This window comes from Winogradskyella pelagia (genome assembly GCF_017581965.1).
Taxonomy (GTDB): domain Bacteria; phylum Bacteroidota; class Bacteroidia; order Flavobacteriales; family Flavobacteriaceae; genus Winogradskyella; species Winogradskyella pelagia.
This window is the reverse complement of sequence record NZ_JAGEVF010000003.1, coordinates 57,672-115,342: the sequence shown is the minus strand read 5'-3', so window position 1 is coordinate 115,342 and position 57,671 is coordinate 57,672. Positions and strand designations below refer to the sequence as shown.

General features: G+C 36.6%; 47 protein-coding genes (2 of these 47 cut by a window edge). 23 read left to right on the top strand and 24 right to left on the bottom strand.

Translation table 11 applies throughout. The features are described 5' to 3' along the window. From J4050_RS04945 to J4050_RS04920, 6 genes are all read right to left on the bottom strand, one after another. A protein-coding gene (locus tag J4050_RS04945) for an acetyl-CoA C-acyltransferase (protein WP_208152893.1) crosses the window boundary here: on the bottom strand, positions 1 to 396 show its beginning. 795 nt of this gene lie to the left of the window's left edge; the window shows 396 of its 1,191 coding nt (coding positions 1–396); it begins with the start codon at positions 394 to 396; its stop codon lies off the left edge, out of view. 3 nt (positions 397 to 399) lie between these two features. Next, complete coding sequence (locus tag J4050_RS04940; RefSeq protein WP_208152891.1) at positions 400 to 2,808, bottom strand: 3-hydroxyacyl-CoA dehydrogenase/enoyl-CoA hydratase family protein; 2,409 nt, start codon at positions 2,806 to 2,808, stop codon at positions 400 to 402. A gap of 1 nt (position 2,809) precedes the next feature. Beyond that, the gene (locus tag J4050_RS04935; RefSeq protein WP_208152889.1) at positions 2,810 to 3,265 is read right to left on the bottom strand and encodes a MarR family winged helix-turn-helix transcriptional regulator; all 456 of its coding nucleotides are present in this window, start codon (positions 3,263 to 3,265) and stop codon (positions 2,810 to 2,812) included. Positions 3,266 to 3,362: 97 nt separating this feature from the next. Further along, on the bottom strand, positions 3,363 to 4,325 hold the full coding sequence (locus J4050_RS04930) for a helix-turn-helix domain-containing protein (protein ID WP_208152887.1): 963 nt from the start codon (positions 4,323 to 4,325) through the stop codon (positions 3,363 to 3,365). A 38-nt stretch (positions 4,326 to 4,363) separates the two neighbouring features. Continuing rightward, positions 4,364 to 4,834, bottom strand: a complete 471-nt coding sequence (locus J4050_RS04925; RefSeq protein WP_208152885.1) for a hypothetical protein — start codon at positions 4,832 to 4,834, stop codon at positions 4,364 to 4,366. A gap of 120 nt (positions 4,835 to 4,954) precedes the next feature. Next, positions 4,955 to 6,733 carry an AMP-dependent synthetase/ligase gene (locus J4050_RS04920; protein ID WP_208152883.1) on the bottom strand — a complete coding sequence of 593 codons (1,779 nt, stop codon included), beginning with the start codon at positions 6,731 to 6,733 and terminating at the stop codon, positions 4,955 to 4,957. Positions 6,734 to 7,066: 333 nt separating this feature from the next. Between J4050_RS04920 and pflB the strand changes: the two genes are divergently transcribed. The 4 genes from pflB (at position 7,067) to ppdK (ending at position 14,345) form a co-directional block, all read left to right on the top strand. Further along, positions 7,067 to 9,292 (top strand): formate C-acetyltransferase, encoded by a 2,226-nt coding sequence (pflB, locus tag J4050_RS04915; RefSeq protein WP_208152881.1) that lies wholly within the window; start codon positions 7,067 to 7,069, stop codon positions 9,290 to 9,292. A 19-nt stretch (positions 9,293 to 9,311) separates the two neighbouring features. Beyond that, positions 9,312 to 10,103, top strand: coding sequence for a pyruvate formate-lyase-activating protein (gene pflA, locus J4050_RS04910; protein WP_243878552.1), 792 nt, complete (start codon positions 9,312 to 9,314; stop codon positions 10,101 to 10,103). A gap of 23 nt (positions 10,104 to 10,126) precedes the next feature. Beyond that, on the top strand, positions 10,127 to 11,386 hold the full coding sequence (locus J4050_RS04905; protein WP_208152880.1) for an L-lactate MFS transporter: 1,260 nt from the start codon (positions 10,127 to 10,129) through the stop codon (positions 11,384 to 11,386). Positions 11,387 to 11,615: 229 nt separating this feature from the next. After that, positions 11,616 to 14,345, top strand: coding sequence for a pyruvate, phosphate dikinase (gene ppdK, locus J4050_RS04900; RefSeq protein ID WP_208152878.1), 2,730 nt, complete (start codon positions 11,616 to 11,618; stop codon positions 14,343 to 14,345). A 129-nt stretch (positions 14,346 to 14,474) separates the two neighbouring features. Here the strand turns inward: ppdK and J4050_RS04895 are convergent, their stop codons facing one another. Then, positions 14,475 to 15,269 (bottom strand): universal stress protein, encoded by a 795-nt coding sequence (locus J4050_RS04895; RefSeq protein WP_208152875.1) that lies wholly within the window; start codon positions 15,267 to 15,269, stop codon positions 14,475 to 14,477. 203 nt (positions 15,270 to 15,472) lie between these two features. On the opposite strand from J4050_RS04895, the gene J4050_RS04890 reads away from it, so the two are divergent. From J4050_RS04890 to J4050_RS04855, 8 genes are all read left to right on the top strand, one after another. Continuing rightward, entirely contained in the window at positions 15,473 to 16,615 is a 1,143-nt protein-coding gene (locus J4050_RS04890) for a universal stress protein (protein WP_208152874.1), read from the top strand. A 35-nt stretch (positions 16,616 to 16,650) separates the two neighbouring features. Then, entirely contained in the window at positions 16,651 to 18,396 is a 1,746-nt protein-coding gene (locus tag J4050_RS04885) for a V-type ATP synthase subunit A (protein ID WP_208152872.1), read from the top strand. Further along, positions 18,377 to 19,705, top strand: a complete 1,329-nt coding sequence (locus J4050_RS04880; RefSeq protein ID WP_208152870.1) for a V-type ATP synthase subunit B — start codon at positions 18,377 to 18,379, stop codon at positions 19,703 to 19,705. Before J4050_RS04885 ends, J4050_RS04880 begins: the two co-directional genes overlap by 20 nt. Further along, entirely contained in the window at positions 19,702 to 20,292 is a 591-nt protein-coding gene (locus J4050_RS04875; RefSeq protein ID WP_208152868.1) for a hypothetical protein, read from the top strand. The genes J4050_RS04880 and J4050_RS04875 overlap by 4 nt, the downstream gene beginning before the upstream one ends. Beyond that, complete coding sequence (locus tag J4050_RS04870) at positions 20,293 to 20,862, top strand: DUF2764 family protein (RefSeq protein WP_208152866.1); 570 nt, start codon at positions 20,293 to 20,295, stop codon at positions 20,860 to 20,862. Position 20,863: 1 nt separating this feature from the next. Next, the gene (locus J4050_RS04865; RefSeq protein WP_208152864.1) at positions 20,864 to 21,475 is read left to right on the top strand and encodes a V-type ATP synthase subunit D; all 612 of its coding nucleotides are present in this window, start codon (positions 20,864 to 20,866) and stop codon (positions 21,473 to 21,475) included. Between the two features lie 19 nt (positions 21,476 to 21,494). Then, positions 21,495 to 21,569, top strand: a complete 75-nt coding sequence (locus J4050_RS15395; protein WP_369076507.1) for a hypothetical protein — start codon at positions 21,495 to 21,497, stop codon at positions 21,567 to 21,569. 1,783 nt (positions 21,570 to 23,352) lie between these two features. Further along, positions 23,353 to 23,817, top strand: coding sequence for an ATP synthase subunit C-like protein (locus tag J4050_RS04855; protein ID WP_208152861.1), 465 nt, complete (start codon positions 23,353 to 23,355; stop codon positions 23,815 to 23,817). Positions 23,818 to 23,885: 68 nt separating this feature from the next. Here J4050_RS04855 and J4050_RS04850 read toward each other — a convergent pair whose 3' ends face one another. Genes J4050_RS04850 through J4050_RS04840 form a run of 3 tightly spaced genes read right to left on the bottom strand, consistent with a single transcriptional unit; the run spans position 23,886 to position 27,701 of the window. Next, a complete protein-coding gene (locus tag J4050_RS04850; RefSeq protein ID WP_208152859.1) occupies positions 23,886 to 24,629 on the bottom strand; it encodes a succinate dehydrogenase/fumarate reductase iron-sulfur subunit in 744 nt (247 codons plus the stop codon). Between the two features lie 9 nt (positions 24,630 to 24,638). Further along, positions 24,639 to 26,555 carry a fumarate reductase/succinate dehydrogenase flavoprotein subunit gene (locus tag J4050_RS04845; protein ID WP_208152857.1) on the bottom strand — a complete coding sequence of 639 codons (1,917 nt, stop codon included), beginning with the start codon at positions 26,553 to 26,555 and terminating at the stop codon, positions 24,639 to 24,641. 30 nt (positions 26,556 to 26,585) lie between these two features. Then, on the bottom strand, positions 26,586 to 27,701 hold the full coding sequence (locus tag J4050_RS04840) for an alanine racemase (protein ID WP_208152855.1): 1,116 nt from the start codon (positions 27,699 to 27,701) through the stop codon (positions 26,586 to 26,588). Positions 27,702 to 27,870: 169 nt separating this feature from the next. Here J4050_RS04840 and J4050_RS04835 point away from each other — a divergent pair, with 169 nt between their 5' ends. Further along, positions 27,871 to 28,776 (top strand): Calx-beta domain-containing protein, encoded by a 906-nt coding sequence (locus J4050_RS04835; RefSeq protein WP_208152853.1) that lies wholly within the window; start codon positions 27,871 to 27,873, stop codon positions 28,774 to 28,776. A gap of 75 nt (positions 28,777 to 28,851) precedes the next feature. On the opposite strand, the gene purL is transcribed toward J4050_RS04835, so the two are convergent. The 5 genes from purL to J4050_RS04810 form a co-directional block, all read right to left on the bottom strand. Further along, positions 28,852 to 32,550: a phosphoribosylformylglycinamidine synthase gene (gene purL / locus J4050_RS04830; protein ID WP_208152850.1), complete on the bottom strand. Its 3,699-nt coding sequence runs from the start codon at positions 32,548 to 32,550 to the stop codon at positions 28,852 to 28,854. Between the two features lie 108 nt (positions 32,551 to 32,658). Further along, positions 32,659 to 33,516: a fructosamine kinase family protein gene (locus J4050_RS04825; RefSeq protein WP_208152848.1), complete on the bottom strand. Its 858-nt coding sequence runs from the start codon at positions 33,514 to 33,516 to the stop codon at positions 32,659 to 32,661. A gap of 10 nt (positions 33,517 to 33,526) precedes the next feature. Beyond that, the gene (locus J4050_RS04820; RefSeq protein WP_208152846.1) at positions 33,527 to 35,374 is read right to left on the bottom strand and encodes an endonuclease; all 1,848 of its coding nucleotides are present in this window, start codon (positions 35,372 to 35,374) and stop codon (positions 33,527 to 33,529) included. Positions 35,375 to 35,390: 16 nt separating this feature from the next. Further along, the gene (locus J4050_RS04815; protein ID WP_208152844.1) at positions 35,391 to 36,605 is read right to left on the bottom strand and encodes an RsmB/NOP family class I SAM-dependent RNA methyltransferase; all 1,215 of its coding nucleotides are present in this window, start codon (positions 36,603 to 36,605) and stop codon (positions 35,391 to 35,393) included. Between the two features lie 106 nt (positions 36,606 to 36,711). Further along, the gene (locus tag J4050_RS04810; protein WP_208152842.1) at positions 36,712 to 39,177 is read right to left on the bottom strand and encodes a TonB-dependent receptor; all 2,466 of its coding nucleotides are present in this window, start codon (positions 39,175 to 39,177) and stop codon (positions 36,712 to 36,714) included. 211 nt (positions 39,178 to 39,388) lie between these two features. Here J4050_RS04810 and J4050_RS04805 point away from each other — a divergent pair, with 211 nt between their 5' ends. The 3 genes from J4050_RS04805 (at position 39,389) to J4050_RS04795 (ending at position 42,275) form a co-directional block, all read left to right on the top strand. After that, a complete protein-coding gene (locus J4050_RS04805; RefSeq protein WP_208152840.1) occupies positions 39,389 to 40,405 on the top strand; it encodes a sensor histidine kinase in 1,017 nt (338 codons plus the stop codon). A gap of 5 nt (positions 40,406 to 40,410) precedes the next feature. Beyond that, positions 40,411 to 41,115 carry a LytR/AlgR family response regulator transcription factor gene (locus tag J4050_RS04800; protein WP_208152838.1) on the top strand — a complete coding sequence of 235 codons (705 nt, stop codon included), beginning with the start codon at positions 40,411 to 40,413 and terminating at the stop codon, positions 41,113 to 41,115. Positions 41,116 to 41,192: 77 nt separating this feature from the next. Further along, entirely contained in the window at positions 41,193 to 42,275 is a 1,083-nt protein-coding gene (locus tag J4050_RS04795; RefSeq protein ID WP_208152836.1) for a WD40/YVTN/BNR-like repeat-containing protein, read from the top strand. Between the two features lie 29 nt (positions 42,276 to 42,304). On the opposite strand, the gene J4050_RS04790 is transcribed toward J4050_RS04795, so the two are convergent. The 7 genes from J4050_RS04790 to J4050_RS04760 form a co-directional block, all read right to left on the bottom strand. Next, entirely contained in the window at positions 42,305 to 42,760 is a 456-nt protein-coding gene (locus J4050_RS04790) for a hypothetical protein (RefSeq protein ID WP_208152833.1), read from the bottom strand. Between the two features lie 11 nt (positions 42,761 to 42,771). Further along, positions 42,772 to 43,272, bottom strand: a complete 501-nt coding sequence (locus tag J4050_RS04785; protein ID WP_208152831.1) for a hypothetical protein — start codon at positions 43,270 to 43,272, stop codon at positions 42,772 to 42,774. Between the two features lie 63 nt (positions 43,273 to 43,335). Further along, positions 43,336 to 43,878 carry an RNA polymerase sigma factor gene (locus tag J4050_RS04780; RefSeq protein ID WP_208152829.1) on the bottom strand — a complete coding sequence of 181 codons (543 nt, stop codon included), beginning with the start codon at positions 43,876 to 43,878 and terminating at the stop codon, positions 43,336 to 43,338. A 289-nt stretch (positions 43,879 to 44,167) separates the two neighbouring features. Continuing rightward, a complete protein-coding gene (locus J4050_RS04775; protein ID WP_208152827.1) occupies positions 44,168 to 45,994 on the bottom strand; it encodes an ABC transporter ATP-binding protein in 1,827 nt (608 codons plus the stop codon). Positions 45,995 to 45,997: 3 nt separating this feature from the next. Beyond that, positions 45,998 to 47,725, bottom strand: coding sequence for a phospho-sugar mutase (locus J4050_RS04770; RefSeq protein WP_208152825.1), 1,728 nt, complete (start codon positions 47,723 to 47,725; stop codon positions 45,998 to 46,000). A gap of 74 nt (positions 47,726 to 47,799) precedes the next feature. Continuing rightward, positions 47,800 to 48,750: a glycosyltransferase family 2 protein gene (locus J4050_RS04765; RefSeq protein ID WP_208152823.1), complete on the bottom strand. Its 951-nt coding sequence runs from the start codon at positions 48,748 to 48,750 to the stop codon at positions 47,800 to 47,802. 46 nt (positions 48,751 to 48,796) lie between these two features. Next, on the bottom strand, positions 48,797 to 49,327 hold the full coding sequence (locus J4050_RS04760; protein WP_208152821.1) for a DUF4199 domain-containing protein: 531 nt from the start codon (positions 49,325 to 49,327) through the stop codon (positions 48,797 to 48,799). 160 nt (positions 49,328 to 49,487) lie between these two features. Between J4050_RS04760 and J4050_RS04755 the strand changes: the two genes are divergently transcribed. From J4050_RS04755 to J4050_RS04745, 3 genes are all read left to right on the top strand, one after another. Further along, entirely contained in the window at positions 49,488 to 49,739 is a 252-nt protein-coding gene (locus J4050_RS04755; protein ID WP_208152819.1) for a type B 50S ribosomal protein L31, read from the top strand. A gap of 105 nt (positions 49,740 to 49,844) precedes the next feature. Continuing rightward, on the top strand, positions 49,845 to 51,020 hold the full coding sequence (locus tag J4050_RS04750; RefSeq protein WP_208152818.1) for a GlmU family protein: 1,176 nt from the start codon (positions 49,845 to 49,847) through the stop codon (positions 51,018 to 51,020). A gap of 2 nt (positions 51,021 to 51,022) precedes the next feature. Beyond that, positions 51,023 to 51,931, top strand: coding sequence for a TolB-like translocation protein (locus tag J4050_RS04745; protein WP_208152817.1), 909 nt, complete (start codon positions 51,023 to 51,025; stop codon positions 51,929 to 51,931). On the opposite strand, the gene J4050_RS04740 is transcribed toward J4050_RS04745, so the two are convergent. Further along, complete coding sequence (locus J4050_RS04740; protein WP_208152816.1) at positions 51,921 to 53,543, bottom strand: ABC transporter substrate-binding protein; 1,623 nt, start codon at positions 53,541 to 53,543, stop codon at positions 51,921 to 51,923. The genes J4050_RS04745 and J4050_RS04740 overlap by 11 nt on opposite strands. 45 nt (positions 53,544 to 53,588) lie before the next feature. On the opposite strand from J4050_RS04740, the gene mtaB reads away from it, so the two are divergent. Next, positions 53,589 to 54,935: a tRNA (N(6)-L-threonylcarbamoyladenosine(37)-C(2))-methylthiotransferase MtaB gene (mtaB, locus tag J4050_RS04735; protein ID WP_208152815.1), complete on the top strand. Its 1,347-nt coding sequence runs from the start codon at positions 53,589 to 53,591 to the stop codon at positions 54,933 to 54,935. Between the two features lie 56 nt (positions 54,936 to 54,991). Here mtaB and J4050_RS04730 read toward each other — a convergent pair whose 3' ends face one another. Continuing rightward, positions 54,992 to 55,288, bottom strand: coding sequence for an N-acetyltransferase (locus J4050_RS04730; protein ID WP_208152814.1), 297 nt, complete (start codon positions 55,286 to 55,288; stop codon positions 54,992 to 54,994). A 182-nt stretch (positions 55,289 to 55,470) separates the two neighbouring features. Between J4050_RS04730 and J4050_RS04725 the strand changes: the two genes are divergently transcribed. The 3 genes in view from J4050_RS04725 to cls are tightly spaced (at most 49 nt apart) and all read left to right on the top strand, a layout consistent with a single transcriptional unit that may run on beyond the window. Next, positions 55,471 to 56,133 carry an alpha/beta hydrolase gene (locus J4050_RS04725; protein WP_208152813.1) on the top strand — a complete coding sequence of 221 codons (663 nt, stop codon included), beginning with the start codon at positions 55,471 to 55,473 and terminating at the stop codon, positions 56,131 to 56,133. A 49-nt stretch (positions 56,134 to 56,182) separates the two neighbouring features. Next, complete coding sequence (locus tag J4050_RS04720; protein WP_208152812.1) at positions 56,183 to 57,118, top strand: lytic transglycosylase domain-containing protein; 936 nt, start codon at positions 56,183 to 56,185, stop codon at positions 57,116 to 57,118. A gap of 3 nt (positions 57,119 to 57,121) precedes the next feature. Then, positions 57,122 to 57,671: the start of a cardiolipin synthase gene (gene cls / locus J4050_RS04715; RefSeq protein ID WP_208152811.1), read on the top strand. 899 nt of this gene lie beyond the right edge of the window; 550 of the gene's 1,449 nt are visible here — the first part of the coding sequence; it begins with the start codon at positions 57,122 to 57,124; its stop codon lies beyond the right edge, outside the window.

Below are 57,671 nucleotides of genomic sequence, written 5' to 3'. Positions count from 1 at the left end.
TTCAGGTTTGAATCCGGTCATTGGCACAGAACTCATGCTCTCAGAACCCCCGGCTATAATGCATTCTGCCATCCCTGATTGTATTTTAGCAACGGCCATTGCAATAGTCTCTAACCCTGATGAACAAAATCGATTAACTGTTACACCAGGAACATCTACTGTGTTTAGCCCAATAAGTGAAATAATACGTGCCATATTTAAGCCTTGTGAGCCTTCTGGCATAGCATTACCTACAATAACATCATCAACTCTATTAACGTCAAAATCAGGTAGCTTGTTCATCATGTACTGAATCGTCTCGGCAGCTAACTCATCCGCTCTTTTAAATCTGAAACCACCTTTTTTAGATTTTCCTACGGCAGTTCTATATCCTTTTACTATATATGCTGTTTTCATCTTTTAATTTCTTAGTGGTTTTCCTGTTTTTAACATGTGTTGAATACGTTCTAAAGTTTTTCGCTCAGTGCAAAGACTTAAAAACGCCTCACGTTCTAGATCTAATAAGTATTGCTCAGTAACGAGTGTAGGTTCCGATAAATCTCCACCTGCCATAACATAGGCTAACTTGTTAGCAATTTTTTGATCGTGTTCGCTGATATAGTGGCTTGCCTCCATGGAATCCGTTCCTACTAAGAACATCCCCAAAGCTTGTTTTCCTAGCACTTTGACATCCTTGCGCTTAACCGGTTGGGTGTACCCTGCATCAGCTAGTAATCTTGCATGCGCTTTTGCAGTAGCGATTTGCCGATCTTTATTCACAACAACCACATCTTTCCCTTTTTGTAAAACACCCATATCAAAGGCTTCATAAGCAGATGTTGCTACTTTTGCCATACCAACTGTTAAGAAATAGTCTTGTAATACGTTCAGTTCAACATCACCCTTATGAAAAGTGTCCGATGCTCTTAAAGCCATTTCTTTTGATCCAGCACCTCCAGGGATAACACCAACACCAAATTCTACCAATCCTATATAAGTTTCTGCAGCTGCTACAACTTTATCTGCATGCATGGACAATTCACAAGCACCACCTAGGGACATACCGTGAGGGGCTGCCACAGTTGGAATTGCGGAATAACGCATGCGCATCATAGTATCTTGGAAGTACTTTATTGCCATGTTAAGCTCATCATATTCTTGCTCAACTGCCATCATAAAAATCATTCCAATATTAGCACCAACAGAAAAATTAGCACCTTGGTTGCCAATAACCAACCCATCGAAATCTTTTTCAGCTAAATCAACCGCTTTGTTGAGTCCGGCAAGCACATCGCCACCTATAGTATTCATTTTAGAGCGGAACTCACAATTGAGAATACCATCACCTAAATCTTCAATAACTACACCTGTGTTTTTAAACACCTCGTTAGAAGTCCTGATGTTATCAAGAATGATAAAACTGTCTTGTCCAGGAATTTTTTCTTGAGACTTTTTCTGTAGGTCGTAAGCATAGGTAGCCCCATCTTTCACAGAATAAAAAGAGGAGTTTCCTGAAGCCAACATCTCAGAAACCCATGGATTTGGCTCTAAGCCTTCTGCCTTCATGAGCTCAATTCCTTTTTCAACACCAACGGCATCCCAGATTTGGAAAGGTCCATGACCCCATCCAAAGCCTGCCTTCATGGCATCGTCAATCTTATAAAGTTCCTCGGTGATTTCTGGAATTCTGTTAGAAACGTAAGCCATTAATGCCGCGAAATGTTTTCTGTAAAAATCACCAGCCTTATCCTTACCACCAACTAATACCTTAAATCGGTCTGCAACATTATCTATAGTTTTTGTAAGTTCTAAAGTTGCAAACTTGGCTGATTTCTTCTGACGGTATTCTAAGGAGTCTAAATCCAACGACAATATTTCTTTTTTGCCTTCGGAGTTGACATTTTTTTTGTAAAACCCTTGTCCTGTTTTACTACCTAGCCAATTATTATCTAGCATGGTGGTAACAAAGTCTGGGATGTTAAAGAGATCTTGACGTTCATCATCAGGACAATTGTCCTTAATACCGTTAGCGACATGAACTAAAGTATCTAATCCAACAACGTCTATGGTTCTGAAGGTTGCGGATTTAGGTCTTCCAATTACTGGTCCAGAGAGTTTATCCACCTCTTCAATAGTCATTCCAAGCTCTTTTACCACATGGAACACGTTCATTATGCTAAATATACCGATACGGTTACCAATAAACGCAGGTGTATCTTTAGCCACCACAGATGTTTTGCCTAAAAACTGCTCGCCATAACCATTTAGAAAATCTAAAACGGACTGGTCAGTCTTTGGACCAGGAATAATTTCAAATAACTTTAAATATCGCGCAGGATTGAAAAAGTGCGTACCGCAGAAGTGTTTCTGAAAATCTTCGCTGCGCCCCTCGCTCATAAATTTTATTGGAATACCTGAGGTATTTGAAGTGATTAAAGTACCTGGAGTTCTATGCTTTTCTAATTTTTCAAAAACTTGTTGTTTGATATCCAAGCGTTCAACAACTACTTCCATAATCCAATCAACATCCTTCACCTTGGCAATATCGTCCTCTAGGTTGCCTGTTGTAATTCTTTCGGCAAATTTTTTGTGATAAATAGGAGAGGGCTTTGATTTTAGAGACGTTGCTAATGCTTCATTGACAAGCCGATTTCTAATGGATTTATCCTCAAGTGTGAGGCCAGCAGCCTTTTCCTTATCTGTTAATTCTCTTGGTACAATATCAAGTAACAAGACGTCAACACCAATATTGGCAAAATGGCAAGCAATTCCACTTCCCATAATTCCTGAACCAATAATGGCGACTTTTTTAATTCTACGTTTACTCATCTTATTTTAAAATGTGTTCGTTTTGGTTATATATTTTCTTATTTGAAATCATATTATTGATAACGTCCGCTACTTCAAAAAAATGTTCCAGTTTTTCTGTATCTAAATTTGCTTTTATAGCTTCATTAAATATAAGTACGCGTTCTCTAGAATATGCGCGTTTTTCCCGTCCAAACTCTGTAAGGTAAATTAAAACTCCTCTACCATCTTCCGGATTTGGTTTGCGCTCAATTAGGCCTTTTTCTTCCATAGTCTTAAGAGTACGAGATAGACTAGTGGCTTCCATTCCCATTTTAGGACCAAGGGAAGTCGATGGTGTACCATTTTCTGGATCAATACTCAGTAATGCGAATCCTGTTGCCATCGTTGTATCGAATTTTGCAGCTTCCTCATTATACATTTTATTTACTGCTAACCATGTGGTTCTCAAAACGTAATCAATTGTTTTGTCTTTCATATAGTGAAATTGGAATTCAAATATAGTAAAAAATACTATGCACGCATAGTAAATCACAATTAATTATGCATGCATAGTAAATTAAAAAAAATATGTGCTATGATTTAAAGTTTAAAACCTCTTTTCTTGATTTTAAATTGAGCTTTGAATAGATGCTGCTGACATGAGATTTAACGGTACTAATACCAACATTGAGCTCGTCTGAGATTTCTTTATTTGATTTTCCTTTTTGTAGTAGTTCAAAAATTCTTCGCTCTTGAAGACTTAGGGTTTGAAGGAGTTTTTCATTTTTAGTTTTACCGCTTGTCAATTGTCGTAGAAAATAGCCCAAAGCAAATGCCATTAATAAACCAAAAAGGTAATATAATGAGCTACTAGGTACGGATTTTGGCTTAGGTATTTTAGACCGGAATACTTCAAAATAAGGAGAAGTCTCTTCATGCCATTTGTTTACAAAATCCTGGTAGAACTCTTCATTGGTCTTAATATCTGATTCATATTGACTTTTGTGAAGCGCATAAAGAGAAACCAACGGAAATTTGCAGGTGTCTGCTATTTGTCTTAGCTGCTCATTAAAGGCTCTTTCAACAAAATCACTCTTAACTTTTGATGAATGATAGTTAGTGCTATCAATGAGTTTAACGATGTTATCTATCTCCCGCATTACCTTATTTTTATCATCTTGGATAACTGAAACATCCGAAAAAATACCTTGGCGGTTCTCAATTTCTAGCACAGTATTTTTATTAGCAACAAGGAAAAAGTGGTTTTCGGCCTCACCACCAATTATGATTGATGCTTCTGCTGAATTTCTTTTGGCGATGTGCAATCGGTAGAAATTATTGTCTTCAGGTAAAAAATCAATATCAATTTCAAAGATACCTGCACTATCTACTTTAGACTCCGCAATAATCATGCTACGGGACATCGTATACATCTTTTTCAAGTCAGGGATATGGGATAGGTAAATGGTTTTGTTCCATGTGGAGTCTAGATGTAATTGACCAAAAATTTGGCCTGAACCATTTTGCGACTGTGCATATCCACTTGGAAAAGTCAAAATGAAAACTAATATTAGAAAGCGTGTGAGTTTCAATTTTAGTTGTCTTGAAATTGTTTCGTATCTATTTGTAAAACTCCATTGGTATTTGTTGGTTTAATTTTTATGAGCCATTTACCCTTTTCTGGTGTTTTTATGTTTTTGTTAATTCTACCCTCAACTATTTCCGTTGTTGTTTTAGTGGGTCTACCTTCTACGATGCCAGTTTCTTTTTCATTAGTTCTTTTCGATGTTTCATCAAACTGACTCTCAATTTCAAAATCACCTTTTTTCTCACCACTTGGAGAAAAAATACCTATAGATATGCTGCCTTTCATTACGCGACAGTTAATCATGATATAAAGTTGGTTGGTGTCGCTTCCAACATTAAGAGTGATGGTTTTCTCTTTGGAGTCATAATCATGTAGTTGAATCTCTCTTCTAAGATTGAATGTAGAGTCTTGTGCAAAACTGATGAAAGAGAAAGTTAGAAATAATAGTGCGGTGCATTTGTTTTGAATTGTTGTCATTATAATTTTTATTTAAAGTTAACAACACAAAACTAATACCAGCTTCAGCTGTTTTAAAATTATGATAGACTGAAAAAAGACCTAATTAAGGACTAAAAAGGTTTAAAAGTAGCACTAATACTAGGTTCTATAAATCTTATCGTATAAGTCCTGATATCGCTCACTTATAACATTGCGTTTCATTTTCATAGTAGGAGTGAGGTGACCTTCCTCTATGGTCCATGCTTCTTCTGTGAGTTCAAAACGTTTAATTTGCTCCCATTTCCCAAAGTTTTGGTTGTACTTATCTACTTCCTTCTGAATACGCTTAATCACTTTGGGTGATGTAGCGATTTCTTTCTCAGATTTACCTATATCGTTATATTCTTTGTGATCAATCCAATCTCTAATAAATTCAAAATTTGGTTGAATGATAGCACCAGGCATTTTTTCGCCTTCACCTATAACCATGACCTGTTCTATAAAAAGTGACTGTTTAAGGTCGTTTTCAAGTAGTGTTGGAATGATGTATTTTCCACCAGAGGTTTTAAACATTTCTTTTTTACGTCCTGTAATTTTTAGAAATCCATCTTCATCTATCATTCCTTTATCACCAGTATGGAAGTACTCACCAGTCATAACACTAGCTGTTTTTTCGGAATCCTTATAATAACCCTTCATTACATTGGGTCCTTTGATTAGAATTTCGCCATCCTCTGCAATTTTTACTTCTACGTTAGGTATTGGTTTTCCAACCGTACCAACCTTATACATATTATCATCATAAAGACCAACAGAGACCACAGGTGAGGTTTCTGTTAAACCATAACCTTCCATAACTCTCATTTTGGCAGCGCCAAATACACGTGCGAGCCTTGGTTGCAGTGCGGCACTACCTGAAACCATAGTACCTAGTTCTCCACCTAATGCTTCACGCCATTTGCTAAATATGAGTTTGTTAGCTAATCTTAATTTAAACTCATACCATTCACCATTTTTGCCATAGGGCTCCCATTTTTCACCAAGCCTTACAGCCCAGAAGAAAAGGGCCTTCTTAAGACCAGTTAGCTCTTCGCCTTTGAGCATTATTTTATCAAAAACTTTTTCTAATAGCCTAGGAACAACACTCATAAGATTTGGGTTTATTTCTTTGGCATTATCTCCAATCTTATCTAATGCTTCGGCAAAATAAATAGAAGTACCAGCATATTGATAAACATAAATAAGTACTCTTTCAAAAATGTGGCAGATAGGTAAAAAACTCAAGACACGCGTCTCTCCCGATGGAGGTAGAGGAACTCTTGGAGAACTATCTAATACATTACTGGTTATATTCCAATGCGTAAGCATTACACCCTTTGGTGTACCGGTAGTTCCAGAGGTATAAATAATAGTTGCTAAATCATCTGGTTTAACATTATTCTTTCGGGCTTGGACTTCATCTTGATTACTTTCATCTTCACCTAGTTCAAAAAGTTCAGAATAATGCTTACAACCTTCAATTTGGTTAAAGGAATACACTTCTTTCACCTTAGTCTCATCTTGTACTTGCCTAACCTTATCCAAGACCTCCTTGTCAGAAACAAAACAGTAAATTGATTCACTATGGTTTAAGACGTATTTGTAGTCATCCGCAGAAATTGTGGGATATATAGGAATATTTTGTGCACCAACTTGCAATACTCCAATATCCATGATGTTCCATTCTGTGCGATTGGTGGTAGAAATAACAGCAATTTTATCATTCTTTTTTACACCTAATCTCAGTAATGCCCTACTTACCGCATTGGCTTTATTTAAATATTCTTGAGTTGACATTGGCGTCCACTTCCCATCATATTTAGTGACGAGGGCACTGTCATTTGGCTTATGTTCTAATTGGTAATAAGGAAAATCGAAAAGGCGCGTTATTTCGGTCATAATCAAATTAGCAAATAATTAGTTGGATAATTACGAAAATAGGAAAATAAAGGCTTTTATTAAGAAAGACTAAAAATTAGATCGTTTTTTTTAACAAAAATTTAGTGCTTTGGGGGTTAGCAGAAAATAATTGAAAATTTCTAAAAATGAAATATTGATCTCCATTCTCGTACTATCAGGTTTCAAACGTTTTCGTGAAGAATAGCTTTAGAATAAAGGCCTCACCTTATTTCAAACATGATAAAAATCATTAAAAATTGATACACTAGGATTTAATTTTGTGGTTAAGATAATTTTGAAATTTCTATTCATTACTACTAAATATATTGAATCATGGAAGTAAAAGAATTTATTGGCGACAAATGGACAAAATCAGTAAACGTAAGGGATTTCGTTTATGAGAATATAACGCCCTATCATGGAACAGATAATTTCCTTGAAGGTCCAACTCAGCGTACCTCTAGACTATGGGAAATTTGTAAAAGTGCTATGGCCGAAGAGCGTGCTAATAATGGAGTAAGAAGTATAGATACCAATACCATTTCTACAATTGAGGCTTTTGAACCAGGATATATAGACAAAACTAACGAAGTAATTGTTGGTTTGCAGACCGATCGCTTATTAAAACGCGCTATGAAACCCTTTGGTGGATTTAAAGTAGTAGAGAAAGCCTTATCGGAACACAATCTTAAACCCAATGAAAATCTAACCGAACTATTTTCAAAATATGTCAAAACCCATAACGATGGTGTGTTTGATGCATATAACGCGGAAATTAAAAAATACAGGTCACTGGGTATACTTACAGGATTGCCAGATAATTATGCAAGAGGTCGGATAATAGGAGATTACAGAAGAGTAGCTCTGTATGGTCTTGATTTCTTAATTGAACAAAAAAGGAAGGATTTAGATGCTATTGAAGGTCCAATGACCGATGAGGTTATTAGACTGCGCGAAGAAGTCTCAGAGCAAATAAAAGCACTTAAATCTATGAAGGTTTTAGGTCAAAATTACCATTTAGACTTGTCTCGTCCTGCTGAGAATGCTAGAGAAGCGGTACAATGGACTTACATGGCCTATTTGGCTGCAGTAAAGGAACAAGACGGTGCTGCTATGTCTTTAGGAAATGTATCTACATTCCTGGATATTTTTATTGAAAACGATTTACAAGAAGGACGAATTACCGAGAGTGAAGCTCAAGAGTACATCGATCAATTTGTAATGAAACTGAGAATGGTTCGGCATTTAAGAATGAAAGCTTATGACGAAATTTTTGCCGGTGATCCTACTTGGGTAACAGAAGCTATTGGTGGTATGTTTAGCGATGGTAGAACCAAAGTGACAAAAACATCATTCAGATTTTTAAATACACTTTACAATTTAGGACCATCGCCTGAGCCCAATATGACAGTACTTTGGTCTAAAGAATTACCAGAAAACTTTAAAAAGTTCTGTGCAAAAGTAGCCATTGAAACGTCATCACTTCAGTTTGAGAATGATACCCTAATGCGAGAAAGTAGAGGGTCTGATGATTATGGTATTGCCTGTTGTGTGTCTCATCAAGATTTAGGGAAGTCCATTCAGTTCTTTGGAGCTAGAACTAATCTTGCTAAGACCTTACTGCTTGCCCTTAATGGTGGTCGTTGCGAATTAACCGGAACACAAATTTTTGATGGTGTTCCCGAATATAAAGGCGAGTATCTCGATTTTGATACCGTTATGACCAATTTTAAAATCGCCATGCAAGAAATTGCGCGTGTATATAGTGATTCTATGAATATCATCCACTATATGCACGATAAGTATTATTACGAAAAGGCTCAAATGGCATTAATTGATACAAATCCACATATTAACATAGCCTATGGTATTGCCGGATTATCAATAGTAGCAGATTCCTTGTCGGCAATAAAATATGCTAAAGTAAAACCAATTAGAAATGAAGTGGGCTTAACCATTGATTTCAAAATTGAAGGCGAGTTTCCAAAATATGGTAACGATGATGATAGGGTAGATGCTCTTGCGGCACAAGCTGTTGCTGATTTTAATAATGAATTAAAACAATTCAAAGTTTATAAAAATGCTGAGCCTTCACTTTCGGTACTTACCATTACTTCTAATGTAGTATATGGTAAGAAAACAGGAGCCACTCCAGATGGTAGAGCCCTTGGTATTCCGTTCGCACCTGGAGCTAATCCTATGCACGGTAGGGATGAAATGGGTGCTATGGCATCGCTTAATTCAGTCGCCAAGATTAATTATAAAGATGCACAAGACGGTATTTCCAATACATTTTCAATCGTACCAAAATCTTTAGGAGCAGACGCTGAGGCACGCACGGATAACATGGTATCCATCTTAGATGGCTATTTTTCGAATAACGCACAGCATGTTAATATTAATGTTTTAGATAAAGACACTTTATTAGATGCTATGGAACATCCAGAAAACTATCCACAATTGACTATACGAGTTTCCGGTTATGCTGTAAACTTCGTAAGATTAACACGAGAACAACAAATGGAAGTCATTTCACGATCTTTCCATGATTCTATGTAGTTAGACAGAAGAAGCACCTTTGAAATTGTCTTCACAGGTGCTTTTTTTAAAATCCAATGTTATTATAACTCAAGAAAACATATTAAACGTTCATTCCATAGAAACCTTTGGGACACATGATGGACCAGGTGTTCGTTGTGTTGTGTTTTTACAAGGCTGCAAGTTAAAATGCCTGTATTGCCACAATCCAGATACCATAGCTATGGAAGGTGGTAAACCATATTCTACTGATGAACTTTTTGATATTATCGTAAAATCAAAGCCTTATTTTGGTGAAAATGGTGGTGTAACCATTTCCGGTGGAGAACCGTTGTTACAGGCCAAGGCATTGATTCCTTTGTTTAAAAGGCTAAAAGCCGCAGGTATTCATACCGCTTTAGACACAAATGGACGTATTCTTAATCATTTTGCTATGGAGTTGATGGATAGGTACACCGACTTAGTAATGCTGGATATCAAGCATATGACTGAAGAAGGCTATGAACATATCACAGGGCAAAAGAACAACCAAACCACTTTTACGTTTTCAAAATATCGAGAGAATTCTGGAAAACCAATGTGGTTAAGATATGTTTTAATTCCAGGCTTAACAGATAAACCTGAATTTCTCATGTCATTGGGTAAATATTTTAAATCCTATAAAACTATTGAGAAACTAGAAATACAACCCTATCACAAACTTGGCATTCATAAATGGGAGGCTTTAGGTTGGGACTATCAGCTGAAGGATGCTCGTGAAAATACAGAGGAAGAACTTAAGAATGCCCAAACGACTTTGAAGCCTTATTTCAAAATGATTAGTATCAATTAGCCTACCAAATAAAACTAAAAACTATGGCAACTCAAAAATTAAAAAACCGTTGGTTAATTGCGTTATCAGCAATTGGAATTCATATAGCCATTGGATCGGTATATGCGTATTCTGTCATTACCAATCCCGTTAAGGATATTTTTGATGTAGAGGGAAGTACCATTAAGTGGGCTTTTAAAATTGCCATACTATTTTTGGGTTTTTCTGCCGCATTTTTAGGACCATGGGTCGAAAAAGTTGGACCAAGAGTTAGTGGTACAACCGCAGGTTTGTTTTATGGAATTGGGATTTTGGGTTCAGGGCTAGCTGTCCATTTAGAATCTTTAGTGCTGTTTTATATGTGTTATGGTGTTATTGGAGGAATTGGATTAGGGCTAGGGTATATTACCCCGGTAAGTACCTTGGTAAAGTGGTTCCCTGACAAACGCGGATTGGCCACAGGAATGGCTATTATGGGTTTTGGTTTTTCGGCATTAATTTTTGGGCCAGTGATGCAATCATTTTTTGAAACTGTAGGTATATCTAATGCCTTTTATTTGTTAGGATTTATTTATATGCTACTCATTTTGGCTTCAGCTCGTTATATTGAAAGACCACCACAAGGATATGTTCCAAAAGGATTTAATCAACAAGAATCAACAACTATTAAGGCCGATATTTCCAATATTACAGCCAAAGAGGCCTTGGGTTCAAGACGGTTTTATTACATCTGGATAATGATGTTTATAAATATTACCTGTGGTATTGCAATTATTGCTGCGGCGAGCCCGATGATGCAAGAGAAATTGAGCTACTCACCGATGCAAGCCGCAGCTGTAGTTGGACTGATTGGCGTATTTAACGGATTGGGACGTATACTTTGGTCTGGGTTGTCAGATTATCTTGGTCGTCCAAATACCTATGTGATATTCTTTGCATTTCAAATTCTTGCATTTTATTTCTTACCACAAATTACTATGGAACTGTTGTTCCTAATTGTACTTTTTACTGTAATTACCATGTATGGTGGAGGCTTTGCTACATTGCCTGCATTTTTGGGTGATTTGTTTGGAACCAAGCAGTTGGGTGCTATCCATGGAATGGTTCTCGCAGGTTGGGCAATGGCCGGAGTTATTGGTCCAACAATATATGATGTCGTTAAAAAGACCACAGGCTCTCTAGATATTACTTTAAAAGTATTTTCTGGGTTATTCCTTATTGCCTTTGTAGTATCCCTATTAATGAAACGCTCAGTAAATATGGCCTATAAGGATTCCGAGAAATTAACGTCTTCTGCGGTCTAAATGTACTTCATATAATGTAATACCTAAAATACAAATTAGCCTCGATTTAGATCCAAGGCTTTTTTGTCACTTAACGCTTGTCAAAACCTCTAAATAATTCATTTTCACTGTAAAATTAATTGAATTAGCTGATAATTATCAGCTAATTCTTTAGCTATTGAAGGTAACTTTATATCATGTTTATTCAACATAACTTTTCACGGAATAAGAATCATAAATACATAATAAAATGGAAGTACTCGAACAGTTAAAAACTCGAGTTTACAGATTTGGTAACAAAACTGCAGACGGAAATAGCAAAATGAAGAATCTACTTGGAGGTAAGGGCGCAAATTTAGCGGAAATGAGCGCTATCGGAATTCCTGTTCCACCAGGATTTACAATTACAACCGAAGTATGTACGGAATACAATTCACTTGGGGAGGAAACGGTTATAGAATTAATTAAAGAGGAGGTTGAGCAGTCTATTGCTAACATTGAAACTCAAATGGGAGCAACATTTGGCGACAAGGACAATCCGCTTCTTATTTCTGTGCGCTCTGGCGCTCGTGTTTCTATGCCTGGTATGATGGATACCGTTCTCAATCTTGGTATGAATGATGAGGTCGTCTTAGGATTAGCAAAGCGCACCAATAATGAACAATTTGCATGGGATTCTTACCGCAGATTTATTCAAATGTATGGTGGCGTAGTCTTAGGTATGAAGCCCGAATCTAAGGACGATATCGATCCCTTTGAAGAAATTATGGAACACCTTAAGCATAAACGAGGTATTGAACTTGACACTGATTTCACAATTCAGGATTTACAGGATTTGGTTTACGACTTTAAAGAAGCGGTAAAAAGAAGAACTGGTCATGATTTCCCCACCGATCCTTGGGACCAACTCTGGGGCGCGATAATAGCTGTTTTTAATAGTTGGAATGGTGATAGAGCAGTTTATTATAGAAATATGCATGGCTATCCTGCTGATTGGGGAACTGCTGTCAATATTCAGGCTATGGTGTATGGGAACATGGGTGACAATTCTGGTACAGGTGTTTGTTTCACCAGAGATGCTGGTACAGGAGAAAATATTTTTAATGGGGAGTATCTAATAAATGCGCAAGGAGAAGATGTTGTAGCAGGCGTACGTACACCACAGCAGATTACAAAAATTGGTTCGCAACGATGGGCGGAACTGGCAACAGTTGATGAGGTAGATCGCGCCGAGAATTATCCATCTTTAGAAGAGTTAATGCCTAAAATATTTATTGAACTCAACGAATATCAAGATATTTTAGAGAAGCATTATCGCGATATGCAAGATATGGAGTTCACCATTCAAGATGGAAAACTTTGGATTTTACAAACCAGAAATGGTAAGCGCACAGGTGCAGCTATGGTTAAGATAACCATGGATTTACTTAAAGAAGAAATGATAAATGAAAAAGAAGCCCTTTTACTAATTGAACCTAATAAATTGGATGAATTATTACACCCTGTTTTTGAACCAGGAGCTCTAAAAAGATCCAATGTTATTGCCCAAGGTCTGCCAGCTTCACCAGGTGCGGCAACAGGAAAAATAGTCTTCTTTGCAGATGAAGCCAATAAGTATAAGAGTACAATCCTAGTGCGTATAGAAACCTCTCCTGAAGACTTGGAAGGGATGAATATTGCTAAAGGTATCCTTACGGCTCGAGGTGGTATGACCTCTCACGCAGCCGTAGTGGCACGTGGTATGGGTAAATGCTGTATTTCGGGTGCTGGTGCGCTTAAGATTGATTACAAAAATCGAACACTAACCGTTGACGGTCACGAGTATCACGAAGGCGACTGGATCTCATTAAACGGTTCAACTGGTAATATCATAGAAGGAAAAGTAGCTACAATGGAGCCTGAATTAAGTGGTGAATTTGGTGAATTGATGAATTTAGCGGACAAATATGCCGAGATGAAAGTTCGTACTAATGCAGATACTCCTAGAGACGCTGAGGTCGCTCGTAGTTTCGGTGCACAGGGTATTGGTTTAACAAGAACGGAACATATGTTCTTTGAAGTAGATAGAATTAAAGCCATGCGCGAAATGATTCTTGCTGATACTGTAAAAGGTCGCAAACAAGCTCTAGAAGAGTTATTGCCAATGCAACGCTCAGATTTTGAGGGTATTTTTGAAGCAATGGATGGCCTTTCGGTAACAATTCGTTTGTTAGACCCACCGTTACATGAGTTTGTACCTCACCAATTAGCTACACAAAAAGAACTAGCTGAGGATATGCACATTACTTTACAAGCAGTTAAAAATAAAGTAGCTGAGCTAGAGGAGTTTAATCCAATGTTGGGCCATAGAGGCTGTCGTTTAGGAAATACCTATCCTGAAATAACCGAAATGCAAACTAGAGCTATTATTGAAGCTGCTCTTAATTTAAAGGAACGCGGTAAAATATGTAGACCTGAAATTATGGTTCCACTTGTGGGAACTGTTAAGGAGTTTGAAATGCAAGAACAACTGATTAGAGCTACAGCTGAAAACATTTTCGAAGAACGCCAAGATCGAATAGACTATCTTGTAGGAACCATGATTGAAGTACCAAGAGCCGCATTAATAGCAGATCTTATCGCTGAAAAAGCAGATTTCTTCTCTTTCGGGACTAATGATTTAACACAAATGACTTTTGGTTACTCTAGAGATGATGCTAGCAAATTCTTACCAATATATATTGAAAAGGGAATTTTAAAAGTTGATCCGTTTGAAGTTATTGATGAAGAGGGTGTTGGCCAGTTAGTTAAAATTGGAACTGAACGCGGTCGTAGTGCAAAACCTAATTTAAAGGTTGGTATCTGTGGTGAGCATGGTGGTGAACCTACTTCCGTTGAGTTCTGTTACAATACAGGAATGGATTATGTGAGTTGTTCTCCGTATAGAGTACCAATTGCAAGATTGGTATCTGCACAAGCAGCTATAAAGTCAACTATGTAAGACGTATTTACTGATTCACAAAAAGCCTGAAGTGTATTCTTCAGGCTTTTTAATTTATGCTTTTAATCGTTCTTTAAGCCAGTTGCATGTTTGTAATATTGAAAACACGGTAGTTAAAAATATTCACTTTTATTTATGAACTATTAAGAGCGGTACAGTACTATTAAAGGTTTGCTTTAAGGTAACACTACTTGAAAGAATACGGTCAAAGAAGTCCTTTTTTGTACGCATTAGACAAAGTAAATCAACATCGTTATTATTTATGTGGACATTAAGATGCTGATTTAAATCTCCACTACCAGTTTTATGGGAGAATTTTGGATTTAGATCTTCAAAGGCTTTCAGCGAGTCTATAACATCAGGTTCACCCTTTTCTGAAATATGAAGAACTTCTAACTTGCTGCCGTGTGTCTTTACAATCTCACGAATAGGTTCAACTTTAGATTTATCGGATATGTTGATATCTCCTATAGCAAATACGACTTTTTCCAACGGTGTAAACTTATAATCTAAAGGAACAACAATTACAGGTGCAGATGTATTAGAGATAACTCCTCCTGCAACACTTCCCATAAAAACTTCTTTCATGCCACTTACCCCCTTGGTCCCCATTATAATCAAATCATAGATTCCACTATCGCCTAATTTAGAAATTGTTGAGACCGCATAATTCTTTGCTAATTTGGTTTTAAAAATTACGCTGGGAGCCTTGGCTCTTATTTCATCTATTAATGCGTTAAGATCGCGTTCGGCATTTTTTATTAAAATACCGTCTATAGATTTCATCATCAATGCCGTTGAATGCGTTCCAAAAATATGTAAAATAGTTATTTCCATTTGAGAACCCTCGAAAAGATCCAGTGCATAAAGCAAGGCGTTTTTTGAGGTGTCTGAAAAATCTACGGGTACAAGGATTTTTTTCATAATACATCGTATTAAGTAAGTCACTTAAAGATACTAAATCACACTAAAAAAATAAAACTATTTTCTTTAAATAAACATGAGATTTATCATTCTTTTTTTTTAAAAAATCATTAAATTTGAGATGAACGTGATGTCAGTTTTATGGATATAAAAAACAAGATTATTCGCAATTCTTTCAAAACAATACTCATAAACTTTACTAGATGAAAATATTAGACAAAATTTTATTTGCCCAAGACTTCATGCCATCTTCTGAAAATATTGAAAATGTGGCAATAAGTTTAGCTAAGACATTTGGGTCTGCCATTGTGCCAATTCATGTATTACCAGATGATGTTGTCAATCCAAAGGTTAAACATCTTTTAGATGATACGGCTAATGCACGCATGGTAAAGACTAAAAGACATCTGGAAGAAAACGGTGTCCAGGTACATTCCCCTATAGTAAAATATGGTGTTCCACATGATCAAATCGTTTTTACGGCCTCATCTGAAAATGCCAATATAATTCTCATCGGTTCAGGAGAGACAGGAGAAGAAGATGAATTTAAACTAGGGACAACATCCGAACGAATCATCCAAAACAGTGAAAAACCTGTACTTGTAATAAAGAAAGATAGTCCCTTTCAAGTAAAAACGATTTTGTGCCCAGTTGATTTTTCTGATCCGTCGGAGCGTGCACTCAAAAATGCAATCATTTTTGCGAGGCGTTTAGATGCAAAACTTATTGTTTTGAGTGTGTCAGAAGTGTCAACAACATCATGGTTTTCTTCAAAAGCAGATTTGGAACAAGAGAATAAGGAACGTGCAAAAACAAATGCAGAGGCGTTTAAAGCTTTTTTAGGCAAGTTTAATTTAGAAGGTGTTAATTGGTTAAAAGAAGAACGCAGTGGTAATGCTGCTAAAGAGATATTGCAATCCATTCAATATAATAATGTTGATTTATTGATGATGGGTACTGCAGGACGATCAGGGTTAAACAGGTTTGTTGTTGGAAGCGTTACCGAAAAAGTTATTCGTGAGGTGCCCTGTTCCTTTGTTACACTAAAATCCCAAGATGTTATAAGTCTTCATTTAGAAACAGATATAAAGGATTTCGAAAAGTTATATGAAGCCGGAGTACAATTGGAGAAAGACGGTTTGCATGAGGCCGCTATAGAACAGTACAAGGCAAGTCTAGGAATAAATACCATGCACGTTCCGGCTTACAGTGCAATTGCGCGATTATTCGATAAACTTGGGCAACCTGAAAAGGCAGGACTTTACAGAAAGAACGCTAACGAAATCAAGGAGCGGATTTGGTATTCAAAAATTGAGGAAGAAGTTCGAAAACTCAGAGGTAGTTAATTAGAGAATTTAAATCATTCATAATTTCAAAGTAATTGGAAAACGCAAAAGGAAAAGTCGTTAGCGTCAATGAATCTTTAGTAGGTGTCAAAAATACTGAAGGTTCAGTGATGAACGGCGAGGTGGCTTATATTATACTTGAAGATGGTAAGCGATTAAAGTCTGAGGTAATTGATGTAAAATCAGGAAATCTCGTGTATTTACAAGTTTTTGAAGATACCTCTTGGATGAAGGTTGGAGACGCTGTTGAATTTACAGGTCTACCTCTCTCCGTAAAATTGGGTCCAGGGATTCTGGGTACTGTAACGGATGGTCTTCAAAATCCATTGTATGAACTTGCTAAAAAAGAGTGGTTCTTAGAGCGTGGTATGGTTGTTGAACCTTTGAATACAGAAGTAAAATGGCATTTTACACCAAGGGTAAAAAAAGGAGATTTAGTAAGTGGTAGTTCCATTTTAGGAACTGTTCCAGAAAAACTATTTGAACATAAGATTTTTGTGCCGTTTTTGCTTCAGGGGCTTTATACGGTAGAATCTATTATTGGGGAAGGCGATTACACTATAAACGACACTATTGCAATAGTTGAAAATGATACAGGAAATAGTATAGAGCTTACAATGGCATTTGATTGGCCAGTAAAGCGTCCCATGCCATTCCATGAGCGTTCTGTACCTGCTGAAACCTTACCGACAGGTATGCGTATTCTTGATGCGCTATTTCCCATAGCTTATGGTGGAACGGCTTGTAGTCCAGGACCTTTCGGTGCTGGGAAAACCGTGCTACAACATAGCATAGCCAAACACTCCAGAGCAGATGTGGTTATTATTGCCGCATGTGGTGAACGTGCTGGTGAAGCGGTGGAGGTATTTAAGGATTTTCCAGAACTTATAGACCCCAGAACGGGTAAATCCCTAATGGATAGAACTTATATTGTTGGGAATACATCGTCCATGCCAGTAGCAGCTCGTGAGGCCTCTGTTTACATGGCGACCGCAGTTGGTGAGTATTACCGAAAACAAGGGTTAGACGTTTTAATCTTGGCCGATTCCACTTCGCGTTGGGCCCAAGCCTTGCGCGAAACCTCAGGAAGAAAAGAAGAGATTCCAGGACCTGAAGCGTTTCCAATGTACATTTCTACCTTGATTTCCGCCTTTTACGATAGAGCAGGCGTAGAGATTTTAGCAGATGGTTCAAAAGGTTCACTGAGTATTATTGGAACAGTGTCGCCAGCAGGTGGAAACTTTGACGAACCCGTTACCCAAGCCACACTTTTAAGTACGGGTGCTTTTTTGGGCCTATCTCGAGAATTATCAGATGCACGAAAGTATCCGGCCATCGACCGAATTGATAGTAGCTCGCAGTATCCTTCACTCATTAGTACTGAAGAAGTACGATTCTTAAAGGAACTTCTCAAGGAAGGGAAAACCATCGCTTCAAACTTATTGTTGATGGGCGAACGTGGTATTACCAACGACGCCTACATCACCTATCAAAAATCGGAATTATTAGACGCTGTGTTTCTGCAACAGAACAGTTTTGATGATGTTGATGGCGTTACCAATCCAGAACGTTTACGAATGATGTTCAATATGGTGAAGCACATTATTGATACACCAGTCCATGCAGATACAAAAGAGGATATTAGGTCGCATTTCAACTTTTTGCGCCAAGCCTTTTTAGATTGGAATTATCTCAAAATAGAAGATCCTCAATTTGGAAAACAAAAAACCAAAATCATGAATTTGGTTAAACAAAAAGCAGATGTTAAGGAAAACGTATGAGCGTATAGATAGCATAGGTAGAGCTATCATTACCATAGAAGCTAAGAATGTACATAACAAGGAATTGGCAGAGGTCATATATCCAGATGGGAAGACAGCCTTTGCCCAGGTGATTGCCTTGGATGGTCACAAAGTTACCCTACAGCTTTTTGGTGGAGGTTTTGGGGTCTCAACAGATTGTAAAGTCCGTTTTTTAGGGCATTCCGTTCAAGTAGGGTTTTCAGATGATATGCTTGGTAGGGTTTATGCAGGAAATGGTCAACCCATTGATGGCGGACCGCAACTGGTGTCGGATATGACCAGGGTTGCTGGGCCATCCATTAATCCTGTAAAGCGGCTCATCCCAAAAAATATGATACGTACAGGTGTACCTATGATTGATGTGTTCAATACACTAGTTCGTTCTCAAAAAATACCCATTTTCGCTAGTGCTGGCGAGCCTTATAACCGACTACTGGCAAATGTGGCCACTCAAACTGATGCAGACGTTATTATCATTGGTGGGGTAGGACTCAAGTATGATGAGTACCATTACTTTAAAGAACGGATTGAAGAGGCAGGAAGCAAAAGCAAGACCATCATGTTTGTGCATACCCATCGCGATTCTATTGTAGAAGGTTTAATGGTGCCGGATTTGGCTTTAGCTGTGGGTGAACGTTTTGCCCTTCAAGGAAAAAACGTTTTTGTTTTACTTTCGGATATGACCCAATGGTCCGATTATTTGAGACAGGTCGCCAATGCCCAAGACCAAATCCCAGCGAATCAAGGCTATCCTGGTGACTTGTATTCGCAGTTGGCAAGTCGTTATGAAAAAGCTGCTGATATTGAAGGTTCCGGAAGTTTAACCATTTTAGGAGTTACTACCATGGACGATGTTACCCATCCAGTACCCGATAATACCGGTTATATTACTGAAGGTCAGTTTTTTATGAAGGATGGTTATCTAGAGCTATTTGGTTCATTAAGTCGACTAAAACAACAGGTTAATGATAAAACCAGAGCAGACCACAGAAGTATTATGAACGCCATGGCGCGTTTGCTGTCGGAAGCTGAAGAGCGGGTTAAGGCACAAAAATTCGGCTCGGTTAAGGATGAATATTCATTACGCTTATTAGACTACCGGAAAACGTTCCAAAGAGAGCTTATGGATCCCTTCTTGTATCTAGAATTAGAAGATGCATTGGATTTATGTTGGGATATTTTAGCCAACCACTTTAAAAAGGAAGAAGTGGGCTTATCATCTGATTTAGTTGATGCCTACTGGCCTAAAAAAGGAGAATTTAAGATTTTAAAACTACAAAACTTATGAGCGAGCATACCTTAGACGGACTTATTGCCAAGGTAAAATCTGAGGCGATAGACATGGCTAATAAAGAGGCAAAGCAGATTATAGATGAAGCCAAAGTCCAATCAACGCAAATCCTTAAAAATGCGGAAGCTGAAAAATCCCAAATATTACATAACGCCAAGACAGCTTCAGAGGCTTTATTGGATAAGGGGAAAATTGCTTTACAGCAAGCGGCAAGGGATGTTCAAATTACAGTTAAAAATGATTTAATGAAGCTCTTTAAATCCGTATTAGAGGTTGAGGTAGAAACGGCTTTTTCACCAGATGTTTACACCAAGGTAATTACCAAGGTCGTTGAAACACTTGGAACTAATATAGACATTGCGCTTCCAAAGGATACACAAGACCAATTGATTTCTGGGCTCCAGAAAAAAGTGGCAACCTCCTATAATACGGTGAACATTCTGAAAAAGGAACAATTGTTATCTGGGCTTTCGGTAACAAAAACTGATGAAGGTTGGAGCTACGATATCACTGCAGAGGAAATTTCAGAGCTGTTAAGTAAACAGTTGAGCCAGAAGTGGGTTGAATTATTGAAACAAGATTAAATGTTCGCAGGAAACCTCGAATATATCATCAGTAGTCTTCCTCATCTGTCCTTTTCAGCTGAAGAGCAGTTACAGAACGAGGTTAAGTCGCTTTTTCAAAAATATGCCTCAGCAGAGGAAGCTTCAGGTAATGTCATGGCGATTTTAAATACGGAAGCAGAGAAGTACTTGTCAGCAAGGGATTTCAAAAATTTCCAAGACCTTCAGTTGATTACCATTCATCAAGATGCATTTCAAAAGAGCCGTATTAATATAGTTGCTGAGTTTTCACGGTTTATGTTTAATTTAAAGGATGAATTAAAAACGTATCGCTTAGCGCAGAAAACCGAGGAGGTTTCAGCTAAAACAAATTTCGAATGGATAACCGACCTCTCTGAAAACCCATTAACCGCAGAATTGCAGTTAATGCAGCTTCAGTGGAACAAGTTGGAGGCCTTGTCCCAAGGCCATTATGCAAATTTTTCGGCCTTAATCCTCTATAAATTAAAGTTACAGTTGCTCTTACGCTGGTGGAGTTTTGATATGAAAACCGGTTTCGCTGTCTTTCAAAAATCCTTAAACGTAGCGTAGTATGGCAGATAAGATTTTAATGAATAAAAATACTTTAGCTGCGTTGAAGGTTGAATTGAAAGGATATCGCACGGCTTTACCTGTTTTTGAGATGAAAGAACAGCAATTGAAGGAAGTTATCACAAGCATTGAAACCGCTGTTGATCGTTTACAGGAAGCAATAGAATCAACTAATAGAGAAGTAAGGCAATGGTCAGCTGTAATGGCCGAGTCAACTTTGGATTTAGGCAATTTGATATCAGTTAGGGAACTCAAGACCAAAACCCGTGAAATTGCAGGTGTTATTATAGAGCAATTCAGATCAATAGATTTTGTTGAGAGCGGTATCGATTACTTTGAAACACCGCTTTGGGTTGATGCTGCGTTAGAGGCGATTAAAGACCAAACAACCAATCAAGAGATGTTGAAACTCGAACTTAAAAATTTAGAAAGTGTTCGAGAGGAATTAGCTGAGGCGCGACGCATGAAAAATGCTCTAAAGGAGGTTTTTATCCCCGAAACGCAACATAACATAAGGAAGATAGAAATTTATTTGGGCGATGTGGAACGTCTTGCTATAGGTTGTGCCAAATTGGTAAAAAAGAAAAAACAAGTAAAAAGCAAAATAGTATGATAGTTCGGATGAAGGAAATATTACTTTTTACAAGTGCTCACGATGTGGACGACACCATTCAAAAATTAGGCCAATTAGGGGTTGTGGATATTAAAGAAGTACGTCCACCAAAAGGTCCTGTTATAGAACGATGCTTGCAGGAAATTAAGGACAATACAGCAGCTCTGTCCATGTTGAAGGCACGCAAAGAAACAAGTTTTACTAATAACAATGTAGACACCAATGGCAAGGACCCAAAACGTATAATTGGACGCGTATTAAAATCCAAAACAGTAAAACAAAATATAGATAAGGTTCTAGAGGATGTTAATGGAGAATTGCAGTTTTATGAAGTTTGGGGTGAAGATTTCCATAAGAAAGAGCTTGAATATTTAAATGAAAATGGAATTTATCTTCGTTTATATCAACTTGATAAATTGCTAATAAAGGCACTTCCAATAGAAAAGGCTATTGTCACATTCGCTGAAAAAGAAGGTAAAGTCCCTGTGGCCTTGTTTTCCCAAAACACCAAAGAACGGCTCCCATTTAAGGAGATGACTCTTCCTCGTTTATCACAATCGGAATTACTTGAAATAAAAAAGCGCAAGATGCGTCAACTGGAGCAGTTGGAAGCGTTTTTAAATGAACAGAAGGGATATGAATTTGTTCTTAATGATTATCATTACTATTTAACTGACCGTTTAAATGCAGAAGCGGCTCTAGAAGGTATGGGTGATATTGAGGGAAGCGTTAAATTCCTTAGAGGCTTTGTACCTAAGCATACTGTTGGTACTTTCAAAATTTTGGCCAATAAAGAAGGTTGGGGCTTTGCGGTTTCAGAACCAACCAATATGGATGAGGTTCCAGTGCACATAAAAAACCCTAAATGGATAAGCATCATCAATCCTATGATGAAGTTTATAGACATCGTTCCTGGTTATAAGGAAATTGATGTATCTATTTATTTCCTTATAGCCTTTGCCTTGTTTTTTGCCATGCTCGTTGGTGATGCTGGCTATGGCTTTATATTCTTGATATTAGCAATTGTTTTTAGGAAGAAAATGGCAGCACAACTACGTACCTTGATTTATGTATTAAGCGGTTCTACAATCATTTGGGGTGTTTTGAGTGGTACTTACTTTGGAGCTGAGCAAATAGCCCAGCTACCATTTTTAAAGAATCTTGTTATCCCAAATATTTCAAGTTTTGGTGTCGATAACATCAATTTTATGATGCATTTATCATTTTTAATTGGTGCCATCCATTTAACGGTAGCTCATGCCATTCGTGTCTTTCAGTTTATTAATTCGATTAAAGCACTTAGTGAAGTGGGATGGATAGCATTGGTTTGGGGACTCTTTTTTATAACCGAACAATTGGTACTGGGTAACCCAGCACCAAATTGGTATAATTGGTTATTTATTGTAGGAGCAGGGTTAGTAATATTGTTTTCAAAGGAAAGTAACAGTTTTTTAAAAAGTATGGGAGCATCTATCGCTAACTTACCACTGAGTTTAATCAGTGGTTTTTCAGATATTGTATCCTACGTAAGACTTTTTGCTGTTGGAATGGCGACGGCTGCTGTTGCTGCTAGTTTTAATAATATGGCTTTACCAGACGGTATTGCTGGAATGGGTATTCTGGATTTTATTATGGCAGCTATAGCACTGCTTCTGGGTCATACCTTAAATATTGCCCTCGCTTTAATGGCGGTTATGGTGCACGGTATACGACTGAATATGCTGGAGTTTGCTGGGCATTTAGGGGTACAGTTTTCGGGAGAGGCATACAAACCATTTAAGTTAATGGTGAGCGATAAAGAATAATAAAAACACAAAAACAAGAACTTGATATAATATCGAATTACTAATTAAATAAGAACATTTTAAAATATGATTATGGGAATTTTCACACTTATACAAACCTCTGTTGAAGGTCTAGGCGATATGGGTATGTCATTGAGTATTGCTGCTATTGGCTCAGCTATTGGTACTGGTATTGCCGGTATGGCTGCTATTGGAGCTTGGAAAAAGATGATTACTAACGGCCAAAAGGCGGCAACGGCTTTGCTGATTTTCGTTGGTGCACCTTTATCTCAGGTTATTTATGGTATGATCCTCAAAAATGCCATTGCCGATGCCAATTTAAATCCTGACTCCTACGCGTGGCAAATTATTATTGGCTTGTTTGCAGGTGCTGCAATGGCTGGCTCAGCGATTTTTCAAGGAAAAGCTGGTGCCAGAGCTTGTGATGCAATTGCTGCTGGAGCTAATGATACAGCTAAGTATATCATGATAATCGGTGTTGTTGAAACTGTTGCATTGTTTGTTATGATATTTACGATGACTGGATTACCAGGCTAAGTCAATTATTTTATTAGGTCAGTTGGGGTGGAGTAGAGGCTTTAGTTTCTTTAGTCAAATGTGATGGATTATCCTAACAATTTCTGTTTCATCCAAGCGGAATTCATTTCAGCAATATTCTTAATGGAAATCCCTTCAGGACATTCTACTTCGCAAGTACCAGTGTTAGTGCAATTGCCAAAGCCTTCGATATCCATTTGATACGTCATGTGTTCCAATCGTTCTGAGGCTTCGGCCTTGCCTTGTGGCAGGCTATTTAAATGATTAATTTTCGCTGAAGTAAACAAAGCTGCTGAGGCGTTCTTGCAGGTGGCAACGCAAGCACCACAACCAATGCATGCTGCAGCATCCATAGCCTTATCTGCAATAGCTTTGGGAATGGGAATGGCATTGGCCTCTGGTGCCGTACCTGTTTTGGAGCTAATGTAAGCACCAGATTCAATAATACGGTCAAAAGCAGAGCGGTCAACGACCAAATCTTTAATAATCGGAAATGCTTTTGCGCGCCAGGGTTCAACAGTTATGGTTTCACCATTTTCAAAACTACGCATATGCAACTGGCAGGTCGTCATATTAGGATGTGGCCCATGTGCTCTTCCGTTGATAAAAACACCACATTGCCCGCAAATGCCCTCGCGGCAGTCGTATTCGTAGGCAATAACTTTTTCGTCCTGTAATACCAATTCCTCATTCAAATGGTCAAGCGCTTCCAGAAATGACATATCGTCGGTTAAACCATCAACCACATAGGATTTAAATTCCCCTTTGGTATTGGGATTTTCCTGTCGCCATATTTTAAAGGTTACCTTCATTTTTTAAGATTATTTGTAGCTTCTTACCGTAGGTTGAACAAACTCAAATTCTAATTGTTCTTTGTGCAGTTTGAAATCACCATCTTGATATTCCCAAGCTGAAACATAGGAATAGTCTTCATCCATGCGTAAAGCCTCACCATCTTTTGTTTGGTATTCTTCCCTGAAATGTGCACCACAGGATTCTTCACGTTCAAGTGCATCTTCACACATTAAAATTCCTAATTCTATGAAATCTGCTAGTCGATAGGCCTTTTCCAATTCGGTATTCATTTCGTTTTGGTTGCCTGTTACTTTGACATCGGTCCAGAAGTCTTTATTAAGCTGTTTTATTTGTGTTATTGCTTTTTTAAGCCCTTTTTTATTTCTGCTCATAGCGCATTCCTGCCACATAATTTTTCCCAGTTCCCTATGGAAATGGTCTACTGTTTGGGTTCCATTTATGGACAGAATTTTATCGACATGCTTTTGCACTTCGTGTTCAGTGTTTTCAAATTCTTGGTGCTCTGTCGTGGGCTGCTCTGACTTTATTTCATCAGCTAAGTAATTGTTTATGGTATTAGGCAGAATAAAATAACCATCTACACTTGCCTGAAGCAAGGAGTTAGCGCCTAAACGGTTGGCACCATGGTCTGAAAAATTACATTCACCAACGGCATAAAGTCCAGGAATTGTGGTCATTAATTCATAATCCACCCAAAGGCCGCCCATAGAGAAATGTGCTGCAGGTGAAATAAGCATTGGTGTTTTGTATGCATCAATACCCGTGATTTTTTTATACATATTAAATAAGTTGCCATAGCGATCTTTGATAATGTCAAGCCCAAACTTTTCAATGGCATGCTTAAAATCTAGATACACGGCATTTTTTAATCGCCCAATGCCATAGCCAGCATCTATACGTTCCTTAGCAGCTCTTGAAGCAATATCACGAGGTGCTAAGTTTCCAAAACTCGGATAACGGCGTTCTAGGTAATAGTCGCGTTCCTCTTCTGGAATATCTTTAGGCACTCTGGTATCATTTTTTTGTTTTGGTACCCAAATACGGCCATCATTTCTAAGGGATTCCGACATCAAGGTCAATTTAGACTGCGCCTCACTAGATTGTGGTAATGCAGTAGGATGAATTTGGGTAAAACTTGGTGCCGCAAAAAAAGCACCTTTTTTATGTGCTTTCCAAATAGCACTGCCATTACATCCTATGGCTAGAGTAGATAGGCGGAATACCCTTGAATAGCCACCAGTGGCTAAAATTACCGCATCAGCGGCATAGCGTTCTAGTTTTCCCGTAACCAAATTCCGAACAATGATACCTTTAGCTTTGCCATCGATGACGACTAAATCCATCATTTCACTGCGTGGATACATCGTAACCTTTTTGGCATGAATCATTTTATACAGTTGGGAATAGGCTGCCAATAATAATTGCTGTCCCGTTTGACCTCTTGCATAAAAGGTACGCTGTACTTGCACGCCACCAAAACTTCGGTTCACTAAAGTACCACCATATTCTCTTGCGAAAGGAACACCTTGTTGCACAAAATGATCAATTAAAGGTGCAGATAGTTCGGCCAGACGATAGGTATTGGCCTCACGGGACCGAAAGTCACCTCCTTTTAAGGTATCATAAAACATTCTATATACGCTGTCGCCATCGTGCTGATAGTTTTTAGCCGCATTAATACCACCTTGAGCAGCAACGGAATGGGCACGACGTGCGGAATCTTGATAGCAAAAACATTTAACGTCGTAACCTAATTCTGCTAAGGTTGCAGCGGCTCCAGCACCACTAAGGCCTGAGCCCACAACAATAACATTGAGTTTCTTTTTGTTCGCAGGGTTTATCAGCTGTGATTTCAACTGGTAGTTTTGCCACTTCTTTTCTATTGGGCCTACTGGTACCTTAGGGTCTAATTGACTTTTCATCACTCCTAAGATAAAAGAAAAACTAGTTTTCTACAAGGTAAAAAGTGTCGAAATTTGTTCTCCTTCCGTAGTCAGATAACTTTTCATTACATCAACGGTCATGCATGAATGTACGGGGAGAATTATGATGACATCACCAATTGTATACTTATCGAAATCTATTGGAGGAACTTTTACAATACCATGCTCTTGCGATAAACTTTTAACAAAGGTATTTGCCAGAACTTTACCCCAACCCGTTTTCGTTCTTTCCACAACTTTTCCGTAGATAGTAGTTCCATTTTCAATTAATCTATCCTTTGAAAAATGAATACCACCACCATAAATGACTATTTCAGAACGATTTTTATGCTTCGCTACGACGGGACAAGCCATGGCGACTGCAATATCTTCGATGGCATTAGATCCAATTTGCTGCTGCATTAAATCATAGAACACAAAATTTCCAGGGCGTATTTCATCAACCCCATAAAACTCTTCTGAGATACTGCAACTCGGAGTGTCACCAAGGGATATTATTAAATTGCGATACCTGTTACTGTACTTATTTTGGAGATTATTAATGAGCTTTAAACTTTGATTTTGAATGTTCTCAATACAGCTTTTTGTTTTGCATGAATAAGTGTGGCCAGAATGCGTCAAGAAACCGATAAACTCCATAAGAGGACAGCTGTCAACTATGGTGAGAATACTATCGATATATGCAGTGTTTTCAGTGCTTATGCCTGTTCTACCATAACCCACATCGATTTGAACAAATACATTGACCTTATGCCTAAGATGCGTTTTTAAGTAGTTAAGGCTTTCGGTATTTTCAATAGTTAAATTAAGTGTGATTTGCGATGCCAGTCTATTAATAGTCTCAATTTCAAGTATATTAGTGGGGAAGGCTACAGTGATATCATTCCATTCTTTTGAGAAATAGTCAGCCATGCTCAGAGAGGAAACAGCAATCTTATCAACCCCATAGGCTTTAAACCACTCACCGATTTCTAGCGACTGATGGGTTTTAAAATGTGGCCTAAATTGCAATTGGTGTCTTTTGGCTTTAGACACCATTCTTTCAATATTGGCTAAGCATTTTGTTTTATCTAAGAGTAAAGTTGGTTTTGTTATGGCTTTAAATTCTTGTAATACAGTTTTCATTTAGTTTATTTTTTAGACACAAAATATGCGGTCCAAAGAAAGTATGAAATTTAAATTCATCATTTAAATTAGTAAGAACTTTTAAAAATCAATATCTTTAGAACAATCAACGCAACCATTAATAGGTGTTTCCATCTATTATGCACAATTAAGCACAATATTTTTATTTATGAAAGTGACTTACTTCAGAATTCTATTCATTTTTAGTCTACTCATGGGTTGTTCAAATGAACCTGCGGAAAATAATGATTCTATCACTGTATCTTTTTCTGTGGATTCATTTACTGCATCTGAAGATGGAACAAATGCTGAAGTACCAATTAGCCTAGACGTTATTGGTGGTATCACAACTGAAGATGCTATTATTAGTCTTACTAAGGTGGAAGGTACTGCAGATGCCGATGATATATCAGATTCTTTGCCAGTTTTAATTACCATTCCCGCAGGTGATTACACAACCATGAGTACATTTGATAGTTCCTTATCCATTGTTGATGACGATATAGATGAGGATACTGAAAATTTAATTCTCAGTCTCAGTTCCGCGTCTGATAATGTCATCATTGATGGCACAAATCAGGTCAATATTACCATAACCGATAACGATAGTACCTTTGAATTACAAGGATTAGAATACGCGTTAATAAACTATATTGTTGAAAGTCCTTTGGATTTGAATAATGATGGTGTTTTTTCAACAGATTTATTGGAAGAATCTATCATTTGTGTAATGGACATTATTGACTTTAGAGAAGATAATACAGTTTTTGACCCTACATATCGTTCGACGGGTCTCGAAGTGCTTGGGAATGTGCAACAACAAATATGTGTTGACCCGGATGGTGGCGCGCTTACTTATGATTTAGAAGATAGTACCATTGATTTAAGCTTTTTTGGTGAATATTATTATTCTGGAATCTTATCAAATGATAACACAATCATTGAATGGGACATACCATTTGAGAGGGTTCTTGGTTTTAATAACTTTTTTGGAGGTAACGAATATGTAAGCGAAAACGATGGTGTTCAGCTTTATACAGGGGGCGTAATTGCCGTTTATGAGCTAATAGACTAGTTTCTTATTTGATGTAGATATCTAGAATCTATTGTTTTACTAGAAAGCTCTTTTTTTAGCTACTTTTAATAAAATTTAGTGTTTCTCAACCCATTTCCTAGCATTTACAAACGCTTCCAGCCAAGGTGATACCTCATCTTTACGTCCTTCTGGATAGTGTGCCCAGTTCCATTGAAATGTAGAACGCTCAATATGTGGCATGGTCACCAAATGGCGTCCAGTTTTATCACATAGCATGGCTGTATTAAAATCAGAACCATTGGGATTGGCCGGATACCCTTCATAGCCATATTTAGCGACGATATGGTATTTGTCTTCAGTGTATGGTAAGCTAAATTTGCCTTCACCATGCGAAATCCAAACCCCTAATGTTGTTCCGGTAAGGCTAGAGAGCATAATCGAATTGTTCTCTTGAATTTTAACAGAGGTGAAGCTGCTCTCATGTTTATGAGAATCATTATGAACCATTTTACCATGTTGCTCATGCTCTGGATTAATTTCATCCAATTCCATAAACAATTGACAACCATTACAGATGCCTACAGAAAGTGTATCTTCTCTTTTAAAGAAATTTTGAATAGCCGTATTTGCTTTTTCATTGTACTTAATAGCACCGGCCCAACCTTTTGCAGAACCTAAAACATCTGAATTACTGAAGCCACCTACAGCACCTAAAAACTGAATATCCTCTAAGGTTTCGCGGCCAGAGATTAAATCTGTCATATGTACGTCCTTGACATCAAACCCAGCCAAGTACATGGCATTTGCCATTTCACGTTCGGAATTACTTCCTTTTTCCCGCAGAATGGCAGCCTTTGGTCGTTTATTTGTTTTATCTATTTGGGGTAATTTACCTGTAAAATGTTTTGGAAAGATGTAGTTAAGAGGTTGGTTTTTATAATTGTTATAACGGTCTTCTGCTAAATTATTAGCTGTTTGTTTTTGATCGAGTAGGAAAGAGGTTTTGTACCACATATCTCTTAGTCGAGAGATGGTCATTGTAAATATTTCGCTACCATTTATAATTCCAAGTACATCAGAGGCATTGACTTTTCCTATTATATTAAAGTCAATTCCAGCAGTTGATAAGTCGCTTTCTATAGAATCATCAACGGACTGAATTACAATTCCGGTATTTTCAGCAAAAAGCAATTTAAATGCGTCTTTTTCGCCTAAGTCTGTTACATCTAATTCCGCACCAAGATTTGTGTCGGCAAAACACATTTCGAGGAGTGTGGTAATTAAACCACCAGAAGCTACATCGTGCCCAGCTACTATCTTATCATTTTTTATTAAATCCTGAATGGTATTAAAGACAAGCTTTACATAATCTGCACTTTTTACATTGGGTGCTTTATGACCAATTTTATTAATGATTTGAGCAAAAGAACTTCCACCCAGTTCAAAATTGTCTTGTGAAATATTTATGTAATAAATAGAACCTTTATTGTGCTTAAAAACAGGTTCAACCACTTTTGTAATATCATTACAATTAGCACCTGCAGAAATAATTACTGTTCCAGGCGCAATGACATCACCATCCGGATACTTTTGTTTCATGGAAAGGGAATCCTTTCCGGTAGGTACGTTGATGCCCAAATCAATAGCAAAATCAGAGACGGCTTTAACGGCTTCATATAGCCGCGCATCTTCGCCTTCATTCTTACAAGGCCACATCCAGTTAGCAGAAAGGGATACACTTTTTAACCCGTCTTTTAATGGTGCCCAAATCATGTTGGTTAAGGCTTCGGTAATAGAATTACGACTCCCAGCAACTGGGTCAATAAGACCTGAAATAGGGGAGTGGCCTATCGAAGTTGCCACACCTTCTTTACCTTTAAAATCTAGTGCCATAATACCCACATTATTTAGCGGCAATTGCAATGGGCCAGCGCATTGTTGCTTGGCTACACGACCACCAACACAGCGATCTACTTTATTAACGAGCCAATCTTTACAAGCTACGGCTTCTAACTGAAGAACAGCATCTAAGTAATCATAAAAATTATCTCTATTGTAAGATACATCAGCATAGTGCTTATCCACAGTGCTGTCCGTCATTATAGTTTTTGGAGAGCTACCAAACATATCGGATAATGCCAAGTCCATTGGAGCATCACCTTTTGATTTAGATTTAAATGTGAAACGATAGTCTCCTGTAACATCTCCAACATCGTAAATTGGAGAGCGTTCTCTATCGGCAATTTTATGTAAGGTTTCTAAATTATCTTGAGAAATTACTAATCCCATGCGTTCCTGGGATTCATTGCCTATAATCTCTTTTGCGGATAGAGTAGGGTCACCGATGGGAAGCTTGTCTAAATCTATAAGTCCTCCTGTATCTTCGACCAATTCAGATAAACAATTTAAATGTCCACCGGCGCCATGATCGTGAATAGAGACAATTGGATTTTCTTCTCTTTCTACCATTCCACGAATAGCATTGGCAGCACGTTTTTGCATTTCGGGGTTAGACCGTTGTACGGCATTTAATTCAATACCAGAATCAAAGGCACCAGTATCTGCGGAAGATACCGCGGCACCACCCATTCCAATACGATAGTTGTCACCACCAAGAATTACAATTTTATCTCCTTTTTGCGGCGTGTCTTTAAGTGCTTGTTCCGCTTTTCCGTAGCCAATGCCTCCCGCAAGCATTATGACTTTATCAAACCCTAGTTTTCTAGGTTGAGACCCATCGACTGCGCTCAGGGTGACATCGCTTTGCTCGTCGTGTTCAAATGTAAGTACAGATCCCGCAATAAGGGGTTGCCCAAATTTATTACCAAAATCGGAAGCACCATTACTGGCTTTAATAAGAATGTCCATTGGGGTCTGGTATAACCACTTGCGTTCTGGAAAGGCTTTTTCCCATGGACGATTATCTTCAAGTCTAGAGTACGAGGTCATATAAACCGCAGTACCAGCCAGTGGTAAGGATCCTTTTCCTCCTGCAAGTCTGTCTCTAATTTCGCCTCCAGAGCCTGTAGCGGCTCCATTAAACGGCTCTACCGTTGTTGGGAAATTGTGTGTTTCTGCTTTAAGTGAAATTACAGATTCAAAATCTTGGGTTGTGTAATAATCTGGAATATCGGCACGCCTTGGTGCAAATTGCGCTACAACTGGTCCTTTGATAAAGGCCACATTATCTTTATAGGCAGATACGATATCGTTTGGATGCTCTTGAGATGTTTTCTTAATGAGTTTGAATAATGAAGACGGCATTTCCTGTCCGTCAATGATAAAAGTGCCATTAAAAATTTTATGTCGACAGTGCTCCGAGTTGACTTGAGAGAATCCGAATACTTCAGAATCTGTTAGTGGCCTTCCAATGCGTTCTGAGACATCATTAAGATATGCGACTTCCTCATTACTTAAGGCTAGTCCCTCTTGGTTATTATACGCTGCAATATCGTCAATCGGTTTGATGGGTTCTGGTTGAATATGTATATCAAAAATATCCTGATTTAGGCCCTTATATTTTTCCGAAATCATAGGGTCAAAGGAATTGTACTCTTCGCCAACAAATAAGAATTCCTCAATTCTAATAATGCCAGATACACCCATATTTTGAGTAATTTCAACAGCATTGGTACTCCAAGGTGTAATCATAGCGGCTCGAGGTCCAACAAAAAAAGCATCGATAGATGCTTGTTCTAATTTGGGTTGGTCACCAAATAACCATGTTAATTTTGAAATGGTCTCGTTACTTAATTCTTTTGTGGCTTGAACAGCAAAAACTTTGCTGTTTTGGTTTCCAAAGAAGTGAATCATTAGATGCAGGAATTGATGCGATTAATAAAGCGCAAATTTACGCTTTTTTATGGGATATTCATTTTATAATGCGAAGGAACAACTGAAGTTATCCACCAATAATTGACATTAAAAATAGGCCCTTAGTATTCGTTTAACAGCCCCGTAATACGAGCTGCCAAACAGATTTAAGTGTACTAGCAAATAATACAATTGATAAACGTCTATACGTTCATTGAAAAACTTAGTGACCGGATAGTGTTCGTGGTAGCTCTCGTAAAAACTACTATTAAAGCCACCAAAAAGCTTGCTCATTGCAATATCCACCTCTGAGTGACCGTAATAAGCAGCAGGATCAATAAGATAAGGGGTATTATCCTCAGAAATTAAAAAATTACCACTCCACAGGTCGCCATGAAGTAATGAAGGTTTAATATCGTCACAGAATATTTTAAGAACTGATTTTATATTAAGTGATGAGGGGATTTCGGAGGCTTTCAATAGTCTATTGTTATAGGCCATCTTAAGCTGAAATTCGAGACGATATGTACCATAAAATTCTATCCAATCGTCGGTAAAATTATTTTTCTGTGATAGACTTCCGATAAAATTATCAGAAGCGAGTCCATAATCCTCACCAGTGTAATTATGCAGTTTAGCGAGTTGACTTCCAAGTTTTGCATAATCATTTTTGCTTGCAGGTTTTGAAGCCACATATTCCATTAAAATATAAGCCATTCCTTGTTGTGTACCACAATCTAAAACAAGTGGTGTGGCGATGGTATTTGTTTTGGCTATTAATCGGATTCCATTAACCTCTGCCTTAAACATGTCTTGGGCAATAGTTCTAGGGCTGTATTTTAGCACATAAGATTTATATACTGTATCTAATTTTAGAACAGACGCTGTATCACCACCAGATAGGTGAGAAGAATTGATAATGGAGGTATTGATTATAGATTCTATATGTGATACCAAAACCTCCATTAAGTGGTATTTATTGTCGTATTAAGCGATAGCTCTTACTTTGATTATCGACTATTAACTTTATAATATATATACCTTTTTTAAGGTTGCTCACATTCAGTTTTCCATTAACCACTATACCACGCGAAACTTTTTGGCCAAGTATAGAATATATTTCAAATTCTAAGTCCTTGTTAGCGGCAACGTACAAGACATCTCCTTTGACCGGATTAGGATAAATTGAAATTGAACTTAAAGCTGCATCATCAAGAGATAAGTTAGAATAGCAGGTCCAAGATAAATTATCTAGAGCTACTCTGGCACTTCCGGAGTCGTTGTCTAGTATTGTGACTTGTATGGAGCCTTCTAAATTAATATTTTCAAGGGTTACGTTTTGAGAAGTATCAGAATAGGCAATAGTGCCAACCGTTGTTCCATTAACCAATACATCTAAAGAACCATTAGTGCCAGCAAATACACGTTGAGTTGTAACAGTAAGACTTCCAATACCTCCTGCAATTGTTGGTGAAACTAATGAGCCGGCGGAAGAACCTCTATAGTCTATAGCAATAGCACGACTACCGGAAATAGTTTGGTCTGTTCTTGCTCGGGTCGCATTCCATGCACCGTTAGTACCAACCCAAGACCTAGCCGTGTACTGCGAATCGTTAGCAGGCATATTCTGAAAGTCTTCTGCAGCGCATTCTGTTGTTCCGCTACCGTTATTTGTGGTTGTTTCACAAGCTTGATCACTAAAATCGGACTCATTGCCAGCTGCATCTTTTGCTTTAATTGTGAAACAGTAGTTGGTGTCAGCGACAAGGCCTGTTACAGTAAATTGTGTAAAAGTGGTGTTTACTGACAAAGCTCCATCTATATAAATGTCATAAGAAGTAACCCCCACATTGTCTGAAGGTTCGGTCCAATCTAATTCTATAGAGTTATCTGTTGGATTGGATGCAATAAGGTCGTTGACAGGGTCGGGATCTTCATCGTCAATAGCACCAGACCATATTAAAGCAACATAATTAGGATTGTCTACAAATGGATTTCGGTTATTTTGATAATTAAAAACAACGTTATTTCGGTCAATCTCCTTTTGTGATACAGGATCACTTGTGTGCCATGTTAATAGAATAGTTAAGAAAGGGTCCTCTAAAACCTTATCACTACTTCCATCGAACATAGGAAAGCTGCTCCAATTACTAACTTGATCTTCATAACGTGTCACGAAATAAAAATACATTCTTGCCACATCACCTTTGAATTCGTCTAAGGGTTCAAATACAGTACCTGTATAACCTGCAGAATAGCCACTGTTTAAATTTCCACCAGCTTTTGAGCCATTTAAGGTTGGATTGCTGATACCATTTTGAGAAATGAGTTGGTTATCATCTACAACTCCGAATGGTAAATTACTTCTTAAGCCGTTTACCCTGCCATCCGTAGGAATAACGGTATGTCCGTCATCTACCATTGGACTAGCTTCATTGTACGTTGATTTTGGGATGATATGCTCTTTATTATAGCAATCGCCCTCACTATTGAAATTTCCGGCACACTCATCTGCTGGAAAGAAATAATTGTAAGGGTCAGGTCCGCTTGGATTTTCAGAATAGATGTCTAAAATAGTACCATCATTTTCATAGTATAAATCTAAATCGCTTGTGCCGTAAAGTCCGTCTAGATTATCACCTTGGTCATTATGAATAAATTCTGGCGAGAGACCGTCAGTATTATCATTTATAATACGTTTTAATTGAGATTTTAGTGCATAGCCAGATAGGCCATTAGCCGAATCGTAATAATTAGAAGGGACTTGTGCCGAGCCTGTAAGTACAAAAAAACCTATGCATAAAAATGTGTAGAAATATTTCATAAAGAGGTTATTTCAATTAATTGTTTCGTTTGAGTAAAGCCATATAAAAGCCATCAAAACCCGATTTATGGGCTAGGATTTTTTTATCCTTTACAAAGGTAAAATCCTTACCCTCAGGTGAAGTTAAGAAATTATCAATTTGATTTTGATTTTCTGATGGCAAGATAGAACAGGTAGCATAGACCATTTGTCCTCCAGGTTTTACCATTTTAGAGTATTGTGAAAGAATTTCTGACTGTGTCTTTTTGATGTTCTCAATAAATTCTGGCTGCAATTTCCATTTTGCGTCAGGATTTCGTCGCAGAACACCGAGTCCAGAGCACGGAGCATCAATAAGTAAGCGGTCTGCCTTACCATGTAATTTTTTTATGGGCTTGGTAGAATCTATAACTTTTAGTTCTACGTTGTGCACGCCGTTACGCCTAGCTCTAATTTTTAGCTTCTTCAATTTACTTTCGTAAATATCCATAGCTATAACTTGCCCTTTATTTTCCATCAGTGCTGCCAAATGAAGCGTCTTGCCTCCTGCACCTGCACAAGCATCAACAACTTTCATTCCGGGAGACACATTGAGGTATTCAGCAACACGCTGCGAATTGGCATCTTGCACTTCAAAAAAACCTAATTTAAAGGCTTCGGTCTGAAACACGTTGGCTCTTTCGGGCAGTTTTAATGCAGATGGATATCCATCGATGTACTCGGTATGGATATCTTCGTCCAAAAGTTTCTTCTGTAAATCTGCTTTAGTGGTTTTTAGAGTGTTGGTACGTAAAATAACATCCGCTTGTTCATTTTGTTTGGCAATCTCTTTGGTCCAAATTTCTTCACCAAGTTCTTCAACACCAAGCTCATCCAACCAATCGGGAATAGAGGCAGAGAACCTTCTGTTTTTTGACAGTTCGTCAAAGCGCCCTTTTATTTTGCGAGTCGGTGTGCCTTCAAAGTATTTCCAATCAGGAAGTTTAATTCCTTTAAGCGTGGCCCAAACGGCAAACATTCGCCAAAGGTTATCGCGGTCAAAAGGTGCTTTTACATCTGCAATTTCTGCGTAAAGTCTTTTGTATCTTACTATTTCATATACCGTTTCTGCAATAAAACCTCTATCGCGACTTCCCCAGCGTTTGTCTCGTTTTAAAAGAGATTGTACTACTTTGTCTGCATAGTCACCTTCATTAAAGATTTTGTGAAGTCCGTCGATTACGGCAAAGCATAAATTTCTGTGTAGTCGCATGTTTGTTTTTGCTAGCGTGCAAAGGTAAAAGAAAACTTGATATAGCTTTTAGTTACATCAAAGCTTTTAGCAATCTTTGGAGAAATTAATTAGTGTCTTAAAGATTTTAAAAATCGTCATCCCCATTGTCGCGATCATTATTTCGAGTTTTCTCTTTCTTTTGATTGAAGCGATAGATAAAAGAAAGATTGAAGGTTCTTACTCTAAACTGTAGTTCACTATCACTTATAAAGGTATCGGTTTCGGTGTATGTTAATCGCTTTCTGGAGTTGAAAACGTCCCTAATATTGATGGCAATTGTAGCTTTATCATTAAAAATATCTTTGCTAAAGGCTACATTCAAGAAAAGGATGTCTTCGTTTCTTGTTTGGGCATTATTGGTTGGGCCTCTGTAAATGGCATTAGTCTGCCATTCAATTTTGTATGGTAAAGAAACCTTAGTACTAAGACGTGAAAAATAACTTGTATTTTGTGCACCGTAATCTATGCCGTTAAAATCTCCTTCAGTTGTAAATTGAAAAAAGTTAAAACTTCCATTAACTCTTAACCATTTTGTTGGGTTGTAGAGCAAACCTAATTCAAATCCAATACGTTCATTGGTGCTGAGATTTATAGGTATGGTTCTGATAATAGGAATACCGTTAGGTGTTTGCAATCCCGTATCTTCTTGAATACGCTCAAAAGCATCGGTTTCTAATTGATAGTAAACAGAAGATGTTAGGGTTAGTGTTTTGCCCCATTTTTTTAAATAACCAATGTCAAAAGCGTTTGCAAATGCAGGGTTGAGATTTGGATTTCCTTGGAAAATATTAGCCTCACTAGACCTTGATGGAAAAGGGTTTACAAATCTCCCTCTTGGGCGATTTATTCTACGGTTATATCCAAAGGTGATATTTTCATTATCACTTATCTCGTAATTAAGATTTAATGTTGGAAAAAGACCAGGATAGTCATTATCAAAATTTATTACAAGGTTGTCTGCATTGTCGACATCCGCAGCACTAACTTCTCCTGCTAACCTCGTATGCTCAAATCTTAGACCAGCAAGGAAAGAGAATTTGCCAAATTTGTTTCCATATTGGGTATAGAGCGCATTAACATTTTCTGTATAGGTAAAAATATTAGATAAACTATCGTTTTTAATGAATTCCCCACCGGGAATAAGCTGCTCATTGACAACAAAATCTGTTGTAGTTTCCTCAAAATTTCCACGGTATCCAGCCTCAAATTGTTGATTTTCATTGATGGGAAAAACATAGTCAACTTGAGCTAAAAATTCATTACCCTCCTCATCAGTTGTAATAAATTCTGAAGGCAGTTCCTCAATAGCAGGAAAGGTATTTCGTTCTGCAATGAGCGAAGTTTCACCTTCGTTATCAATTCCATATTGAAGGTCTGCCGTGAGCACGTGTCCATCGTCATTAAATCGATTGATATAGTTTAATGAAATCTGATAATTACTGTCATCTTCAGTTTCGTCTTCAATACGTGTTCTTGTTACCGCGAGCTCATTGTCAGGGTTGAATTCGTCAGTAATATTTATGGTTTTGTCTTCATCTTCGCCTTCCGAGTAGAAAAAGGAGGTGGTTATGGAGCTCTTTTTATTTAAATAATATTCCATACCTAAATTAGTGTTTAGACTAACATCGTTTCTATCAATATCTCTAGTCTCAATAACGAGAGGATTAACCACAGACGACGAGAAGAATTGATTTCTAAAAACACCTTGGCCAGGAGAATTTCTAACATTGAAACTCGTTGTATTAAAGATATTGAACTTTTTAGTTCGGTAATTTACGTTACCTGTTCCACCATAGCCAGTTGGTTCTCTATAGTTTACTTGTATAGAGCCATTAAAGCCTAAAACCTTATCTTTTCTTAGAATAATATTTAATATTCCTGCAGTACCTTCTGCATCATACCTAGCAGAGGGAGAGGTAATGACTTCTACACGTTCTATAGCGTCTGCGGGTAAAGATTGTAGAGCGTCGGTTGAACCAAACCCTGCTATAGCAGACGGTCTACCATTAATTAATATTCTTACATTTTGGTTACCACGCAGTGATATTGCACCATCGGCATCTACTGTTACCGAGGGTACATTATCTAGTGCATCTCCCACAGTGGCGCCGCCGACAGTTAAATCCTTTCCAATATTATAAACCTTTTTGTCTAATCTAATTTCTACCTCTGTAGTTTCAGCTCTAACAACTATTTCATCTAGTGTCTCTGCACTTTCAGATAGTTTAATGGTTTTTAGTAGCGTATTTTGTTGAAGGTTCTGATTTTTTAAAGTTTGTGTTTTAAAACCAATATATTCAAATCTAATGTTGTAAATACCAGGTTCGATGCTCATTTTATAGTTACCGCCTCTATCTGTTATGGTTCCATTTATAACCTTATTGTTTAAGTCTAAAAATGCCACTGTAGCAAACTCTAAACCTATGCCTGAAATTTCATCAATAACCCTACCGGTAACATCAATTAAATCTTGCTTTTCTGGAGTATTGTTTGCCTGCAAAGACAATGTTGTAGCAATAAATAGAATTGTAATTTTTATGAACCGTATCATTTTTCAAGCGTTTTTTATAAAAGTAGTTTGATAAAACGCAGATGCTGAATCAATTACTAGAATCGGTTCATCTTTATCAATAATCGGCACACCTGTTGTTTATTGGGTTGATTATGACTTTAATGGGTTTAAATGTGTTATTGATTGCATTTGCCTTTGAAGAATCAGTTCAATTGTTACTTTTGATAAATTCACCTATTATAAATCCGTTATGGGTTCAATTAAATTCACAAATAATTCCATAAAAGAAGTTGGATTTATTGTAGCTTTAAATGTTGTAGTTTTTATTTTTTATGCGTTTGACAAGCAAATTCCTGGAATAGAATGGGACCAATTAATATTTTTTATGAACTTTGCTATTGCAGCACTATTTATAAATTATTTTTTGCTTCCTAAATTTTTGTATCGGAATCGTTTGGCTGCATTTACAATAGGAGTAATAATTACAGTATTTTCTGTTATACTTATAGAAGAGCTCGTTCTAGAACAGATTTTTTATCCAGACACGCGTGGAAGGCGATTTTCTAATATTTTTTATAATTTATTAAATACATTACCCACACTAACCATTTTAACGGGATTTAAGTTTGCATGGGATGCTTTGCTGAGACAAAAGGAGGTTAATGAGTTAAAAGGTGCGATAAAAGAGAATGAATTACAATTTTTAAAATCTCAGATAAACCCTCACTTTTTATTTAATAATCTCAACAACCTCTACTCATATGCTGTTGAAAAGTCACCTAAAACTCCAGAATTGATTTTAGGATTGTCTTCTCTATTGAGATACTTTTTATATGAGTGCAAAACGCAATTTGTTCCCCTAGAGAAAGAGTTGGGCCAGCTCAAAAATTTTGTTGAACTCAATCAATTGCATATTGAAGGTCGAGGCGATGTTGATTTAATCATTCAAAACAACAGCCAGAATAAGAAAATTGCACCGTTGATTTTAATGGTTTTTATAGAAAATGCTTTTAAACACAGTGCTTCTAGTGTTACAGAAGAAATAGAAATTAAAATAGTTATTTCGGTTGGGAACGATGGACAATTAGTTTTTAAATGCAGTAATAATTTTAAAAGCGAATCTTATCTTGGTAATCTTTCAAGTGGTATAGGGCTCACTAATGTAAAAAAGAGGCTAAATTTGATTTATCCAAATAATCATTCACTAGATATAAATACAGAAAACAGTACTTATGTTGTGAATTTAAAATTGGATTTGTCTAAATAGAGACCATGAATTGCATTATTGTAGAAGATCAGTTACCAGCCCAGCGATTGCTTAAGCAATATATACAAGATGTGGGTTATTTAACTCTTGTTGGTACCTATTCTAATGCTATTGAGGCCATGTCAGAAATTGATAGGCTAGAGGTACAGCTCATATTTTTAGATATTCATCTACCGAAGATTTCAGGATTAGACTTTCTAAAGACCCTAAATAATTCTCCTCAAATTATTCTAACAACTGCTTTTTCAGAATATGCTTTAGAGAGCTATGAGTTTAATGTGGTAGATTATTTACTGAAACCATTTTCTTTTCAACGGTTTTTAAAAGCCTTATCAAAGTTGAAAACGTTCCACACCATTGAAAAAAAGGACCTAGTCGTTAAAGAAGATGTCTCGGTAACTAAAGACATTTTTTTTAAATCGGGCTATGATTACATCAGGTTAATTCTTGATGAGGTTAATTTTATAAAATCTGATTTGGAATACACGGAAATCCATGTGAAGGATAAAAAGTATATATCTACAGAATCGTTAGCACATTGGGCAAAAGAACTTCAAGCCATGGGTTTTATTAGGGTACACAAGTCTTATCTTATTAATACTTCAAAAATATTAAAACTTTCAGGTTCCATGATTTATTTAGATTCAGGTGATATTATTCCATTAGGTAGGGCTTTTAAGGCTGATTTTACAGAACAATTTTTAAAGTAAATCCATAGATTATAATGGTTGCACTGCGATTTGTAACGGTAATTATTTAGATTGCATTTTTAATTCAAATTTTGCTTATGAGGGTGTTTGTTATGCTTTGTCTATTATTGCTAATTCTTTCTTGTAATGATGCTTTTGAGCGTTCCCTGAACATTTCAACTTTAGAGATAGAGCACTTGGTAGAAGATTCTACTCTTAATATAAGGGCCTTGGATTTTAATAAAGATTATATTTTTTATGGAAGTGCAGATCATATTGGTAGGCACGCTCTGCATCCACAATTAAAATTGGATCTTGATAATTTTTCAGTGAATAATGGAAAAAATCATTTCAAAAATATTTTCACTCATGAAAATGACACACTTCAGTTTAGAGCTATTGAAGAGGTTGATGGTGATTTTCTTGCACTTTCAATCGAAAATCCGGCAAGGCTATATAAGCTTTACAGAAAATCAAGTTCGCCTAAATTGGTTTATGAGGAAAATCATGATAAGGTTTTTTATGATGCTATGAATTTCTGGAACGAAAACGAAGGAATTGCTGTAGGTGACGCTACGGACGATTGTATGAGTATTATCATTACACGTGATGGTGGTGAAACCTGGCATAAATTGCCATGCGACGGCCTACCTAAAGCTAAAGCTGGTGAAGGTGCATTTGCAGCAAGTGATACTAATATAGCTATTGTCGGCGACCAAACTTGGGTGGCAACAGGAGGAAAATCTAGCCGAATTTTGTATTCTCCAAACAAAGGGTATTCATGGGAGGTTTTTGATACACCTATAGTACAAGGGACATCAACTACAGGATTGTACTCCATAGATTTTTATGACAATAGTATTGGTTTTGGAATAGGAGGAGATTACACCAAACCAAATGATACTCTAGCTAATAAAATAAGTACCTCAGATGGTGGTAAGACTTGGCGAGTTGTTGCCAATGGCAAAGGACCAGGTTATCGAAGTTGTGTTCAATACATTCCCAATAGCAAAGGAAGGGCACTGGTAGCAGTAGGATTTAAGGGTATAGATTACAGTAATGATGCAGGTGAAACCTGGAAACATTTAAGTGATGAAGCCTATTATACCATTTGTTTTATAGACGAATTTACAGCTTATGCTGCAGGACGAGGAAGGATAAGTAAATTGTTTTTTGAATAAAAAGAGAAGCCTTTCGGCTTCTCTTTTTATTAATCTCGTGGGCCGCGTTTCTGTCTCATTTCTCTTAGACGCTCCAACAGCTTTTGGTTGAATTCATCCTCAGCACGTTTTAATCGTATTATTTTCTTGGATGAAATAACACCTTTTAGATTGTTCATTAAATCTACCTTAGCTTGATACATTTCATCTTCAGCTTTTATAAGATCTTCCAATAGCTTGTCTGCTTCATTATTAGACATATCTGGATTCTGTCTCATTTTTGTTTTTATAGTTCTCAGGTCTCCAGTGCGTACAGCCTCAACACGATCTTCAAAAGCATTGTAAACTGGCCAAAATTTAGTGGCTTCTTTTGGGGTAAGGTCTAATTTGTCTGTTATAAAAGCTACTTTCTGTGCTTTTATTCGCTCTCTCATTTTTTCGCCACCCTGCGCAAAACTTGCTGTAAGGTAAGTAAGCGTTAGGGCTAAAAGGATTAATTTTTTCATGGTTGTATATTTTATTCTAGTATAGATTGTAAATCAGCATTCTCTAAGAGATAGTTTTCTAAATTATCTTCATTATACTCTGTTTCTAGTAAGTTAAAGTCTTCTTGTAAAAAATCTGCTTCAGTCAAAAGCTCTGCTATTTCATAACTGTTTAAATTACTATCCTGAAAGTAGGTTTCTACCATTTCTACCGAAATTGAAGAAGGATTTTCTCTATTTAAAAAGACAGAAAACGCGATTACAAGTGCAGCTGCAATACCTGCTACATAGTAAAGTTTTTTGCGCATTGACAATTGAACTACTGGAGTGCTATCCTGTTTTACTTTGTCTAATATCTGCTCTTCAATTTTATCAAAATAATCCTTTGGCACTTTAAACCCCGCTGTCTTAACACCTTGAGCACCTTCAATTTGATTCAACTTTGGCATTAAGCGATTTTCTAAAGTCTCAAAGTAATCTTTTGGCACTTTATGACCCGATGATTTGCCGTTATGTAATTTAAACTCTTTCATGGTTTGATTTCATTTGTTGAAACCTTCTTATCTACATATAAGACTTCGTTTTTTCAATTTGGTTTAATCTTCAGTTAAAAAGCCCTCTATTTTCTTTACCGCAATATGATATGATGCTTTTAAGGCGCCTTCACTAGTGTCTAAAATTTCAGCCATATCCTTATACTTTATATTGTCGAAGTATTTCATGTTAAATACTAACTGTTGTTTCTGTGGTAAGGAAGCTATGGCTTGTTGTAGTTTTAATTGGATTTCATCACCTTCAAAATAAACATCGGCCTGCAAATTATTAATGGCGTTATTTTGATGTTCTTCATCGCTAATTTGTAATCGCTTTGCATTTTTTTTAATAAAGGTTATAGATTCGTTCGTGGCAATTCTGTAGAGCCATGAATACAATTTGCTTTCTCCTTTGAAATTATCAATACTTCTATACACTTTAATAAAGGTGTTTTGAAGAACATCATCAGCATCGTCATGACTAACTACAATCTTTCTAATATGCCAATATAACCGCTCCTTGTAAAGATTTAAAAGTTCTCTAAAGGCTGTTTCTTTGGATGCCGGATTTTGCAACCGCGTTATAAATTGAGATTCACTGGTCAAATAATTCGCGTTTACTCTTAGACCAAATAAAACATTTAAAGTTTAATAAAAAAGTGAAATTTTTTTTAAAAAACGTAAGTAACTTATAATCAAATAAATAAGTTAAATATTATCGATAAAATGTAATAAAAATACGATAAAATGCATATTTTTCTTGTTTGGTATACTTTTTTGTTATATGTTTGACCTGCTTAACCTATTAACCGTTACCAGTGTCCCCAAATCTGGTAACAAAAGAGAAGGATGCACGTAACAGTGCATCCTTTTTCATTGTGTATTTTTTATGTGCTTAATCGAAACTTTGCATCTCTACTAATTTCTTGTAGATACCATTTTTCTTAAGTAATGCGGTGTGTGTTCCTTTTTCGGCTATTTCACCTTTTTGCATCACTACAATTAGGTCTGCATTTTGTATAGTAGATAATCGATGTGCAATAACAATTGATGTTCTGTTTTTCATCATATTTTCTAGCGCATCTTGAACCAATTTCTCACTTTCTGTATCTAGAGCAGAAGTTGCCTCATCGAGAATCATTATAGGAGGGTTTTTTAATACCGCTCTTGCAATATTTATGCGTTGTTTTTGACCTCCCGATATTTTTCCTCCTCCATCACCAATATTTGTGTGTATGCCTTTTGGTAAATCTTTTACAAACTCCCAAGCATTAGCCACTTTTAAAGCCTCAATCATTTCTTTTTCATTGGCGTCTTCTTTACCTACTTTAAGGTTATTGGCAATCGTATCATTAAAAAGAATAGAATCTTGATTTACCAGACCTAAAAAATCTCTAAGTGATTTTTTAGACAAGGCTTTGATATTAACACCGTCTATAGATATATGGCCTTCATTAACGTCATAGAAACGTGTTACTAAATTGGCTATTGTACTTTTGCCACTACCAGATTGTCCCACTAATGCAATAGCTTTCCCTTTAGGTATTGTTAAATTGAAGTCTTTAAGAACATACTCGTCTTCATATTTAAAAGACACGTGCTCTAAGGCCAATTCTTTTTCGAAGCTGTCTTTTTCAATTGGATTTTCCGCTTCTTTAATGCTCACGTCAGTTTCCAGGAACTCTAAGATTCTGTTAGCGGCACCATCACCACGTTTAACGCTATAACTAGCTTTTGAAATAGCTTTAGCCGGTGTTAAAATATTATAGGCTAAGGTGATATAACCTACAAAGAAACTCGCATCCATGGTTTGGTCTATGAATACCAAGTAACCACCATAAACCAATAAAATACCAATAACAATGATACCTAGTAACTCACTTAAAGGTGATGCCAAATTTTGCCTGTTAAGCAGGCTGTTAGAGTAGGTGTAAAAGCGCTCATTGCTGTCTTCAAACTTCTTGGAGAACATTTTCTCTACATTGAAAGCCTTTATAATTCTCAGGCCAGTCATGGTTTCTTCTAATACCGATAGAAAAACACCTTGCTCAGTTTGCACGTTTAAAGAGCCTTTCTTTAAAGATTTGCCGATTCTTGAAATTAAAAAACCAGAAAGCGGTATAAATATTAAGACAAATACTGTAAGCTTTAAGCTCAAAATAAGCATAGTAACCAAGGAGAACAATATGGTTAAAGGTTCTCTAACTATCATTTCTAAGATGGCTAAAAATGAATTTCTTACTTCGTCGACATCACCACTGACCCTAGAAATGGTATCGCCTTTAGATTTCTCCGAATAAAAGGCTAGAGGTAAGCTAACGATTTTGTTATAAAGTTTATTTCTTAAATCTTTTAATACGCCATTTCTTAAAAATGTGATAAAGTACATGGCGAAATAGTTTGAAAGATTTTTTAAAAGAAACATGCTAATGATTATAGCAACCATAATCATTAACACCTTAAAATCTCCATACTTCTCAATGCTATCTACAATGATATAATTTAAATAGTCCTCGCCATAGCTCTGAAGCTCAAACCAACCTTGCCACTGTGGTTTGTTTGTCACCACACGCTGATCACTAAAAATAACTTTAAAAACAGGTATTAACGCTACGAAGGATAAAGTGCTAAATAAGGCATATAAAACATTAAAGAAGATATTGAGATAGGCGTACCTTTTGTAGGGCAGGGCAAAAGGGATAAGTTTTTTTATATAATTCATCTATTATAAATTCATATCCTTCAGGATAGCTTCAATACGGTTTTCCAAAAATTGCTCCGTTTGTTCAAAATCAGACATATTGACTAATTTGGCGTTAACACTAATGTAGAATTTAATTTTTGGTTCGGTTCCACTTGGTCTTAATGCAATTTTACTACCATCTTCAGTATAATAAATCAATACATTGGATTTAGGTATCTCAATAGATTGTTCTGTTCCTTCGATAAAATCTTTTGCAATAGATAATTGGTAATCCTCAATCCGAATTACTTTAGAACCATTAACCTTTTTTAAAGGGTGTTCTCTAGCGTCAATCATCATTTGCTGAATTTCAGTAGCACCTTCAATTCCTTTTTTTGTCAAGGATATTAACCGCTCTTTATAGAAGCCGTGTTTTATGTATAGGTCAATCAACTCTTCATACATGGTCTTGCCCTTTTCTTTGGCTTGTGCCGCAATTTCACAAGCCAGAAGTGTAGATGTTACAGCATCCTTATCTCTTACAAAATCGCCAACCATATAACCAAAACTCTCTTCACCACCACCAATAAAATCTAATTCTGGGAAGTCTTTGATCATTTTTGCTATCCACTTAAAACCCGTAAGACCTATTTTACATTCTACGTTATATGCCTCAGCTAAAACTGACATCATAGGCGTTGAGACGATAGTAGAGGCTACAAACTCTTTTCCTTTAATTTTACCAGAATTCCTCCATTGCTTCAACAGAAAGTCTGTCATTAACATCATGGTTTGGTTTCCATTTAGGATTACCAATTCATTTTCTAGATTTCTAACCACAACACCTAAACGGTCACAATCTGGATCGGTGCCAATGACAATATCACCATTGGTTTTCTCAGCCAATTCCATAGCCATTTTAAGAGCTTCTGGTTCTTCGGGATTTGGGGATGTTACAGTAGGAAAATCACCATTTGGATTGCGTTGTTCTTCGACGATATTCACACTGGTGTAACCAGCGCGTTGTAATGTTTCTGGAATAGACATTATTGAAGTTCCGTGCAATGAGGTAAATACTATGTTTAAATTCTCTTTTGCCTCCGATGAGGTATTTGCGCTTCCATTTTTTATAGATTCATTTATAAAAATATCATCTATTTCTTTCCCTATATATTCTATTAGATTAAGATTGGCATCAAATGCAATGTCAGAATAGCTAAGAGAATTAATTTCATTAACGATTTCTTTATCTTGCGGAGGCACTAATTGTCCGCCATCTTGCCAATACACTTTATAACCGTTATACTCTGGAGGATTGTGAGAAGCCGTTAATACAATTCCGCAATGGCAATTAAGATATTTTAACGCAAATGATAACTCCGGAGTAGGTCGCAAATCCTCAAATAAGTACACTTTAATACCGTTTGCAGAAAATACATCAGCTACGATTTTTCCAAAAGCCTTACTATTGTGCCTGCAATCATAGGCAATGGCCACTTTTAAAGCGTCATCTGGGAAGTATGCCTTGAGGTAATTACTTAATCCCTGTGTGTTTTTTCCTAGTGTGTATTTGTTAATCCGATTTGTGCCAGGTCCCATAATCCCTCGCATACCTCCAGTACCAAATTCTAAATCCTTGTAAAAACTTTCCTCTAGGTCTTTTGGATTTGAGGCTATTAGGTGTTTAATTTCTTTTTGAATTTTTTCATCAAATACAGGGGTTAACCAAGAATTGACTCGGTCTAAAATCTCAGGTTTTATATAAATCATGATATTAAAATTGTAGTGTAAATTTAATCAATTACTACATTAGGATTTTATGTTAAGATTATTATCTGAAAAAATTAAGGTAAATTTATTGAATCTTTAATCAGATAGCGTTTCTGTTGTTTTTTTGATCGTAATATAAGCTCACCTAAAAATCCGGCAATAAAAAACTGCGACCCAATTACCATGGTGGATAGGGCGATATAGAACTGTGGACGTTGGGTTATAAGACGTCCTGTTGGATTTATAAATAACTTGTCTACACCAAGATAAAACGCAAAGCCAAATCCAATGAGAAACATTAAAACTCCCAAAGCTCCGAATAAATGCATTGGCCTGCGTCCAAATCGGGAAATGAACCAAACCGTTATAAGATCTAAAAAACCATTAATAAACCGGCTCATTCCAAATTTAGTTTTGCCATATTTTCGTGCTTGATGTTTCACAATTTTTTCACCAATGTTGTTAAACCCAGCATTTTTTGCTAAAACTGGAATATAGCGGTGCATCTCACCGTAAACATCAATATGTTTTACTACAGATTGTTTATACGCTTTTAAGCCACAATTAAAGTCGTGTAGATGAACACCGGAGGTGCGCCTTGCAGCCCAATTAAATAATTTTGATGGTAGGTTTTTTGTAATAACAGAGTCAAAACGTTTCTTTTTCCAACCAGAAACCAAATCATAACCTTCTTTAGTAACCAATTGAAATAACTCTGGAATTTCTTCTGGATTATCTTGCAAATCTGCATCCATGGTTATAACTACGTCTCCAGTGGCTTTTTCAAAACCGGCATGAAGGGCTTGAGATTTGCCAAAGTTCTTTAAAAAACGAATGCCTTTAACCTCTTTATGATTCTGACATAAGGCTTCAATAATCTCCCACGAATTGTCAGTACTTCCATCGTCAATAAATAAAATTTCATAGGAAAAGGAATTGGACTGCATCACAGATGCAATCCAATCGTATAATTCGTTTAAGGATTCCTCCTCGTTAAGTAGCGGTATAACTACTGATATGTCCATACGTTGGTGTCAAAATCTATTTGACCTCAAAAATAACCAATAAATTTTAAGCTGCGTCTGGGTCTGATTTTTTCATAATCAAGGCAACAATTAAACCAATAACCGCGTAGAACAAGAACTGGAACGCTAAGGATTTTAATAGGTTGCCTACTGCAAATTGGTTGGTCTTTTCTATTTCAGCAATTGTTTGGTCAATTGTTTCTTGTGGTGCGCCAAAGTTCTCCATCATCAAAACTGAAGCCTCAATACTTGCTTGTTTAACCATTTCAGCAGCTTCTGGATCGATGACATTAAAAATTAAGATATTAACTAGAGTACTAATACCAATCCCTACAACAATGGTAATAAACCAAGCGGTAAAAGCCTGTTTAAATGATATAAATCCATTTAATAAACCTCTGGCTTTTGCAGTTGAAACAATGCCCATAATTATAATTACAAGAAATAAAATAATACCTAGCCACCACTTAGTCAATAATTCTAAATTAACAGCATATGCCACAATTGTAAATGCTGACAGAATAAGCCCTACATATAGACCATATTGTACTGCCGACGAACGTAATGATTTTTCCATTTGTATAGTTGATTTTAGTTATTCGCTTAGTTAGTACCTAAAGATACATAAATGTTACACAAGTATTATGAAATAAATTAAACATAAATAATTGCAATATTCTAAAAAATAATTAAATTTGCACCTCGAAAAAATCGAATATTATTTAAAGACTTTAGTGATGAAAGCAGGAATACATCCAGAAAATTTTAGAATAGTAGCTTTTAAAGACATGTCAAACGACGATGTTTTTTTAGCTAAATCTACGGTTGAAACTAATGAAACGATTGATGTTGATGGTGTAGATTATCCATTAGTGAAATTGGAAATTTCTAGAACGTCACATCCGTATTATACAGGTAAGTCTAAGTTGGTAGATACAGCTGGTCGTATTGACAAGTTTAAAAACAAATACGCCAAGTTTAAAAAATAGTAATCTTATAACCGGATTAACGAAAAAGCCTTTCACTCAACTGAAAGGCTTTTTTGTTTTAATCAATTCAACTACATTTGAGTAACCATTTGAAGCTGCAGTATTATGAACTATATATTATTTGACGGGCCATATCGTAATAATTTATTGCCTTTTACGTTTACCAGACCTGTTGCAGAAATAAGGGTAGGCATCTTAACTATTCGCCAAAAATGGGAATCTTATTTAGAATATACCACTACTACTGTCACTGAAGATTACCTATCTGTTAAATTTCCAATGGTAGAAATGGAAGAGAATATTATGATAAATGCTTCATTCCTTCCTAATCTTGAGGCTGTTGAACAGATCAAGAATTTAAAGCATAATCAGGCCATATTTAAAGACGAAGATGTTATAGCCTTTTTTGTGAAAGAAGGTGAGGAAGTTTCTGATTTCTCAAAATTTGAAGCTGTAGAATTTCAAGGAGAGATTCTTAAAATAGAATATACTTGGGATATCTTTTCTAAGAATGGAGCCGCGATTGCTGATGATTTTCAGTTGATGACTGCTTCAAAAACGTCACAGCCTATTCCTTCTACCGTAAACGCAATTAACCCTGAGAATATTTTTATAGAGAATGGTGCAGAATTGAACTTTGTCACTCTAAATGCAAGCAATGGTCCAATCTATATTGGTAAGGATTCAGAAATTATGGAGGGTTCAGTTATTCGCGGGCCCTTTGCTCTTTGCCATAATGCAACCGTGAAATTAGCTTCAAAAATTTATGGACCAACCACAATTGGCCCTCACTGTAAAGTAGGTGGTGAGGTTAATAACTCAGTGTTATTTGGTTTTTCTAACAAGGGCCATGATGGTTTTCTTGGAAATTCTGTACTAGGGGAGTGGTGCAATTTAGGAGCAGATACCAATAATAGTAATCTTAAGAATAATTACGCTGAAGTTAGACTGTGGGATTATAAGTCTGGAGGTTTTGCTAAAACAGGACTTCAGTTCTGTGGGCTTATGATGGGAGATCACAGTAAGTGCGGCATTAACACTATGTTTAATACTGGTACAGTTGTTGGGGTAAGTGCCAATATCTTTGGTAGTGGCTTTCCAAGAAATTTTGTTCCAAGTTTTTCTTGGGGTGGAAGCAAAGGTTTTGTAACCTACAAAACCAGTAAAGCTTTTGAAGTTGCTGCGGTGGTTATGTCTAGACGCAACGAAGCCTTTACAAACAAAGACAGAGCGATTTTAGAGCATGTTTTTGAAGAGACAAAGACCTATAGAAGAGAATAAATATGAAGACATCCCAAATTACAAGCATTTTCCTACTAATAACGACGTTGTGTTTTTCACAGCGGAATGAGGTTGAAGTTAAAAATTTAAGTTTAAATTCTGACCTAGACCACTTTGCCGCAAGGCAAGTAGGCGACGTAGTATATTATAGCCATAACCTTACAACAAAACGCGGCAGACCAATTAAGGACAAGTATTCGGGTTTTGTATACACTATGTATACGGCCAAACCAAATAGTAACGGTGAACTTATTGATTCTAAACCTATAGATAAAACAGAGCTTGGGCAGTTTAATATGTCTGCAGCGACATTTTCAAAAGATGGAAAATTTATGTATTTCACCACTAATCATAGTGGTAAGGGCACTAACAAGTTAAAAGGTATCACAACTTACAATCTATTAATTCAGCGTGCTGAGTATGAAGAAGGGAAAGGTTGGACCAATTTCACTGCACTTCCTTTTTGTGATCCTAATAACAATTTTGCGCATCCAGCACTTAGTCCAGATGGTAGAACGCTTTATTTTATTGCAGATATTAGAGGAACTAAAGGCAAATCAGATTTATACAAGGTTTCTGTATCTTCTGAACATGAAAATTATGGAGAAATCATTAAACTGAACGAAACTATCAATTCTTCTAGAACTGAGATTTTTCCTTTTGTTAGTGCTGACAACAAATTATACTTCTCTTCTGATAGAAGAGGTGGAAAAGGAGGTTTAGACATTTACAGTTATGATTTAAATTCTGTTGATGAACAGCAGGTGCCAGTTTCATTAGAAGAACCAATAAACAGTAAAGGCGATGATTTTTCTTTTTTCTTAAACGATGATTCAACTACAGGGTATTTATCGTCGAGAAGATTAAAGGGAGAAGGTGGTGATGATTTGTACTACTTTTTTAATTTTTAGACTTTTTTACAGCCTTTAATTCTAGAAGATTTACAGGATTGATTCCTAGCCCTGAAATAGACGTTCTCGTAAATCGTACTACTTCATCATAAAATAGAGGAACTACTGGTGCAGCCGACATTACTAAAGAGTCCATTTTAGTATATAAAGTCTTTCGTTTTTCAACATCTGTTTCTAAATATGAAGCTTCATATAAAGCATCATAAGTTGAATTACTGTAGTGGGAATAGTTCGGGCCATCTGGAGCAAAGTTTTTACTGTAGAATAAGGAAAGGTAATTTTCGGCATCAGGATAGTCAGCAATCCAACTGGCTCTAAAAAAATCTAATTGACCGTTGGCCTTAGCATCTTTTAACGTAGATGCTGGTACTACATCAACAGTGACTTCAAGACCAATTTTTTGAAGTTCTCTTTGTATAAACTCACAAAAGTCTAGATAATTACTTGTGGTAGTTAATGTAATTTCTGGGTTATCAATACCCGTTTTTGCCTTGTAGGCATTGATTAAGTTTTTAGCTAATTCTGGATTATAACGGTAACCGATGGCTTCGTCAAATCCTGGCAAACCCTTGGGGATAAAACCACCATTAGCTGGGAGACCAATACCATTGCGCAGATAGGTCATCATTTTAGTTCTGTCAAAGCCTATATTGATAGCTTTTCGTAACGGAGCTGATTTAATTTCATCAACGTCAGAATCCATCAAAAAGGCTAAATATTCTGTATTTAGATAAGGCCCACGAATCATGTTAACGTCATTCTTATAGCTAGATTTTAAGTTACCTTGAGCAGTTAATATCTCATCTTTATAAGAAGTGTCTAGTCCAGAAACAAAATCGATATTACCCTGGGCAAATTGTAAAAATTCACTCTGCTTATCTGGTAAGAACGTAATAGAAACAGCTTCTAAATAGGGTAGTTGAGTACCGTTGTTGTCCAATTCAAAATAATTGGGATTTTTTCTAAAAACGAGTTTAATATTTTCTTCCCAGCGTTTAAACTGAAAAGGACCTGTTCCTACAGGGTGCGACCTAAAGTCTTTGCCATAATAGCTCACTATTTCTTTAGGTACTACTGAGCAATATTTCATGGTAAGTAGGCCCAAAAAACCAGGAAATGGCTGTTTTAACTGAATTTGAAATGTAGAGTCGTTGACGGCAGAAAACCGTTTTACCTTATTTAATACCCAACTGCCAGGAGAGGCTAAATCTTTATCAGCTAACCTATTAAAACTGTAAACAAAATCACTCGCTTTAACATATCTTGTTGAGTCGTTCCCAAATAAGTGATGTTTGTGGAATGTAACGTCCTTTCTCAAATTAAAGGTGTACGTCCTTGCACTATCCGTTACAGTCCAAGCCTTGGCAATACACGGTTTGACATTTAGCTCATCATTCATTTGTACCAAGCCATTAAACAATTGGTGCGTTGCCCAAATATCTGCTAGATCTTTTGAAAAGGCAGGGTCTAAGGATCCAATATTTTTATGTTCGTTATATCTAAAGACAAGATTATCCCTTTGGCTTTTGTTGTTAGAGCCACATGAAAAGATAAAGGATGAAATCAAAAGGAGAATTAAGACTCTAACAGAGACGCTTCTTTGTTTTAGCATATTACTTATATGTTGTAAATTTGCCATCTTGGTAAAAATACGAGAATGAAGCCAACAAAAAAAGTCGCATTTTACACCTTAGGTTGTAAGCTCAATTTTTCTGAAACCTCTACTATTTCTAGGAAGTTTGAGGATGAGGGCTATAATCGTGTGGCCTTTAAAGATAAGGCAGACATCTATGTTATCAATACCTGTTCGGTTACTGAAAATGCAGATAGGCGATTTAAGACCATTGTAAGGCAAGCACAACAAGTTAATCCAGATGCTTTTGTTGCCGCAATAGGTTGTTATGCGCAATTAAAACCGCAAGATTTGGCAGATGTTGAAGGTGTAGATTTAGTTTTAGGTGCTACAGAAAAATTTAATGTGAACTACTACATTAATGAGTTGCTAAATACTCCTGAGCGCAATAAAAATGGCGGTCAGATTCATTCTTGTGAAATTAAAGAGGCTGATTTTTATGTAGGAAGCTACTCTTATGGTGATAGGACTCGGGCCTTTCTTAAGGTGCAAGATGGATGCGATTATAAATGCACGTATTGTACAATACCTTTAGCTAGAGGAATATCTCGCAGCGATACTATGGAAAATGTAATTAAGAATGCAAACCAGATTTCTAAAAAAGGTATAAAAGAGATTGTGCTTACAGGTGTAAATATTGGAGACTATGGTAAAGGTGAGTTTGGCAATAAAAAGCACGAGCACACGTTTTTGGATTTAGTGAAAGAACTTGATAAAGTTGATGGCATTGAACGTCTTAGAATTTCTTCTATTGAACCCAATTTATTAAAAAACGAAACCATAGATTTAGTGTCTAAGTCCAGGGCTTTCGTTCCGCATTTTCATGTACCTATGCAGAGTGGGAGCAATGCCATTCTCAAAAAAATGAAACGTCGCTATCTTAGGGAACTATATCGGGACAGAGTGACAAAAATAAAAGCGGTAATGCCACATAGCTGCATTGGCGTAGACGTTATTGTTGGATTTCCTGGAGAGACGGAAGACCATTTTTTAGAAACTTATAATTTCTTAAATGATTTAGATATTTCTTATTTACATGTTTTTACCTACTCCGAGCGTGAAAATACAGAAGCTGCAGAAATGGATGGTGTGGTGTCTAAAAAAGTTCGGGCTAAGCGTAGCAAAATGTTGCGAGGGCTATCTGCTAAGAAAAGACGAGCTTTCTATGAAAGCCAATTAAATTCTGAACGCACCGTACTTTTTGAAGGAGAGAATAAGAGCGGTTATATACATGGCTATACAGAGAATTACATAAAGGTAAAAGCTCCTTGGAACCCTGAATTAGTTAATACCTTACATAAGGTAGTACTGACTAAAATTGATGATGACGGATTGGTGCGTTTTGATTTTGTAAATGCGGAGGTGCTTTAAAAACAAAAAACCCAAAACAATGCTGCTTTGGGTTTCTGTTTAAAATCATTTAAAATCTATATACGAATGCCTACCGGAAGCATTCTTTTATATTTTCTGTTTCTTCTTACAAATTTAGCAATCTGAGGACTTGTAGGGACTACACTGATGTTACGTTCTTTTATACTATCAAATACCATGGCTAAAAATTCTTTTTCAAAATCTTCAGAGTTAATGGTATCTGGAATCACAATTTTGGTTAAGAATATCTTTCGTTCTTGGAGGGAATACTCGATAACAGCCATGTCATCGTCAACCTTTAATTCAAATTGACGTAAAAAATCGTTGTCAATCAATTCGGCAGTTTCTGTCATAATTATATTATTTTAATTTGCGGTTGGCGTGTAGATACTATATAATTATATAGTTTTGCAGGGCAAAGGTACAAAAAAATAAGCAAAGTGCTTATTTCCAAGTGTTAAAACAGGGGGCTGGCAGGTGGTTGAGATGCTTAATATACTTGTGCCATTAGGCGAAATATTAGAAGTTAAGGAGTATGAGCAACCAAATTACACATGTTTATTTAATGCCAGGAATGGCAGCTAATCCTTCAATATTTGAAAATATCAAACTTCCAGAAGACCGCTATTGTATTCATTGGTTAGAGTGGCAAATACCTCAAAAGAACGAGAGTCTTTCTTGCTATGCAAAACGTATGTGCAATTTTATAGAGTATGATAATTCCGTGTTGCTTGGTGTCTCATTTGGAGGAATGTTGGTGCAAGAAATGGCTAAATTCCTTAATCTTAAAAAACTTTTTGTTGTATCTAGCGTTAAATCGCATCACGAACTGCCTAAACGCTTAAAACTATTAAAGTACACTAAAGCCTATAAAGTTTTGCCAACACAGTTGGTGAGCAATATAGATTTATTAGCAAAGTACGCTTTTGGAGAAACAATTAAAAAAAGAGTTGATTTATACAAAAAATACCTTTCTGTAACTGATAAGACCTATTTAGATTGGTCCATCGAGCAGATAGTGTGCTGGAACCAAGATGAGCCAAATCCTGAGGCCATATATATTCACGGTGACAAAGATTTGGTATTTCCTCACTCATGCCAAGGTGAATGTATCGTTGTTAAAGGTGGTACACATATTATGATAATTAACAAATTCAAATGGTTTAATGAAAATTTACCAAAGCTCATAGAGTGTTGAATTTGAAAGAAATAAATAGTTTACTTACATTTAGAAAAAATTAAACGTTATGCAACTACTTAAGAACCTACTTGCAGCAATTGGTCTAGTGGCTATTTTTGGTCTTTTAATATTCTCAATGCAAAAAGCACCTTCAGATGAAACTTTTGGTAAAGAAAAACCCATAATCAATGATTATAACGTCTATGCATTAGAAATGCCCATGGGGTTGAACTTTTCGGGTGAAGAATTACCCATTGAAAATCCTGATATCTATGAGCGTATGGATAGGGAGTTACTGGTTAATACCTATTGGCAGTCCAATGGTTTGCTTATGTTTAAGCGCGCTCAAAAGTATTTCCCAATCATTGAGCCTATTTTAGAAAAAAATGGCGTACCAGAAGATTTTAAGTACCTCGCTGTCATAGAAAGTGGTTTAACCAATGCTGTGTCTCCAGCTGGAGCAAGAGGCTTTTGGCAGATAATGAAGGCTACAGGTCGTGAAAACGGCTTGGAGATAAACTCTAACGTGGACGAGCGCTATAATTTAGAAAAGGCAACTGAGGTTGCCTGTACTTACTTAAAAGAAGCCCAGGAAAAGTTCGGTTCCTGGACATTAGCAGCTGCATCCTATAACGCGGGAGTGGCAGGAATTTCAAGACGATTAGAAGACCAAGATGTTAAGGATTATTACGATTTATTGCTTGGAGAAGAAACGGGTCGTTATATTTTTAGAATAGTTGCTTTAAAAGAGATCTTAAACCATCCAACGCGCTATGGTTTTAATTTTAATCCTTCAGATTTATACAGACCTATTCCAACTTACGACGTAAAAGTAGATTCAGCGATAACCGATTTCACGAAATTTGCCCATGGCTTTGACATCAATTACAAAATATTGAAATTACATAACCCTTGGTTAAGAGAAAAACATCTAAATAATAAAACTCAAAAAGAATACACCATTCAGATTCCAGAAAAAGGCTACTACCTATCTAAGCCATAGGCTTTGGATTATTTCACATCTCATATATGGTCATTTTTAGTTATAGCAAATTATGTATTGGCCGTTGTTCTCATATTTGTTATTCTATTTAAACAATTAAATCCTAGTAAGACTATTAGCTATATTTTGGTCTTATTGCTTGTTCCTTTTTTAGGTTTGGTGGTTTATGTCTTATTTGGTCAAGACTACAGAAAAACCAAAATCTTTAACCGTAAGAATGTTTTAGATCAAAAAGTAGTTCAAAAAATATTGAACGAGTTGAGTCTTAACGAAGAAGAGGAAGACGAAGTTGAAGAAATACTTCAAGAAAAATCTAAACTTTACAAGCTTATACACAATAGCGAAAAATCTAAACTCACAACTTATAATAACCTACAAATATTAATTAATGGGGAAGAGAAGTTTGAAGTTTTTCTGAGAGACTTGAGAGCTGCAGAGCATCACATACATATGGAATATTACATCATTGAAGATGATGTTATCGGTAATGAAGTTATTGAAATACTCTGTAAAAAAGCACAGGAGGGTGTTGAGGTAAAATTGGTGTATGATG

What these genes read in the sequence shown, in the direction of transcription:
- J4050_RS04865 (WP_208152864.1), top strand. Translation starts at nt 20,864, where the DNA reads ATGGCAGATAAGATTTTAATGAATAAAAATACTTTAGCTGCGTTGAAG.
- J4050_RS04920 (WP_208152883.1), bottom strand. Translation starts at nt 6,733, where the DNA reads ATGACCGAAATAACGCGCCTTTTCGATTTTCCTTATTACCAATTAGAA.
- J4050_RS04850 (WP_208152859.1), bottom strand. Translation starts at nt 24,629, where the DNA reads ATGAAGGTAACCTTTAAAATATGGCGACAGGAAAATCCCAATACCAAA.
- J4050_RS04825 (WP_208152848.1), bottom strand. Translation starts at nt 33,516, where the DNA reads ATGGAGGTTTTGGTATCACATATAGAATCTATAATCAATACCTCCATT.
- J4050_RS04855 (WP_208152861.1), top strand. Translation starts at nt 23,353, where the DNA reads ATGGGAATTTTCACACTTATACAAACCTCTGTTGAAGGTCTAGGCGAT.
- J4050_RS04905 (WP_208152880.1), top strand. Translation starts at nt 10,127, where the DNA reads ATGGCAACTCAAAAATTAAAAAACCGTTGGTTAATTGCGTTATCAGCA.
- J4050_RS04795 (WP_208152836.1), top strand. Translation starts at nt 41,193, where the DNA reads ATGAGGGTGTTTGTTATGCTTTGTCTATTATTGCTAATTCTTTCTTGT.
- J4050_RS04785 (WP_208152831.1), bottom strand. Translation starts at nt 43,272, where the DNA reads ATGAAAGAGTTTAAATTACATAACGGCAAATCATCGGGTCATAAAGTG.
- J4050_RS04890 (WP_208152874.1), top strand. Translation starts at nt 15,473, where the DNA reads ATGAAAATATTAGACAAAATTTTATTTGCCCAAGACTTCATGCCATCT.
- J4050_RS04760 (WP_208152821.1), bottom strand. Translation starts at nt 49,327, where the DNA reads ATGGAAAAATCATTACGTTCGTCGGCAGTACAATATGGTCTATATGTA.
- J4050_RS04745 (WP_208152817.1), top strand. Translation starts at nt 51,023, where the DNA reads ATGAAGACATCCCAAATTACAAGCATTTTCCTACTAATAACGACGTTG.
- purL (WP_208152850.1), bottom strand. Translation starts at nt 32,550, where the DNA reads ATGATTCACTTCTTTGGAAACCAAAACAGCAAAGTTTTTGCTGTTCAA.
- J4050_RS04790 (WP_208152833.1), bottom strand. Translation starts at nt 42,760, where the DNA reads ATGAAAAAATTAATCCTTTTAGCCCTAACGCTTACTTACCTTACAGCA.
- J4050_RS04895 (WP_208152875.1), bottom strand. Translation starts at nt 15,269, where the DNA reads ATGAAAAAAATCCTTGTACCCGTAGATTTTTCAGACACCTCAAAAAAC.
- J4050_RS04815 (WP_208152844.1), bottom strand. Translation starts at nt 36,605, where the DNA reads ATGCGACTACACAGAAATTTATGCTTTGCCGTAATCGACGGACTTCAC.
- J4050_RS04805 (WP_208152840.1), top strand. Translation starts at nt 39,389, where the DNA reads ATGGGTTCAATTAAATTCACAAATAATTCCATAAAAGAAGTTGGATTT.
- J4050_RS04720 (WP_208152812.1), top strand. Translation starts at nt 56,183, where the DNA reads ATGCAACTACTTAAGAACCTACTTGCAGCAATTGGTCTAGTGGCTATT.
- J4050_RS04810 (WP_208152842.1), bottom strand. Translation starts at nt 39,177, where the DNA reads ATGATACGGTTCATAAAAATTACAATTCTATTTATTGCTACAACATTG.
- J4050_RS04820 (WP_208152846.1), bottom strand. Translation starts at nt 35,374, where the DNA reads ATGAAATATTTCTACACATTTTTATGCATAGGTTTTTTTGTACTTACA.
- ppdK (WP_208152878.1), top strand. Translation starts at nt 11,616, where the DNA reads ATGGAAGTACTCGAACAGTTAAAAACTCGAGTTTACAGATTTGGTAAC.
- J4050_RS04755 (WP_208152819.1), top strand. Translation starts at nt 49,488, where the DNA reads ATGAAAGCAGGAATACATCCAGAAAATTTTAGAATAGTAGCTTTTAAA.
- J4050_RS04775 (WP_208152827.1), bottom strand. Translation starts at nt 45,994, where the DNA reads ATGAATTATATAAAAAAACTTATCCCTTTTGCCCTGCCCTACAAAAGG.
- J4050_RS04875 (WP_208152868.1), top strand. Translation starts at nt 19,702, where the DNA reads ATGAGCGAGCATACCTTAGACGGACTTATTGCCAAGGTAAAATCTGAG.
- J4050_RS04870 (WP_208152866.1), top strand. Translation starts at nt 20,293, where the DNA reads ATGTTCGCAGGAAACCTCGAATATATCATCAGTAGTCTTCCTCATCTG.
- J4050_RS04880 (WP_208152870.1), top strand. Translation starts at nt 18,377, where the DNA reads ATGTTAAGGAAAACGTATGAGCGTATAGATAGCATAGGTAGAGCTATC.
- pflB (WP_208152881.1), top strand. Translation starts at nt 7,067, where the DNA reads ATGGAAGTAAAAGAATTTATTGGCGACAAATGGACAAAATCAGTAAAC.
- J4050_RS04940 (WP_208152891.1), bottom strand. Translation starts at nt 2,808, where the DNA reads ATGAGTAAACGTAGAATTAAAAAAGTCGCCATTATTGGTTCAGGAATT.
- J4050_RS04845 (WP_208152857.1), bottom strand. Translation starts at nt 26,555, where the DNA reads ATGAAAAGTCAATTAGACCCTAAGGTACCAGTAGGCCCAATAGAAAAG.
- J4050_RS04765 (WP_208152823.1), bottom strand. Translation starts at nt 48,750, where the DNA reads ATGGACATATCAGTAGTTATACCGCTACTTAACGAGGAGGAATCCTTA.
- J4050_RS04740 (WP_208152816.1), bottom strand. Translation starts at nt 53,543, where the DNA reads ATGCTAAAACAAAGAAGCGTCTCTGTTAGAGTCTTAATTCTCCTTTTG.
- J4050_RS04725 (WP_208152813.1), top strand. Translation starts at nt 55,471, where the DNA reads ATGAGCAACCAAATTACACATGTTTATTTAATGCCAGGAATGGCAGCT.
- J4050_RS04770 (WP_208152825.1), bottom strand. Translation starts at nt 47,725, where the DNA reads ATGATTTATATAAAACCTGAGATTTTAGACCGAGTCAATTCTTGGTTA.
- J4050_RS04750 (WP_208152818.1), top strand. Translation starts at nt 49,845, where the DNA reads ATGAACTATATATTATTTGACGGGCCATATCGTAATAATTTATTGCCT.
- J4050_RS04935 (WP_208152889.1), bottom strand. Translation starts at nt 3,265, where the DNA reads ATGAAAGACAAAACAATTGATTACGTTTTGAGAACCACATGGTTAGCA.
- J4050_RS04925 (WP_208152885.1), bottom strand. Translation starts at nt 4,834, where the DNA reads ATGACAACAATTCAAAACAAATGCACCGCACTATTATTTCTAACTTTC.
- J4050_RS04730 (WP_208152814.1), bottom strand. Translation starts at nt 55,288, where the DNA reads ATGACAGAAACTGCCGAATTGATTGACAACGATTTTTTACGTCAATTT.
- J4050_RS04840 (WP_208152855.1), bottom strand. Translation starts at nt 27,701, where the DNA reads ATGAAAACTGTATTACAAGAATTTAAAGCCATAACAAAACCAACTTTA.
- mtaB (WP_208152815.1), top strand. Translation starts at nt 53,589, where the DNA reads ATGAAGCCAACAAAAAAAGTCGCATTTTACACCTTAGGTTGTAAGCTC.
- J4050_RS04835 (WP_208152853.1), top strand. Translation starts at nt 27,871, where the DNA reads ATGAAAGTGACTTACTTCAGAATTCTATTCATTTTTAGTCTACTCATG.
- J4050_RS04800 (WP_208152838.1), top strand. Translation starts at nt 40,411, where the DNA reads ATGAATTGCATTATTGTAGAAGATCAGTTACCAGCCCAGCGATTGCTT.